The sequence below is a fragment of the Ignavibacteria bacterium genome (genome assembly GCA_016873845.1).
In the GTDB taxonomy this organism is placed as follows: Bacteria; Bacteroidota; Ignavibacteria; order Ch128b; family Ch128b; genus JAHJVF01.
In genome coordinates, this window is sequence record VGVX01000003.1 from 57,672 (window position 1) to 113,636 (window position 55,965).

A 55,965-nucleotide genomic window follows, 5' to 3' on the forward strand; every position below is an offset into this window, starting at 1 on the left:
GCAAGAGGCGGTGAAGGAATTGATGAGCTTCTCTCCAAGGTAGATTTAATGGTGAATGATAAGCTAATTACAAATCCACGAAAGGTTGAGTTCAATAACGAGCTGAAAGACAAATTGAGTGAGATCGTACCTTTGATACAATCGACTTTTCTCGGAGTTCAAAATGCAGAGTGGATCGCATTAAGATTAATCGAAGGCGATCAGAAGATCCGTGAAGCATTACTGAATGGTGAATTCGATTCATTAGTCGCAGAACCAGAAAACGGTAATTCTCTTTCTCCAGTTTTAGAAGGATTGTAAATGAGCACAAAAGAAAATCGCATTCAGAAAATTTTAGAATTAGCCGATAGCACAGGAGCACCGGTAAAAGAATCAATCAGCGATGATTTAGTCGAGTCGATTTATTCAGACGCGGCGAAAATTTCACGACGCGCTGTAGCGAGAACAGATTCATCAATTCAAAATTTTGATATTACGCTCGATAAAGTTCTCACGTCAAAGCTGTTTGGATTCCCTGCGATGCTGCTTTTGCTTGCCGGAGTTTTTTACTTGACGATAACCGGCGCAAATGTGCCTTCTGCAATGTTAGCAGATGGTTTATTTTGGATTGAAGATCAAATAAAAATTCTTTTCAACTTTTTGGGAAGTCCATTGTGGCTGACCGGATTTTTAGTCGATGGAATTTACCGCGGTTCGGCTTGGGTGATTTCCGTAATGCTTCCGCCGATGGCAATCTTTTTTCCGATTTTTACTTTTCTTGAAGATGCAGGCTATCTGCCGCGTGTCGCTTTTAATTTAGATAGACTTTTCAAATGGTCGGGTGCACATGGAAAGCAGGCACTGACAATGGGAATGGGATTCGGATGTAATGCGGCTGGTGTTGTGTCGACACGAATTATCGATTCGCCGCGTGAAAGATTAATTGCAATAATCACGAACAATTTTGTCCCTTGCAATGGCCGCTGGCCTACAATCATCATGCTTGCATCGGTTTTTGTTGCGGCTTCTTTTCAAGAAAAGATTTCTGCCGTTGTTGCGGCATCAACAGTTGTTGGCGTAACTTTATTTGGTGTACTTGTAACTCTTCTTGTTTCAAAATTTTTAAGTTCAACAGTATTGAAAGGAGAAGCGTCTACATTCAAGTTGGAACTTCCACCTTATCGCAAGCCGAAGATTTTAAGAATCCTTTATAGATCGTTGATCGATAGAACAATTTTTGTACTCGGCAGAGCTGTAGTGATGGCGGCACCGGCTGGAGGTTTGATTTGGCTCCTTGGAAATATTCAAATAGATGGAATCTCTCTGATGGCTTATGCAGTTGACATACTTCAGCCAATTGGAAAAGCGATCGGTTTGGATGGCGTTATTTTGCTTGCATACATAATTGCAATTCCCGCAAACGAAATTATAATCCCGACAATTATTATGGCATACTCTGCCGGCTCAAGAATGATGGAACTCGAAATCGATCAATTGAAAGAATTGTTCTTGCAAAATGAGTGGACGGTTCTTACAGCAATTTGCCTGATGTTCTTTTCGCTTCTCCACTATCCTTGCTCAACAACAACATGGACGATCTGGAAAGAAACTAAAAGCATCAAGTGGACAGTCATCTCAAATCTTCTTCCTCTTGCGATTGCGTTCATTGTTTGCTTTTTGATTTATAGAATTGGATTATTTTTTTTGTAGTTACTCGAAAGATGCCATCTTTCCACAATCAATTGCAGCGTAAAAAGATGGCATCTTTTAGAATGTAATTATACACCGCGGCGAGTTGGTTCCCAAATGTATTTATGAAGCTGAATCTGGAATCTAACATTAAGTTTATCTTCAAGAATCCACTTTACAAGTTCGATTGGTTTTAGTTTGTTAAATACACATCCCATCAGCACAGTGCATTTATCGTTCAAATTATGTTGGGATATTATTTCTTTTGCCCAGTCATAATCTTCACGATTACTAAGGACAAACTTGATCTCATCTGAAGGTTTAAGTAGGGTCACATTCTCATACAAATTTTTATTCATCATTCCGCTTGATGGTGTTTTTAAGTCCATTATGATTTTTACTCGCTTGTCGACATCTTGAATTGAAATGCTTCCGCTTGTTTCTAAAAGGACTTCATATTGTTCATTACACAATCGTTTCAATAAATCAAATGATTCGTTTTGGGTAAGCGGCTCACCGCCGGTAACTTCAAGCAATTTGCAGTCATACTTTTTTATTTCGGTCAATATCTCTTCGATCGTCATATCTTTACCTTCGTAAAAAGCATATTCAGTATCGCAGTAGGTGCATCGCAGGTTGCAAAAAGTTAGTCGTATAAATACGCATGGCAAACCAGCATAGCTCGACTCTCCCTGAATGGAATAAAATATTTCGTTTACTTTGAGCATGAAATTCTGGTTCAAAATAGAATAACAAATATTTTAATTCAACATCTGCTTTTTAGTACTTATAGAAATGAATTAGTAACTTATAACAACTTTGTAAATTGAGAGTAAAATATGACTGCGTTATTTGACAAAACAGAAAAACAAAATTCCGAATTCCCAAATGGTTATTCGATCAGTGGAAAACATGTAACCTGTTCTCACTGCGGTGGAGAGCAATTTCAAAAAAAAGATATTTTGCTCAATACGCCCGGATTAACTTTTCTCGGACTCGATTGGGCCAATAGAACTGCAATTACTCTTATCTGCAGCAGCTGCAGAAAGATTGAATGGTTTGCGAAAGAGCCTGAGAGAATAGAATAAGAAGCAAAATCACCGTAAATACCCAGTTACTAATGAAATGTTCTCTTTTTCCTCTCATTCAATTTGGAATTCGTGATTAACAAAAGTGAAGTTCTCGTTCTCATGATGAAAAGTTCTTTCTGTAAACTTTACGTAATTGGTTCTATCTATTGTGATTATTGTGGATGATCTCGTACCGTAGATTGGTGATTTGATAAAAATAGAAGAGAGCACTCTCTCATATTCTATTCCCACACCAGTATCGGGCAGAAGTGCATCATCGAATTGTTTATCATCCGACAATAAATTAAATATCTCCTCAATGGAAAAGCTGTTTTTTGAAATTATCTCTCCAAACCTAAGCTTGCCCCAATGAACTTTTGGCCACGCAGTGTTCAGCAGATGATTGCTTATCCCGTGTATCCCATTTTCAATTCGAGTGAGACTCTTTGAAATATTTGAATAATGAATAAGCTCGTCAAAATTCCCGAATATCATATTGAATGAATTGTACTCGTATCCATGTTGAGAAATGCAGGAAGAAAACTCCGTTAGAGATAATTTTTCTGATAGAAACTTTAATACCAGCTTTCCCCTCGATTTGAATTCTGATTTTTCTCTTTGTGAATAAAAATCTCTGTAATTGGTAATGGCGGCAATTTTTCCTTTTCGAATAACTCCGAGCCAAGTCCCGTTTGCTTTCAAGTCTTTTCCGGCAAGGAGATTCGGGTGGTCATTCCAGAACTTTGCACCTTCAGTTGGTCGTTCATAAAACTCATCACGATTGGCAGCAATTATCAGCTTAAAATCAGGATGAAAGTTTTTTGCTAGGAGAATTAGACACATTCGGTTTATATCTCACTATTTATCAAACGTATTATCGAAGTAACAATTTTTCTGGGTACGAATTTAACGCTCAGTACTCCGATGTGATTCATTAGTCCTGGAATTACAATTCTTTTTCCTTTCATCATCCCTTTATAACCAATGCGAGCGGCTTTCTCGGCAGTCATTGGAGCAATTATTTTATTTTTTACTAAGGTAATATTTTCCATTTCAGCCCGAGTAAAAAATTTCGTTTTCGTTGGACCTGGACAAAAAGCCGTAGATGTTACACCTGTTCCTTTTAATTCGCTGTCGAGTGATTCCGAAAACGAAAGGACAAAAGCTTTTGAAGCATAATAAATGCTCATAAATGGTCCCGATTGAAACGCTGCTGTTGATGCCACGTTCATGATTTTACCCCCTTTATTTTCAATCATTTTTGGGAGAAACAGTTTTGTTAATTGTACGAGAGAAGTGATGTTCAATTGAATCATCTCTAATTCAGTTTTCAAATCGTTTTCACAGAATTTCCCACGAAGACCGAAGCCGGCATTGTTGACTAAGAATTCAACTGGAAGATTCTTTTGATTAATCTGTTCAAACACTTCTTTCGCTGAATCAAGAATAGATAAATCTTTTTCTATCGTAATTATTTCGATTTTGTATTTTTCATTTAGCTCAATGGATAATTCGTTGAGCCTAGTTTTGTCTCTGGCAATTAAAATCAAATTGTGTCTATCGCTTGCAAAAAGTTTTACGAGTTCGTATCCGATACCGAAAGTTGCACCTGTGATTAGAGCGTATTTACTTGTCATATTTATCCTATCAATATTTGGAAATAAAAATACTCAATTAATAATAATGTTCACAGAGCGAAACTTTTTTGTGCATTGTAATTGTTGAGTTAATAAATTCAAATGAAAAAGGAGAACTTAAATTTATATGACGTTGAGCCATACCACAAAGAATGAATTACACGAATTGATCTCAAAAAGATTCAGCCCAAAGAATTTCTCACCAAAAGAAATTAACTATGACATTATGAAAACGATTTTAGAAGCTGGAAGATCAGCTCCATCAAGTTTTAATCAGCAGCCATGGAGATTCATTATTACCCAAAGAAATGACGAATCATTTGAGAAACTGCTTCGATGCCTGTCACCGAAAAATGCCGAATGGGCAAAAAATGCGGGTGCTTTAATTTTATCCGTGGCGAAGAAAAAATTTGATCATAATGGTTCAGAAAATCGCCATGCTGTTCACGATGTTGGACTCGCAGTTGCAGCAATGGTTTTTCAGGCATTGACATTTGATATTTTCTCGCATCAAATGGGCGGATTCTCAAGCGAAAAAGCAAAAACAACTTTTAATATTCCCGATGATCACGAACCAGTCGCTGTAATTGCTTTTGGCTATCTTGATAAAGATTATTTCACAGATGAAAAGTTGAAACAGAAATTCTCTGAAACAAGAAATCGAATCGCTTTGGAAAATTTGGCTTTTAAAGATTCATGGGGGAATAGTTTTTTACACTAATCTTATCTATGTCTCTGCTAGATTCATATAAAAAGCTCAATAAGATATTATAAACAAAACAAATATTTCCTTTTAGAATTTAAAGGAACTTTGATTTATAACTTAATTTTCTCTTCTCTATTTTTTCTCTCTTCGGAATAAAATATTATTCCTCAATCGCTCCAAACACTCAGGTCAAAATTTAATACCAGCAATTATGTTTTGCTCTTAATTTTTGACGTCAAATTCGCACCTTTGATAATTCTCTTCTCTGAAATTCTTAAATCTGAGAGTAAAAGGACAACAAAACTTTATTTATTCTTCTTTTTTAGCGTTTTTTCTCTGGCAAGAAAGTTGACATTTATAAATATCAACTTTTATAATGATGACACCAGAAACAAAATACTCAGATGAGCCAAAGTACAAAATCAGTGCAGCAGCAGAAAAACTCGGAATATCAGTCCATACTTTGAGGATGTACGAAAGGGAAGGTTTGGTTATTCCATTTAAAAAAGAAACTTACCAGCGACTTTATTCTGATAAAGATTTGGAGCGGATCGGTTGTATTCGCAATGCCATCAACGAGGATAAAATAAGCATCCAAGGAATAAAAAGGATTTTTTCACTCGTCCCTTGCTGGGCGATTGTTAAGTGTTCTGAAGAAGACAAAGCAACTTGTGAAGCCTTGAATGGACATGCAAAACCATGCTGGATGTTTAAACACGAAAATAATTTTTGCACCGGCAGAGAATGCCGCGAATGTACTGTATACAATGATTATGGAAACTGCGGAGTAATAAAAGAAAAACTTAAAGAGTTGTTATTGTGATTCGGTTTTGAATCGCAACAAGTAGAGTCCGCATCTAATTAGAAAAAAATTTTAAAGGTTTCAAAATTTATGAAAAAACTCGTGATTCTTGGTGCAGGAACCGCCGGCACCATGATGCTTAATAAACTAAATGGCACATTAGATAAGAATGAATGGCAGATTACGATAGTCGATCAATTCGAGACTCATTATTATCAACCTGGATTTCTTTTCATCCCATTTGGGATTTATAACCGAAAAGATGTGATAAAACCCAAGAGAGATTTTTTCCCTCCTGGTACAAACGTGATAATGTCTGAAATCGAAAAGATAGAACCGAAAGAAAATCGTGTTCTGCTAAAGAATAATCAGGTCCTAAGCTATGATTATTTGATTATCGCCACTGGTGCGAAGATTGCACCCGAAGAAACAGAAGGACTAAAAGACGGTCTGTGGCATAAAAACGTTTTTGACTTTTATACGATTGAAGGTGCGTGCGCACTCGCTGATTTTTTCAAACACTGGGAAGGTGGAAAACTTGTCATCAGCATTACGGAGATGCCGATTAAATGTCCCGTTGCTCCGCTCGAGTTCGCTTTTTTGGCAGATTGGTACTTCACGGAAAAAGGGATTCGCGATAAAGTTGAAATTCATTTCGTAACTCCATTAGACGGAGCTTTTACAAAACCAAAAGCTTCTGCGATCCTCGGCGATTTCCTTCAAAAGAAAAATATTAAGCTCACATCTGAATTCAATATTGCACGGGTGGATAACGAAGCAAAGAAGATTGTTTCATGGGATGAGATTGAAATTCCTTTTGATGTTCTTGTTACAATTCCAACTAATAAGGGGGATGAACTGATTGAACGCAGCGAAATTGGTGACGAGTTAAATTTCATTCCAACAGATAAGCATACTCTCTTAGCAGAAGGTTATGAAAATATTTTTGTTATAGGTGATGCGACAAATCTACCAAGTTCTAAAGCAGGTTCGGTTGCTCACTTTCAAGCTGATATTTTATTTGAAAATTTACTTAGTGTGATTGAAGGTCGCAAACCCCACGCAAAATTCGATGGACACGCTAACTGCTTTATTGAATCAGGATTTGGCAAGGGGATTTTAATTGATTTCAATTATGATACGGAACCGTTGCCGGGAAAATTTCCTCTGCCGGGAGTGGGACCTTTTTCACTACTCGAAGAAACAAAAATGAATCACTATGGAAAGATCATGTTCCGATGGATGTACTGGAATTTTCTGCTTAAAGGTGTCGAACTACCGATTGAAGCAAACATGTCGATGGCAGGCAAGAGGATGTAATGGGACAAGAAAAATTACAAATCCAGATGAACGAGTTAAATGCAAAGCTCGATATCATTCTCGAAGAGATCGAGCTTCAGAAACGGCATCGAAGAGAAATGGAAGATCTTAAAGATGATTTGATGAGGGTTGGAAAAGATGTTTATCAAACTGCTGTTGAAGAGTTAGATCAAATTCACGATTACGTCAATTCACGGGATATTCTTCATTTTGGCAAGTACATGCTGAGAAATGTAAACACGATCAGCAAAGTTATCCAGCAGTTAGAGAGTGCAAAAGATTTCTTGACAGATGCATCACCATTGATAAGGGAATCGATAATTGACTTCATGGCAAAACTAGATGAATTCGATAGAAAAGGATATTTCGAATTCATGAAAGAATTGGGTAAAGTTTCTGACAGAGTAGTGACTTCATTTAATGTAGAAGATATAAAGAGTCTTGGAGATAACGTCGTTACAATTCTGAATACTGTAAAAAATCTTACCCAACCCGATATGCTTCATACGATCAACAATGCAATCAACGTTTATAAAAAACTCGATATAGAAGTCACAGAAAAAGTAACTTTTTTATCATTATTAAAAGAACTTAACGATCCTGAGACTAAAAAAGGATTAACATTTGCGATTAGATTTTTAAAGAATCTTGCAAACGAACAAGCTGTATCGAATAACAAAGAGACAAAAATTGTAAAAACAAATTAAAGGAAAAACTTTTATGCCTACAAAAGAAATACACGGCAAATCGTTTGAGATTGATGCCGACGGCAATCTGAAGAACTTATCAGATTGGAACGAAAACATAGCGAAAGCACTCGCTAAGGAAGAAGAAGTCAATGATCTAACCGACCGCCATTGGGTTGTAATAAATTACATGCGCAAAGAGTTTCAAGAAAAAGGAGACGCGCCTTCAATTCGTAAATTAACGAAAGAAAGCGGCGTTGATACAAAAGAACTTTATGCATTATTTCCAAAAGGTCCGGCAAAAAAAGCTGCTAAAATTGCAGGTCTGCCGAAACCAAAAGGCTGCATATAATTTCTAATAAAAATTTTTTGAATAACATTTAATAGGAGAAAAAAATGTCAAACGGAACTTATGAACCAATCAAAAAAGTTTCGATAGTTGTTTCGCGAGGTTCACTCGAAGGCGTTTATCCAGGATTAATCATGGCAAACGGTGCAAGAATGGAAGGAATTGAAGCAACACTTTTCTTTACATTCTTTGGACTGCACGCAGTAATTGAAAAGAAAATGGATAAAATCAAAGTTGCCACGGTTGGGAATCCTGCAATGTGTGTACCATCTGCAATGGGTCCTGGCTTACCAACATGGATGGGCGCAATTCCCGGAATGTCCTGGTTTGCTACTGGAATGATGAAAAAAGAAATGGAAAAACTCGATATTCCACCAATTCGTGAATTCATCGAGATGATCCACGATGCAGGCTGTGAGATTTATGGATGCAAAGCAACTGTCGATATGTTTCATTTAACGAAGAAAGATTTCTGCCCGCAAGTTGATGGAATTATTTCCGTCGGTGAGTTTTATGAGAAATCAGCTGGTGCTCAAATAATATTTACTTAAGAGTTAATTAGAAACTTCTAGCATTTCGATTCATTCAGGTGGATCGATAATTTAACTAAATCAAAAACATAGTAGAGAGGAATTTATGCGTCTAAGGATGTTAACTATCTTATTTTTGATCTCGTACGTCATTCTGCCTGCCACAGATCACGGCATATATTTGCATGTTGTTTCCAATATTAAGGATGATTTCAATAAAGTCGGCGAGGAGGTAAAGTCGAAATTAAAATCTGCTGGATACGATATTTTATATTTCGACGATGTATCTACTCCAGATATTGTCAGAACAAAAAATGACGAGCATTGCGGATTTAGAGCGCAACTAATCGTTGTAAGTTCGGATGAGTATTCTAAAATGCTGACTTCAAAAGGGAACCAGTATTTAATTGGAGCTTTTTTGAGAGTCGGTATTTTTGAGACTCCCGACGGAGTGCAAATTTCTATTGCAGATCCCGAAACTATTAATAGGATAATTTTTAATAATCTTTGGGAAAATAATAAAAGAAATGAGTATGAGCAGATCATTTCTAAGACAAAGGAATTTAAATCAGGATTCATTAAAACAATCCATTCCATAAGCAGCGGCAATAAAATAGAAAAAGCGATGGAGCCAATTCGAAGTGCGAAAGATTTACGTGAATCATCCAGAGATATGTTTATGATGGTTGGCAAGATGACTTTCTTCAACGATGAAGATCAATTCCCGCTCGTTTATTCGCGAAAAAATAATGATGGAAAAGAAGGGATTGAAAAGCTGTTAAGTGAAATGCAAATCAATCTTAAAAACTTCAAACCGACTAAAGATGACGTAGAATATAGATATGTTGCTTCACCGGAAGTCTTAAAATGGAATATTATTAGTAAAGTTTATTCTCCTGATTCATTCGCTGTTGTTCTTGGTGTTACAAGACCTCAGACTGAAGGTTTATCTTTTCACATTTGTGGAACAAGCCGAGAGACAAAACAAAATAAATGTCCGGGGATAGATCACGTAACAGCATATCCGATAGAAGTTCTGATAATTCAAAATCGAGGTGAGCTTCAAGTTTATACTGCTCGCGAAATGTTTAGAATGGATATGTACTTTTGGGATGCCGGAAAAATGGCTTTCATGAATCATATGAGCATGCCATCGATTTTGGATGAATCGATTCGTATGGCGCTGCTTGGTAAATATTATAAACCAGATTAATTCAGTACAAGTCAATGAACTTTGGTTTAAATCAAAAACTAACTGTCCTTATAACAAACAAACAAAAACAATTAAGTAACAGGAGTAAATCTATGAAGTTAATCTTAAAGACTTCGTTTTTACTTGTTTTATTTACATCGTTGACTTTTGCCCAGACGGGAACGCGGCTGGTTGACTTTAATGCAAAGTCGATTGGGAGAGGTGGAACAAGTATCGGTACATTCGATAGCCCTGCTTTAATGATGAACAATCCTGCAGGTATTTCTTTTTTATCAAATTCTATGTTGGATGCAAATATTTCGCTTATGTTTCCAAAAATTCACTTCACAAATACTTTAAATGATGCGGATGGCGACAAAAATATGTTTCCATTACCTGCACTTGGTTATGTGAACAAATATCCCGAAAGTGATTTCACCTGGGGAGTTGGCTTCTTCACAGCTGGTGGTATGGGTGCAGATTTAAAACTAATGCATGCACTTTACCGCGATCAAACTGGAAACTCTGTATTGCAAGAGTACCATTCTCAACTTGCTTCAATGCAAGGAGGAATATCTGCTGCATATAAATTCACAGAGAATTTATCTTTGGGTGTAAGTTTGCATGGTGTATACAGTATGCTCGAATTCTGGATGCCATACTCACTTGATCCATCGATTATGAAAGGTATAGCAATGCCTGGAATGACCTTTGGACAATTATTCGCTGCACCTCCAACTGCAGGTGGTTTTGGATATGATGAAGTAACTGCATCTGCAAAAATGAGCGATCTTACAGCAATTGGTTTCAACGGAAAAGTTGGTTTAGCATATCAATGCAATGATCTATTTTCATTGGGATTGAGCTACACAATGCCCACACCATTGACTTATAAAAATGGCAAAGCAAAGATGGATATGACATATCAATTCAATGACGCCTTTGCAAAGGCAATTCAAGGATATAAAATGCTAAATCCAAGTGCAACTGATGCACAGGCACAAGCTGCGGTGATGGCGCAATTTGATGGAATGAGAATTGACCTCACAAAAGGTGTTGCCGCGGATTACGATTTGAATCTCGATTTGACTTTTCCACAATCAGTTGGATTTGGTATTTCTTATAAACCATCTGCAAGTCTTAATTTGGCACTAGACGTAGAATGGATTAATTGGAAATCTGCTTTCGATAATATGACAATTAAATTATCGAACGGCGCTAATCCAAATATAAATAAAATGCTTGGAAACACGGGTACATTTGATTTAGAATTTCCATTGAACTGGAAGAATTCATTTGTTGTTAAGGTCGGGGGTGAATATATGGTCAATCACGATCTAACATTCCGATTGGGATTTGCACATGGAACTAATCCGGTTCCGGAAGAAACAGTCTTTCCAGTATTTCCAGCCATTGTAGAAAACCATTTAATGGTCGGTGGTAGTTACAAAATAGCAAAACCACTTACTCTTCATTTTGCATACGAAATGGCATTAAATAATTCTTTAACTGCATCTAAACCAAGTTTGATTGCAAATGAATATGATGGAAGCACAAGTAAACTTGGAACAAGTATCGGTCATTTAGCGATTTCATATAATTTCTAGTTTAGAGATTGTATTCTCTCCTCACAGAACCAATCGTTCGATAATTAGAATGGTTGGTTCTTTTATTTTAAAGAAGTTTAAATCTCAATCGTAATATTTCATTCTCAAAACTTGTAGAGATGATCTTGAACTGACCGATTTCTGATGTATTGCTTACGTGCAGCCCGCTGCAGGGACATGCATCGTAATCGCCGATTTTTATGATTCGTAAAGTTTCTCCAGCATCGTCAGGAAGTTTCTCCAGATTAAAAAGTTCTTCTGCTTCGTTTCTCGAGATGAATTCTTCAAACACGTTGGAGTTTGAGCTGATTACATTATTCACCCGAGTTTCGATCTCTAAAGTTTCTTCTTGGGTAATTTCTCGGCTGAATCTGTAATCACATTTAGATTTTTTCTTTTCGATGTGTGCGCTGAATGCTCTGCCGCAATTGAACATTCTTACCATGGTTTGATTAAGAATATGCTCAGCTGAGTGCATTCTTGGGTCATAATCTTTTTTCATATTTGCATTTTCTCTGTTATACAGTTAGTACAACTTTCCCAATTGTTTCCCCGGATTTTAATCGTGCGACCGCATTTGGAAGCTGCTCAAATGGAAATCGTTCGTTAATAATTGGTTTGGGTAAATTTAATTCTAGAATTTCTGGAAGCATTCCTTTCAACATGTCGACTCTATCATAAATCCAAATCAAGTTGAATCCGCTGACAGTTCTATTTTGTTCGATGATATTCAAAGTGTCAATCTTTGGTCTTTTCATGTAATTATAAATGAGTTTTAGATAATTTGAACCAAATTTGCCCGTTGAGAAACTTGCACTTCCGTAGATAATCATCCTTCCGGTTGGGGCGAGTAAATTAAATTTGTCTGTCAAACCTTTTCCGCCTACAGCTTCCAAAACGAGATCAAGAGTACGATCTTTCAATGCAGTTCGGATATTATTTTTAAGATTCTTATCTCTCAATAATACTTCATCATATCCTTCTGATTTTGCGAATTTTACTTTCTCTTCTCTTCCTACAATTCCAATCGTAAAAGCAGAAAACTTTTTCGCAATTCGATTCGCATAAATTCCGACTCCACCGGCTGCACTTTCAATTAAAACAGTCCCACCAGAATGTAGATTTCCCAACTTAGTTAGTGCGTAAAAGGCAGTTAGAGCATTAACTATAAAACTTGCCCCTTCATCGAATGTCCATTCATCGGGCAGCTTAAGCGTATAACGTTGGTCAATATTTAAATGTGTTGCATAACTTCCAAATTTGATTACTCCCATCACACTATCACCGATTTGGAAATCATTAACAGCTGATCCTTTCTGTATAATCACTCCAGAAAATTCTAAACCAGGAATAAAGTTTCGTTTCGGTGCCGCTTTATAAAAACCAAGGATGGTAAAGATATCTGCAAAATTCAATCCGATTGCTTTAACTTCGACAGTAACTTCGTTTTTGAGTGGAGCGTCTAAAGGTTCTGAAACGAACTTCAATTTCCTAATTGAACCAGGTCGGTCAATTCTATAAACTTGTCTAATCATTGAAAATCTTATAACTCTTGCGACAAGCTAAAAAGTTTAGGAAATAATGGCAATGATAAATTAAATAATTTGCTGTCACCGACCGGTCGGTGACAGCAGCAAGCTAACCAATTCAAAACTAATTCAAGTTTGAATCAATAGGGGAAAATTTTAACTTGCTGAAAAATATATGCGAGAACTGAAAAAAGCGAGGAATAAAAATGAGAAGTTTTCTTTATTTAATCACCACAATTCTTTTTTTACAAAACCTATGTATAGCACAAAATAATATGATGAAAACCGCTAATCCCTTTTTTGAAGAATACAAAACTCCCTTCCAAGTTCCACCATTCGATAAGATTAAAGAAGTGCATTATATGCCTGCATTCAAAGCTGGGATGGAAGAACAACAAAAAGAAGTAGATGATATTATTAACAACAATGCAGCCCCAACTTTTTCAAACACAATTGAAGCACTTGAATACAGCGGAAATCTTCTTAATAAAGTCAGCTATGTTTTTTACAATTTGAATTCAGCTGACACAAATGAATCACTTCAGAAAATTGCGAAAGATGTTTCACCGCTTCTATCAAAGCATCGTGATGATATTAACTTAAGCGAAAAACTTTTTCAAAGAGTTAAGTCAGTTTACGAAAATCGAAGTAATTTTAATTTAACTCCAGAGCAAATCAGATTACTCGATGAATACTACAAAGATTTTGTTCGAGGCGGAGCTAATTTAGATGAAAAGCAAAAAGAAAGAATGCGAGAAATTAATAAAGAGCTTTCTCTTCTCACATTAAAATTTGGCGAGAACAACTTAAAGGAAACCAATTCATTTAAAATGATTTTGGAAAATGAAGAAGATCTTATCGGATTGCCTCAGTCAAATAAAGAAAGCTCGAGCAAAGCTGCGAAAGAAGCTGGTTTAGATGGTAAATGGTTATTCACATTAGACAAGCCAAGTCTCATTCCATTTCTTCAGTACTCAAATCGACGTGATTTGCGTGAAAAAATGTTCAAAGCTTACATTAACCGCGGAAATAATAACAACGAGTATGACAATAAAGAAATTTTATCGAAAATTGTTTCGCTTCGCATAGAAAAGGCTAAACTGCTTGGATACAACAACCATGCTGAATTTATACTTGAAGAAAATATGGCAAAGACTCCGGATAAAGTTTATGAATTCATGAAACAGTTATGGGAGCCAGCTTTGGGTGTAGCTAAAAATGAAGCAGCCGAGCTTCAGGAAATGATTAAAAAAGATGGAGGTGATTTTCAGTTAGCACCGTGGGATTGGTGGTACTATTCCGAAAGAATTAAAAAAGAGAAATATGAACTAGATGAAGAAGAAATGCGGCCGTATTTCAAGTTAGAAAACGTCAGAAACGGCGTATTTGATGTTGCCAACAAACTGTATGGAATTACTTTTTACGAAAGAAAAGATATTCCAATTTATCATCCCGACGTTCAAGTATTTGAAGTTAAAGAATCTGATGGTAAACATATCGGAATCCTATTCATGGATTTTCACCCACGGCAAGGTAAAAGAGTCGGTGCCTGGATGAATTCCTTCCGCAAGCAGTATCGTGAGAAAGGGAAAAACATCACTCCATTAATTGCAAACGTTTGCAATTTCTCCAAACCAACAGCAAACAAACCTGCACTTCTTAGCTTTGAAGAGGTAGAAACATTATTTCATGAATTTGGTCATGCTCTTCATGGGTTGCTTTCAAACAGTACATATCCAAGTTTAACAGGGACTTCGGTACCGCGTGATTTTGTTGAACTCTGTTCTCAAATCATGGAAAATTGGGCGAATGAACCTGAAGTTCTAAAAACTTATGCACGACATTATTTAACTAACGAACCGATTCCCGATGAACTTATCGAACGAATGAAAAAAGCAGAACACTTCAATCAAGGATTTGCAACTGTAGAATATCTTGCTGCTGCATTTCTCGATATGGACTTGCACACTTTGAATGAGCCAATTTCAATTGATCCAATGGAATTTGAAGAGAAGTCTCTCATAAATATTCAATTAATTCCAGAAATAGTTGTGCGCTATAGAAGTCCATATTTCAATCATATTTTTTCCGGCGGATACTCATCGGGGTACTACAGTTATGTTTGGGCAGAAGTCCTCGATGCTGATGCTTTTGAAGCATTTAAAGAAACAAGTTTGTTTGATAAAAAAACTGCACAGAGTTTTCGAGATAATATTCTCTCAAAAGGGGGAACCGAAGATCCAATGGAACTCTATCTAAAATTTAGAGGGAGAGAACCAAAAGTTGATCCTTTGTTGAAAAGAAAAGGCCTCAATTAGGATTAAGTAAGGCTAAGGTTTAGACTAAGGCTGAGGTATATTGATTGCGTAAATAAATGACGAGAAACTTGAAATCAGAAAAATCAAAATTCGATTATGATTATTTGGTTATTGGCAGCGGATTTGGTGGTTCGGTCGCTGCGCTTCGGTTATCCGAAAAAGGTTATAAAGTCCTTGTCGTTGAAAAAGGAAAGTGGTTTTCATCTAAAGATTTTCCTGAAACTAATTGGAATCTAAAACGCTGGCTCTGGCTTCCCATTTTTAGATTTTTTGGTTTCTTTAAAATAACATTCTATCAGCATGTTGGAATATTATCTGGAGTTGGGATCGGCGGCGGCTCTTTAGTTTATGCAAACACTTTACCGATTCCCAAAAAAGAATTCTTCCAAGCTAAATCGTGGGTACATCTTGCAGACTGGGAAACGGAATTAACTCCTCATTATGAAACAAGCAAACGAATGATGGGAGTTGTGCAAAATCCGAGATTAGAAAATGGAGATAAAGCACTTCAGCAGCTTGCGAAAGAAATTGGTAAAGATAAATTCTTTGAACCAACACAAGTGGCTGTTTTCTTTGGTGAGCCAACTAAAACAGTGAAAGATCCATATTTCAACGGGGAAGGTCCAGATCGATCTGGCTGTACTTTTTGTGGTGGGTGTATGATAGGCTGCCGTGAGAATGCAAAAAACTCACTTGACAAGAACTATCTCTTCCTTGCGCAAAAAAAAGGGGCAGAAATATTATCTGAATCGAAAGTTTATGACATAATCCCAATCGATAATAAAGATGGAAGCGATGGTTATATTATTAAATGGAAATCATCAACAAATTTTTTCAAAACAAAATCTGAAGCAAGAGTTCAAGGAATTGTTTTCGCTGGAGGCGTTCTTGGGACAATTCCGCTAATGCTGAAATTGAAAAAAACATCTTTACCTAATCTTTCTAATAAAATTGGTTACAACGTAAGAACGAATTGTGAAAGTCTGATGGGTGTTGTTGCTCCGAATAAAGCAACAGTATTCTCAGATGGAATTGCTATTAGTTCAATCCTTCACACCGATGAACACAGCCATCTCGAGCCAGTAAGGTATCCATCTGGTTCAGGATTTTGGCGGCTGCAGTTGGCTCCATTAACTTCTGGAAGAAATGTGATCGTTAGATTATTGAAAGCAATTGCAGAAATTCTAAAGCATCCAATTACTTATTCGAAAATATATTTTGTGAGAGATTGGGCAAAAAAAACACAGATACTTCTCTACATGCGGACAATTAGCGGAACGATTAGATTTACACGCGGCTGGTTTGGAATGAAATCTAAAATTGGAGAAGGAACATTACCAACCGCATTTATGCCTGAAGCAGCAAAATTAGCAAAGCAATTTGGCAGAATAGTAAATGGAACGCCTGGTGCCTTGCTCTCGGAAATTATTCTCGGAATTCCCACAACAGCTCATATTCTCGGCGGTGCTACGATGGGAATAAATTCTGAGGAAGGTGTAATTGATAAAGAGAACCGAGTCTTTGGTTATAAAAATATGTATATATGTGATGGTTCAATGATATCTGCAAATCCAGGAGTGAATCCATCACTTACAATTCTTGCATTAAGCGAAAGAGCGATGAGTAAGATTGAAATGAAAAAATCTGTGAAGAACTGATTTTATTAAAAAAGTAAATTCGATATGCGGAGAGGGAGGGATTCGAACCCCCGGTAGCCAGAGACTACAACGGTTTTCAAGACCGCCGCTTTCAACCACTCAGCCACCTCTCCATAAAAAACATTTTATCAGAGGTCAAATTGATTTTATCGGTTGCAAAATTAAGAATTATGAAATGATTAACCAAGTCATTTTAATTGCCAGAAAAACAAATTTCATTCAACCTTCAAAATACTTAATTTTGATTAAATGCCCCGGTAGCTCATCCGTCTCCGTCAGCTGACGGATGACGGAGGAAAGAGCAGTCTGCCTCCAGCGGATTGGTCGGAGGTATGCAAAGGGGAAAGAAAGATGAAAAAGAGATATTTCATAAAAGTAAATATCAATATTTAATTTTAAACAGTAGAAAATAAAACAAGCCCCGGTAGCTCAGTAGGATAGAGCAGCAGTTTCCTAAACTGTTGGTCGGAGGTTCGAATCCTCTCCGGGGTACAAAACCAATGCAAAATGTTGATTGTAAATTGTAAAATTATTGTTTAGGGAACAAACCCAATTTCAATTTCGTCTAAGTTCACAAAAAAGGAGAAAATCGTGAAACAACACACAAATATTTATAAGCTATTTTTTTCAGCTTTACTTTTCGTAATTGCTGTTTCATTCAATGTGAATGTTCTAGCTCAGGAAAAAGAGAAGGCACCGTTGAATAAAAAAATCAAAAATATTAAAGGTGACGTTACAAAGATTGTTGTTACTGCAGATGGAAAAGAGACAGTTTTCCAAGGTGAAGAAGCTCAAAAGCTGTTCAAGAAACTAAAACCAGAAGCAAAGAAAAGAGTTAAAGTAATTATGCTCGATGATGACGATGACATCTCTTGCATAGATGACGATAAGGTATTTTTCTTCAAAGGGGATGATAATAAAGATGTTAAGATCTTTATGAAAAAACTTGATGAAGACTTTGACTGGACCGATAAAGGTGATAAAAAAGTAAAAAAAGAAATTAATGTTGAAGTCAAGGATGGCAAGAAGAAAGTGACTATAACTACAACCGAGGACGGAGAAAAAAAAGTTGATGTCTTAGAAGGAGAAGCAGCGGAAAAATTTCTGAAAGAACATGAAGCTAAAGGTGAACATAAAATGATGTTTAAAAATAAAGAAGGAAAAGAGATTAAAATATTTAAAAAGAAGATAGAAAAAGAGTAAACATTTATTTAAGAATTAAAAGCTTCTTGGGTGCTAAAAAAATATTGTACTCGAGAAGCTTTTTTTATGTACTAAAAACCTCCCTAAAATTTATTATTTTTGTTTGAATTTGCCTCCGTAGCTCAGTTGGATAGAGCATCGGCCTCCGGAGCCGAGTGCACAGGTTCGAGTCCTGTCGGGGGTACAAAATTAATTTAAAATGTAAAATGGAAATTGCAGAATGAAAGTCGCTAAAGAGTATAAATGGGAAATGGGTCATCGATTACATTTCCACGATGGTAGATGCAAAAACCTACACGGTCATTCTTATAAAGCAATTTTTGAGTTCGAAGGAGGACTAAATGAAAATGGGATGGTGATCGACTTCTATGAAATCGACAAAATTGTGAATCCCATTGTTGATGAACTTGATCATGCTTTTTTATGTCATGAAGAAGACATAGAGCTGCTCGAAGTTTTAACAAAATTGAAAAGCAAAACTGTCATCGTCAAGTTCCCCACTACAGCAGAAAATATTTCTAAATATTTGTGCGATAGAGCTGCAAATTCTCGGCTTCCAAAGAATTTAAACTTCCTTTCAGTTAAAGTGTTTGAGACAACAGATTCATATTCGGAGTCAACAATAACATTAAACTGAGTAGTTAGAGTTTCTTTTTCATTTCATTTTTTATAATTTGTTAAAGAAAAATGAGTTTCGATTCAACTAAAAATCTTGCTGTAGTACTTACAAGTGGTGGGATGGATAGCTGCGTGACTGCAGCGATCGCATCTCAGGAATTTGAACTTGCAATGCTTCACCTCAATTATGGACAGCGGACCGAAAACCGCGAGTTGAAAGCTTTCAATGATTTATCAGAATATTTTAAAGCAAAAGTAAAATTAATCCTTGATACAGATTTATTCAGAAGAATTGGGAATTCATCTCTCACAGATTATTCGATTCACGTTTCAGAAGCGAATTTAAAATCAAAAGAAATTCCGACTTCATATGTTTCGTTCCGGAATGCGAATATTTTATCAATGGCAGTTAGTTGGGCTGAGACTCTTGGTGCAAAAAAAATTTTTATCGGAGCTGTTGAAGAAGACTCTTCTGGTTATCCCGATTGTCGGAAAGTTTTTTATAAACAGTTTAATGCACTGATTGAAGTTGGAACGAAACCAGAGACAAAAATTGAAATTATTACACCTCTTATTTCAATGAAAAAAAACGAAATAATAAAAAAAGGAATCGAGCTTAATGCACCCTTTCACTTGACGTGGTCATGTTATCAAAGTGAGGAAATTGCCTGTGGAGTTTGTGATAGCTGCGCACTTCGACTGCGTGGATTTCAACAAGCTGGTGTTGACGATCCAATCCCCTATAAATCAAAACCGAATTATTTATGAAAAATAAAGTTACTATACTTGAAACATTTGACAACCAGTATCCCCAAAGAGATTATGTAGTTACTCACTTCGCACCTGAATTTACCTCTGTTTGTCCAAAAACAGGACAGCCGGATTTTGCTGAGATAATCATCGAATATATTCCCGATAAAAAGTGTGTGGAACTCAAGTCTTTAAAGCTTTATTTAAATTCTTTTCGCAATGACGGAATTTTTTATGAGAGTGTTGTCAATTTTATTTGCGATGATTTGATTAAGTTGATGAAGCCCCGTTACATAAAAGTTATCGGAGAGTTTAAGACTCGCGGCGGGATTGAAAGCATTATAACTGTTGAACACAATTCAAAAAAGAAAAAGTAAAACAAAATGTTTCGAAACAGCGTTTATTATTTAGGCGGAATAGTAATTTTTGTTTTCGGAATGTTTATTTATGGAATCGTTTCTAACTGGCGAGAGGTTGAACTGAATGATGTTCTCAAGGAAAAAAAATTACCAACTGGTTTCCAGCCAAAGTTAGTTATTAATAAAATTGATTATAAGCTCCATCTTTATGCCGATACAATATTGGTTAAAACCTATGATGTAGTTTTTGGTGGAAATCCAAAATATGATAAACGTGACAGCGAAGATAGATATACGCCTAAAGGAAGTTATTTTATCTGCGATAAAAAAATTACAACTGGACTTGGAAAAACATTAGTTCTGAATTATCCAACAATTCATGATGCTGAGTACGGATTAAAGCAGAACATAATTTCAAATAAAGAGTATTTATTAATTGAAAGTGCATTTCAAAACCAATCCATTCCACCAATGAATTCTAAACTTGGTGGAAATATTAAAATTCATGGGAATGGAAAATTTGATCTCATCCTTCGAAATTTACCATTCATATTAAATTGGACAAACGGCAGTATCGCCGTCAATAACCGAGAAATTGAGGAACTCTATGATGCATGTCCGGTCGGGACTGAAGTTATTATTTATTAGCTTCGCAATCGTTTTTCTTTTCGGTTGCAAGTCTGAAAAAGAAGACCCTGCCAAAATGATTTCCGGAGGGAAATTAGAATCCAAGTTTGAAAAGCTTGAAGGTCAAGATCTTTTGGAAGAAGCGTCTTTACTTCTTGGCGAGGATGTATTCTTTGCCTCGTTGGATTTTTATATTGAATCTAAGGAAAAATCTCTTGCCGTAATTTCAACTGAAGTGAAAAACCGAACCACCTACGGAGTGAAATTTACACTTGTAGAATTTACTGACGATCTTGCAGAAGTAAAATTTTGCACCGATTTTATCGATGGCATAAAAGAAACTTCGGATTTTGGAATTAGAGAATTTCCCGACATAAACAGAACTTTTTTATTTTATAACAGTCGTTCTTCGTTCATTGGTTCAAGCGGCGGAGAGCTGTTCTTGTATTTGTTTGAGATTAAAACCGGTGAATTATTCACTTTCTATTTTTTTGAAGAGAATCAAAAGATAAAGCTAGAACTCTCAAAGAATTTAAAAGAGACTCAAAATTTCTTGTTAAGAGATTGGTTCTTATTAGAAGGGCAAAAAGTAATTCCAGAAATAAGTATGCATAAGGGGAGTGAATTATATGTCACAAAATAATGTGAATTCATTCTTCATTGGAGAAATGAGTTTTGATTTATTTGAAAAGATTTAACCTATCTGTCATTCCATTTATTGCACTTTTTATTTTCCCCCTGTTATCCTTTTCTCAGGAGAGTGAAAAAAAATTTGAACTTAAAGAAATTCAATTCGAAGGAAATGAGTTTGCTTCCTCAAGTTTATTAAAAAGTATTATCCTTTCGAAAGAAACACCAAACTGGGTATGGAAATTTTTAAACTCATTTACCAACTTAGGAAAAGAACCTGTCTATTTCGATTCGACTTTAATTCAAACCGATTTAAGAATATTAAAATCATTTTACACAGACAATGGTTTCTTTCGTACAGAAATTCAGTCGAGTTTCTCTATCGATTCCATTGATCAGATTGCATTTTTAAAATACTATATATATGAAAATATCCGAAACAGAATTTCGTTATACGAATACTATGGTTTAAAAAAAGAAGTCATCGGTGAGTGGCTGTTTAATAAAATAATCGAAGAAAGAACTATTGGCACTAATTTTTCATTCTCCAGAGAGATGATTGAAGCTGATGTTTTTAGAGTATTAAATGAGTTGAAAAGTTATGGTTTCATGCTTGCGGAGAGAGGAAGTACAGTTGTAACCATTGATACCGCAGCAAATACTGTCTCCATAGAAACCTATTTCAATCCTGGCAAACACTTCAAGATTTCAAATGTAACAGTTGAAAAGCAAGGCGTCGGAAAAGATTTTGTTGATGATGAACTTCTGATAGACTTAGTTGACATTAATCGCGGCGAGAGATACAACAATACTCAAATAGGCGAGGCACAATTACGTTTATATAGAACAGGACTTTTTTCGTCGGCATTAATTAATAGCGTTATTTCCGATACAGTTAATGGGACAGTCCCATTAAATATTAGTGTCGATATCGGGAAAATAAATGAATTAGGTCCTGAAGTTTTGTTAAATAATCAGTCAAGCACATTTAATGTTGGATTAGGATTAAACTATACAAGAAAAAATCTTTTTGGCGGTGCAAGAAAATTCACAATTCGAACCGAAGTTTTATCTCAAGATATTTTAAATGTGAATTTCAAAAATGTTTTCAGTGGGAATGGATTAAAAGATAGTTCCGTACTCGGAAATGCTTTAGTAGTTGCTGGTATTGAGCAGCCATATCTTCTTAGTAAATCGATTTCTGGAAAATTGGAATTCTTTGGAGCAGTAGAGCAGCAAAAGTTTTATAGATATTATACGCTCGGTTCTAAACTTGGACTGACATTTGAATCGCCGCAGTATGTGTTCTTTAATAATTACAAAACTTATTTGACTTATGAATCGATCGATGTTGATCTCAGAGCATCGCTGGTTAGAGAAGTTATAATTGGATTGCTAACCTATTTAAATTATCCAATACCTAATGATTATTTGATAGATGAATTAGTTGAAGAATTCCAATCTGCTCTGCATCAGTCTAATATCATTCTTGGAGTTGATTTATTTTCGAATCATGCAAACGATCTTTTTTCACCTACAAAAGGGTATAATCTTCAGCTTTCACTTGAATATGCCGGATTGCTTCCTTTCATGAAAAATTTATTCGGAAGTGTTAAAGACGAAAATGTTCAATATTATAAGATAAACTTTATTACTTCGTTTTATACAAATCCTTGGAAACCCAGTCTTGGGGGATTAGCTTACAAACTTCGACTTGGCTATATGCATAAATTCGATGGAGCAAAATCGATTTCACAAAATAAATTATTCCATTCAGGCGGAAGTAACAGCGTGCGCGGTTGGAGAGCAAGAGGACTTGGTCCATCAGTAACTTATGTAAATACATCAGGCAATGTAGCCACAATTGATGAACTCGGAGGACAATTTATTTTTGAAGGTTCGATTGAATCGCGGAATAGAATAATCGGTGACTTTGGCTCTGCCGCATTCGTTGATTTTGGTAATACTTGGGATAACATTAAGGTTCCACGATTAAATGAATTTGCTGTTACTGTTGGAGCCGGGATCCGGTATTACAGCTCATTTGCTCCGTTCCGGCTGGACTTTGGGATTCAATTGTATGATCCTTACAGCCGTAAATTCATTTTTGATAGAGCTTTCTTCAAAGGATTTCAAATACATTTTGGTATTGGAGAAGCGTTTTAATTCATTATTTCACCATTTATTTGATATTTTACCTGGAATTTTGGCATTGGTTAAAATCGTTGAAAATTAACCTTTGAATCAAAATAAATAACCTTGAATTCGGTGAGTAATTTCCGTATGATTGTACGTTGAATTTGCCCGTAAAGGGCAATTTTTTTTATGTATGTAAGTTTAGATAAGATTAAAGAGATTTCAACTCCTCTTTTAGAAGAGAATAATGCCTTTCTAATTGAACTAAAGCATCTCAAAGAAAAAGGATTTGATAAATATCTATTTTTTATTGATAAGGAAACCAATTTAACAATTGAAGATTGCTCAACAATCAGTCGATTGCTCGAAAAGTCACTTGTAGAAGAAAACGCAATTGCTGAAAATGATCAAATCGAGGTTTCTTCACCTGGAATTGATAAACCTTTGAAATTCTTGAAACAATTTTCAAAACATCTCAATAAGAAATTTTCTATAACATATATTGATGGTGAAGTCAAAAAGACGCAGGAGATGAAGCTGATTGGTGTGAATGATGACACACTGACTTTCGAGCTAAATCAGAACGTCAAAGAAATTAAATTTAATAATATTGTTTTTGCTAAGACTTTAATAAGTTTTAAATAGAAGGAAAATCACTTTATGAATTACGATATCGTTGAATCGTTTGCTCATATGGTTAGAGAAAAGAGCATGGATAAAGACGTGCTTGCCGGAATCATTGAGGAAATTTTTTCCACATTGATGAAAAAGAAGTATGGATTAGATGCTCAGTTTGAGATCGTTGTTAATCTTGATAAAGGTGAAATCGAAATATTTTTAGAAAGAGAAATCGTTGAAGAGGTTACTGATCCCAATCTTCAAGTTTCACTAGAGGAAGCTGTAAATAAAAGCGGTGAAGTTTTTGAAATCGGTGATATTTTCCCGGAAGAAATAAAATTAAGTGATTTTGGACGAAGATTAGTCAACCTTGCTAAACAAACTCTCAGTCAAAGATTAAGAGAAGTAGAAAAAGATATTGTTTACAATGAATATTCTCAGTTGGTTAATGAAATTGTGATCGGTGACATTTATCAAATTAGACGTGAAGATATTCTTGTAAATCATAATAAGAATGAACTTGTAATGCCAAGAGTTGATCAAATACCAAAGGAACGATATCGTAAAGGTGATACAGTCCGAGCAATTATAAAAGAGGTCAGCAAAGATCAACGCGGACCAAAAATAGTTATTTCACGGAGCGATGATAAATTTTTATCAAAACTATTTGAGTTGGAAATACCAGAAATATATGATGGAATCGTCGAGATAAAATCAATTGCAAGAGAACCAGGCGAACGAGCAAAAGTTGCTGTGATTTCAAATGATGATCGAATAGATGCCGTTGGCGCATGCGTTGGTATGAAAGGGGTGAGAATTCATTCGATCGTCCGTGAATTAAGCAATGAAAACATTGACGTTGTCCATTATTCCGATAATTTGGAAACATTCATCCGTCGGGCGCTATCACCAGCCAAAATTAAAAACGTTGAAATAAACGAAGCCGAAAAGAAAGCTACGATCTGGGCTGATGCAGACCAAGTTTCTCTGATTGTTGGCAGGAATGGACAAAATATAAGACTTGCAATGAAGTTAGTCGGTGTCCACATCGATGTTATCCGTGAAGAAAAACCGATAGAAGAATATGAAGTTGATATCGAATTAATCGACTTCAAACAGGAACTCGGTGAAGAAGTCTATGATAAACTTATAAATGCTGGGTATGATACTGCTATCGATGTACTTAAAGCTGGAATGGAAGCAGTAAAAGAGATCGAAGGTTTTGACGAGGATAAAGTAGCTGAAATATTCAGTATCTTAAAAGAAGGTTTTGAAGAGTAATTCAAATTAGGAATTATAATGTCCAAAGAAGGCAAAAAAACTAAATATGCAATTTATAAGATAGCTTCCGAGCTTAATATCTCGAAAGAACATCTTCTCGAATATCTTAACAGTAAGGGTATCGAAGTAAAAAGCCACGTTTCAAAAGTGGATGAAGGTGTTTATGAAGACATTATAAGTCATTTTAAAAAAGATAAAGATCTTGCCGATAAGCATCAGAGAAAATGGGATGCTTTTAAAAAGAAACATGAAGAAGTTGATGATAAAGGAAAGAAGGAGAAGAAAAAAGAGGAAGAGTCGAAGGAAGAAATAGTTGAACTGACATATACGGTTACCGAGAAAGCTGATCTAGCAGAATCTGAAATTCAAGAGGGTATAGAAATAACAGCGCCATCGGAAATTCCTCCAACTGAGGAAAAAGTCACCGAAGAAGATTCTTTGCCTGGGGAGATTGCTGAAGTGATTGCTGGAGAAATCTTTGCGCCAGTTAGTGAAGAGAAAATTGAAGTGACAGCCGAAGAGACGGCAATTGAAAAATTAGTTGAGACCGAGGTTAAGGAAGTTGTGAAAGAGGAAAAAGAAGCTGTTGAAACGAAAGCTAAACCTGAGATCGCCACGACCTCTATATCAGCACTAAAACGAAATAAAAAAAGTCTGAAAATTGTCGGAAAGATCTCACTTGACGGAAAAGACAAAAAAGAAGAAACCAGCGGAAAAGAAACTCCTGCAGAAAAAGAAGAGAAAAAAGTCAAACGTCATAAGAAAAAACGACTGCGTGAAGATCTGAAAAAGACGAAAATTGAGGAAGAGCCTGTTAAAGCGAAACGAGTAAAGAAAATCAAAGGCCGAGAAATAGATGAAAAAGCTGTCGATGATGCCATTCGAAGAACCAAAGAATCAATGGATGTATCTGCTTCTTCAGCAAGGGCTTCATTGAAGAAAAAAAAGAAAAAAGAAAAGTTAGAAGAGATAAAACAACAGCATGAAAAAGAATTATCGGAGAAGAGTATACTTCGTGTCTCGGAATTTGTTAGCGTCTCTGAACTAGCAAATTTGATGAATGTATCAGTCGCAGAAGTTATTACGAAATGTATGTCATTCGGTTTAATGGTTTCAATCAATCAAAGGCTGAATAAAGACACAATAATTCTTGTTGCTGATGATTTTGGTTTTGAAGTAGATTTTCAAGAGGAATATGTTACGGCTAAAATTGAGGATCAGGAAGATTCTGCAGAATCTTTAGAAACTAGACCCCCTGTTGTCACAATTATGGGTCACGTAGATCATGGTAAGACCTCGCTGCTTGATTATATAAGAAATTCACAAGTAGTTGCCGGTGAAGCAGGCGGAATCACTCAGCACATTGGTGCGTATAAAGTCGCTCTCGAAAGCGGAAAAGAAATAGCATTTTTAGATACTCCTGGTCACGAAGCATTTACCGCAATGCGTGCCCGCGGTGCAATGATCACTGACATAGTAATTCTTGTAGTTGCAGCTGATGACAGCGTTATGCCGCAGACAATCGAAGCAATAAATCACGCTCAAGCCGCAGGTGTGCCAATCATTATTGCAATCAACAAAATTGATAAACAATCCGCCAACACAGAACGTATTCGTCAACAACTGGCTGATAAAAATGTTCTCGTTGAGGAGTGGGGTGGAAAATATCAATCTGTTGAAATTTCTGCTAAGCAGGGAAAAAATATAGAGCTTCTTCTTGAAAAAGTCTTACTCGAGGCAGAAGTTCTTGATATGAAAGCAAATCCAAATCGGTATGCTCGCGGTCACATAATTGAGGTAGAATTAGATAGAGGTAAAGGCGTTGTGGCAACCGTATTAGTTCAAAAAGGAACTTTGAACATTGGCGATCCATTTGTTGCAGGAGCTTCGTCAGGAAGAGTTCGAGCGATGTTCGACGAAAGAGGGCATAAAATGGAATCAGCTCCGCCATCAACCCCGGTGCAAATTCTTGGTTTCGATGAAATGCCTCAAGCAGGTGATGAATTTGTCGCTGTTGAAACAGACCGAATCGCGCGCAGCATAAGCACCGAAAGAATGCTAATAAAACGCGAACAAGAACATAGACTTGTTAAACATTTAACTCTGGATGAAATCTCTAAACAAATAAAAATTGGCGGTGTCAAAGATTTACGAATAATTGTAAAAGGTGATGTCGATGGTTCCGTTGAAGCACTCGCTGATTCTCTACTGAAAATTTCAACCGAAGAAGTTAAAGTAAGCGTAATTCATAAAGGCGTCGGTGCAATTGTAGAATCCGATGTATTGCTTGCTGCGGCTTCTCAAGCTGTTATTGTTGGATTTCATGTCAGACCTAACTTAAATGCTCGTAAGCTTGCCGAAACCGAAAAAATTGAAATTAGACTCTACAATATTATTTACAATGCGATAAATGAAATTAAAAGCGCCGTTGAAGGAATGCTCTCACCCGAGGTTTCTGAAGAAATTACTTCGACTGTTGAAGTCCGAGATGTCTTCAAAATTTCACGAGTTGGAACTATTGCAGGATGTTATGTTCAAGACGGGAAAATTCAGAGGAACAATAAAATTCGTTTGGTTCGTGAGGGAATCGTAATTTACGATGGAAACATCGATACGCTCAAACGATTCAAAGATGATATTAGAGAAGTTGAAAATGGTAAAGAGTGTGGAATTAAAATTGAGAATTTTAACGATGTTAAAGTTGGTGATATAATTGAATCATACAAATTTGTTGAAAAGAAGAGAAAATTAGAAAATGTCAGTAAGAACTGATAAAGTCAGCGAGCTAATTAAAAAAGAGATCAGTATGATCCTTCTGAAGGAGGTTAGCGATCCTGGTTTAGGATTTGTTACAATTACTTCAGTCAAAATGTCCCCCGATCTTAGAAATGCAAAAATTTACATAAGTGTATTTAATAAAGAACTTCGAGAAAATGCTCTCAATCATTTAAATAGTGCAAAAGGACATGTGAGAACAAAACTTGCTTCGCGATTGCACCTCAAGCATACCCCCGAGTTACATTTTTTTATCGATGATACGCTCGACTATGTGGAAAACATTGAAAACCTGATTAAGGAAATTCATAAGAATGATAACCAATCAGACGAGTGATTTCAATAATATAGATTTTAACAAAGGAGAAGTTATTCTGGTTGATAAACCATTGGATTGGACTTCATTTAATGTGGTTGATAAAATTAGAAAAACCATAAAAGTAAAAAAGGTCGGTCATACCGGTACTCTCGATCCTAAGGCAACCGGACTTTTGATTATTTGCACTGGCGCAAAAACAAAAACTATCTCATCTTATCTTGATCTAACAAAGGAATATGCCGGAAAAATTTTTCTTGGGAAAACTACTCCGACAATGGATACTGAGTCTATCAATGAAGCTACTGAGCAGCAGGATACTTCTAGTATAGATAGGAAAATGATTGAAAAAGTTTCAGAGAGATTTATGGGTGTGATTGAACAAGTGCCACCAAGTTATTCAGCAATATGGGTTGATGGCAGGCGGGCATATAAACTCGCACGGAAAGGGAGAGAAATTAAGCTCGAACCAAGAAAAGTCATTATCGACAAATTTAAAATTACAGATTATGATGAGCCGCTTATCTCATTTGAAATAAGCTGTTCAAAGGGGACTTATGTTAGAAAAATTGCTTCGGATCTCGGTACTGAACTCGGATGCGGTGCGTTTTTATATGAATTAAGACGTACGAAAATCGGACAGTATGATCTTAACGATGCAATAAATATTGATAAGTTCCAGGACTTGTTCGCAAATAGAGTGAATTGATGAATATATTTTATGACATATCTGAAGTAAAAAAAGATGCAAAAACGGTTGTTACCGTTGGTACTTTTGACGGTTTTCATCTAGGTCATCAAAAAATTATTAATGAATTAATATTCAGATCAGTAGACGCAGCAAGCAGAAATTTCATCGTAACTTTTGAACCACATCCCAGACTTGTAATTGGAATCGTTCATGATGTTCAGATACTGACCACACTTGACGAAAAGTTTAAATATCTTCAGGCACACTCAGTTCAAAACGTTTTAGTGCTCAAGTTTACTAAAGAGTTCTCACAGTTAAATTTCAGAGATTTCATTGTGAAATATCTTGTTGATGGAATTGGCATGTCGGAAATCGTAATAGGATACGATCATCAATTCGGAAAAAACCGAGAAGGGAATGCAAAAGCTCTTAATGAAATTGGAAAAGAGTACAATTTCAAAGTAACGCAAGTGTCACCATTTTCCATTGAGGAGACATCGGTAAGCAGTACAAAGATTAGACGCGCACTTCAGGATGGGAATATCCAACTTGCAAATTCGTTTCTAGGAAAGCAGTATGAATTTAGCGGGAAAGTAGTACGAGGAATAAAACGAGGAACCGAAATCGGATTCCCAACTGCAAATATAGGTTTAATGAACAGATCAAAAATTACTCCGAAGAGAGGTGTTTATTTTGTTGAAGTTGTTACTTGCGGTAAAAAATATTTTGGAATGATGAATATTGGATATCGGCCGACTTTTAACAGTGCGAGCGAGATGACCTTGGAGGTTCACATTTTCTATTTTAATGAAGATATTTATGATGAAGAAATCAACATAAAATTTATTGATAGAATTAGAGAAGAAAAAAAATTCTCTTCTGTACGGGAGTTAGTTGAACAATTATCTGCTGACAGGCAGCTTTGTTTTGAAAGAGTTAATAATTATAAAGTTGAAAGTTTTTAATAATTAATTAACACCGGTTGATTCTGGTGTTACATTTACAAATCAAATAATGGAGTTAAAATGTTAACAAAAGAGTTAAAAAAGGAATTGATCCAGAAATACGGAGGCGGTGAAAAAAATTCTGGTAAAGCAGAAGTGCAAATTGCAATTCTCACAACCAGAATTAATGAATTGACCTCACATTTTGAGAAGCATAAAAAAGACAACCACTCTCGTGTCGGTTTGTTGAAAATGGTAGGAAAAAGAAGACGTCTCTTAGACTACCTTACAAATAAAGATATCACTCGATATCGAAAAATTATAGAAGAATTAAATATCAGAAAATAAATTTTTTAGGATTACGGAAATGATTTTGATTAAAGAATATGAATTGAACGGAAAAGTCCTTTCGTTAGAGGTTGGCAAATTCGCCAAGCAGGCAAATGGTGCAGTTATGGTGAGTTATGGCGATACAAAAGTTTTAGCAGTTGCAGTTGCGGCTGATGAGCCCGTTTCAGGGCAGGATTTTTTCCCACTCTCCGTCGAATATCGTGAAAAATATTCTGCAGTTGGTAAAATACCTGGCGGATTTTTTAAACGCGAAGGAAAACCAACTGAAAAAGAAGTTCTTTCTGCTCGTTTAATTGATAGGCCTATAAGACCACTCTTTCCTAAAGGATATATGAATGAAACCCAGGTAATCGTTCAAGTGTATTCTTCAGATCAAGAGCATGATCCAGATGTTTTCGGAGCCGTCGGAGCTTCTGCGGCGCTCGCAATTTCGAATATTCCTTTCGAAGGTCCAATTGGTGAAGTCCGTGTTTGTTTGGTTGGGGATGAATTCATAGTCAATCCATCATACAAAGAAGTTGAGAGCAGTCTGCTTGAAATCGTTGTTGCCGGAACCGAGGATTCCATTTTAATGGTTGAAGGCGATGCAAGAGAAGTTTCCGAAGAAACAATGCTTGAAGCTATAAAAGTTGGACACAGAGAGATAAAGAAAATTGTTGCACTCCAAAATGAATTAGTGAACGAGATTGGTGTTGAAAAGATTTCACTTGTCTTTGATGAATCAGAAAATGAAATCGTTAAAGCAGTTGATGAGCTTTGCCGCGAAAGGATCAAATCATTAATTCACACTGCTGCCCCTAAAGAAGAGCGCCGGAAAAATATTAAACTAGTCTATACACAAACTCAAGAAACATTGAAGGAAAAATTTCCAGAAAAAGAATCTCTTATTGCAGAAGCCATTCATGAGATTGAAAGTGAATTAATGCGAGCAATGATTCTTGAAGAAGAAGTAAGATTGGATGGACGTTCAACAAAAGATATTCGTCCGATCACTTGTGAAGCAGGTCTTCTCCCGCGCACCCATGGTTCAGCATTGTTTACACGGGGCGAAACACAAAGTTTAACCACTCTTACACTCGGAACTAAATTTGATGAACAAACCATCGAAGGTTTAGTCCCTGAATTCAGTAAAAAATTCATGCTTCATTATAACTTCCCGCCATTTAGTGTGGGTGAAGTTGGGCGTTATACGGGAGTTGGAAGAAGGGAAATTGGTCATGGTAATCTTGCAGAACGGTCGCTAAAAAATTTATTACCAAAGGATAATCAATTCCCATATACGATCAGATTAGTTTCTGATATTTTAGAATCGAACGGTTCTTCCTCAATGGCAACGGTTTGTGCAGGTTCATTATCACTGATGGACGGTGGTGTTCCATTGAAAAAACCTGTTGCAGGAATTGCGATGGGACTAATTAAAGAGGAAAATAAGTACAAAATTCTCAGTGATATTTTAGGTGATGAAGACCATCTTGGAGATATGGATTTTAAAGTCGCTGGCACCGAAGATGGAATTTCCGGATTTCAAATGGATATTAAGATCAAAGGTATATCCTATGAGATAATGCAGGAAGCTTTAGAGCAAGCAAAAGCTGGGAGATTGCACATTTTAAAGAAAATGAACGAAACTCTTTCTGCAACCAGATCTCAGATTTCAAAATATGCTCCACATCTGATTCAGATTAAAATTCCCATAGATATGATTGGATCAGTTATTGGACCAGGTGGAAAGAACATTCAGGCAATTCAACGTGATACACAGACTGAAATATCGATAGAAGAAGATGGAACTGTAGCAATTGCCGCTGTTTCTCAAGAAGGTGGAGAAGAAGCCAAAACAAGAATTAGATTAATTACAGAACCGCCCGAAGTTGGCAAAATTTACAAAGCCACAGTAAAGAGAATTTTAGATTTCGGTGCAGTTGTTGAGATTTCTCCGAATAATGACGGATTATTGCATATCTCTCAAATTGAAAACAGAAAAATCGGTAAAGTTGAAGATGTGCTGAAAGTTGGAGAAAAAGTAGAAGTTAAGCTAATGAAAATTGAAGACAATGGAAGATTGAGCTTTAGCAGAAAAGTACTTCTCCAATCACCGAAGCAAGAAAAAAAATCTGATGAAGTTTCACAAAAAGACGACAATTAATTGTCGATCGGAAAAATAACATGTTAAAGAATTATGCAGGTGAATGAATTCAGGTTTTTAATTCATACAATTCTTTTAAGGTTTTTGTTTACTCGAATAGAAGTAATAAAGTTTTACTCATGGGTCAACCGAATTAAACCCATGCAGCTTATAAACAGAGAGGATTTTTTAGTTCATTATGAACAAAGAAATTATAATAAATGTAAGTACAAATCTTACACGCATTGCAATTACAGAAGATGGACTTTTAACCGAATACTTTGGCGAACACGAAGAGTCAAAAAAGTCTGTTGGTGATATTTACCTAGGCAGAATTGCCAAGGTCATTCCTGGAATAAAAGCAGCATTTATTGATGTGGGACAGAAACAAGATGCTTTTCTTCACTTCTCTGATATTGGAGATCAATTTGATGAATACAATTCATTGATCGATGACGAAGATTCTGATGTAGAAACTTCCGAAGAAGATGAGGAAGATGAAAATGGAGAGTCGGCAGGTACTTCTCAAAATGGGTCGGCTCAATCAGAAGAGTTTCAATTTCCAAAATTAGAAAGAGGAAAAGACATACTTGTACAGGTAACGAAAGAACCTATTGGAAACAAAGGATTTCGAGTTACGACACGTGTTTCATTGCCAGGGAGATTTTTAGTTCTTCTTCCATTTGATAGAAAGGTTGGAGTCTCAAGAAAGATTTATGATCCGAGAAAAAGGCGTTGGTTAAGAAAAATAGTGAAATCTGTAATGCCCAAAGGATTCGGTGCAATTATCCGTACAGTTGCAGCCACTGCGGATGAAAAAGTAATAGTTCATGACTTGAAGAGTTTGCTTGAAACTTGGCAGGAAGTAGAACAGACAATAAAAACTGAAGACTCTCCATCTTTAGTTTATAAGGATTTAAGCACTACGTCGAGTGTGATTCGTGATGTATTTAATCGTGATGTTTCGAAGATCGTTGTCGATTCCAAGAAAATGTTCAAGCAGTTGAAGAATTATTTAAACGTCGTTCAGCCTGAAGTCGCATCAAGAATAGAATTATTTAAAGGCTCGCAGCCAATTTTTGATGTATTTAGAATCGAGAGTCAGCTAAAAATTGCTATGTCTCGGAAAGTTTCACTTCCAAGTGGTGGACATATTGTTATAGACACCACCGAAGCTATGACAGTAGTTGATGTAAACAGCGGAAAATATGCTGCTTCTATGAATCAAGAGATGAATTCATTAAAAACTGACCTTGAGGCATCTCGCGAAATTTGCAGACAGATACGACTCAGAGATATTGGCGGCATAATTGTAATTGATTTTATCGATCTCGAAGATGAAAAGAACAAGAAAAAAGTTTACGATGAACTTCGAAAAGAATTCCGAAAAGATAAGGCAAAAGCAACGATACTCCCCATGACGGAGTTTGGGCTAGTTCAAATTACTAGGCAGAGAATGAAAAGGAGTATGTTTCAAGCCACCCGAGAAAAATGCTTTGCTTGTGATGGAACCGGGTATTACATATCAAAGACAAATTTGGTCGAGTCAATCGATCGGTGGCTGAAAAGATTTCGTGCTGGAAAAATTTACTCAACAGTGACTTTGAAAGTTAGTGCCTTTCTTTATCGTGAACTTACTAAAGGAATTATCCCTAAACGGTGGAAGTACTTCTTCAAGTTTGGAGTGATGGTAGAAATTCTAGAAGATGTAAATCTAAAAGCGGATGAATTCAGATTCATTTCAACAAAAACAGAAAAAGACATAACTTTAGAGTTTTTATAATTTTCAAGTTTTCGTAGAAAGTCTAAAAGTGTCTAGTTTGGATACTATACTAGGCGCACAACTACTTAAGTTCTCGGCTTAAAACCGTCCAGCTCAATATTTCAAAAAAGTTAAAAAAATTTAATTTCCTACTTGCGTGTATTTAAGAAATTACTTAATATAATCCTGGTAACCTACTAAAATACAATAGGTTATTTTTGATATTTTTCTCTAACTCCTCAAATGCATGAGAGCTAAGGCGTGGTCAAGACGCTGAAGGAGAAAACACGTAAGTGATTTTCTCCTTCTTGCTCTAATAATGTAAGGAAACAAATTTGAAGTTCACAACTTTCAATTCTGTCCATAAAAAACTAAATGCCAAAATGGTTGAGTTTGCTGGCTTTCATATGCCTGTTTATTATTCTTCTATTGTTGAAGAACATCTCACCGTTCGGAATTCTATCGGTGTGTTTGATGTATCCCACATGGGAGAAATTTTTATAAAAGGAAAGAATTCGCTCGACTTTGTTCAAAAAATTACAACCAATGACGCGTCAAAGTTAGAATTTGGTAGGGTTCAGTATTCAGCAATGTGTTATGAGAATGGCGGTATAGTCGATGATCTTCTTGTGTATAAATTGGAAGACGGCTTTATGTTCGTTGTAAATGCTTCAAACTTGATTAAAGATTTCGAATGGATGAAATTGAATCAACTCTCTGATGTTGAAATTAATGATTTAAGCGATGACTATTCACTTTTAGCAGTTCAAGGACCAAAATCAGCAGAAGTTTTGTCGTCGCTTGTAGATTTCAATATAAACGAATTGAAGTATTACACTTTTCGTATCGGAAAAATAATTGGAATCGAAGTAATAATTTCGAGAACTGGATACACAGGCGAATTGGGATTTGAAATTTATTTTAAGGGGGATGACAAAACTGCGGAAAAGATCTGGAATGCAATTTTTGATTCAGGAAAAACATTTGATATAAAGCCTGCTGGACTTGGCTCTAGAGATAGTCTAAGATTGGAAATGGGATTTTGTTTATATGGCCACGACATTGACCAATTGACCAATCCTCTTGAAGCAGGTCTTGGATGGATAACTAAATTGAATAAAAAATCATTCATCGGAAAAGAAGAATTAACTAAAATAAAAGCTAAAGGATTAAATAGATCTCTATTTGGATTTGAACTTATTGAAAAAGGTATTCCGCGTCATGGTTCAGAGATATATTTAAAAAACGAAAGAATTGGACGTGTAACTAGTGGAGTTCATTCACCTTCCTTGAATAAACCAATTGGTCTAGGATATTTCGATATGAATAAAGTAAATAGTGACACGCTATTCGATATCGATATTCGTGGAAGAAAACTGAAAGCCAAATTAACCGAAGTGCCTTTTATAAAGAAATGAAGATTGATGTATTATTTTTCACTGCGGGTGTTCCGGAAAATTATTTCACAGAAAAAAACTGTGTAGTAATCGACCTTCTAAGAGCAACTTCAACAATAATTACTGCACTAAATAACGGCGCAAGAGAAATTATTCCAATCGCTTCAGTTGATGAAGCAATAAGAATCAGTAAAAACTTAGATAAGAACAGCTATTTGCTTTGTGGGGAAAGACAAGCCAAAAAAATTGATGGATTCGATTTAGGAAATTCACCTCTGGAATACACGGAAGATAAGGTAAAAGGAAAAATATTAATTTTATCTACAACCAACGGGACTAAAGTTTTCAATCACTTAAAAAATGCTAAGAAAGTAATTCTGGCGTCAGCATTTAACATTTCGGCAGTTGTGGATGAACTTATGAACTCAAAAGAAGATTGGACAGTCATTTGCTCAGGCAGTGAAAACATGTTCGATGCGTCTGATGCACTATGCGCCGGTTTATTGATTCATCGAATCAGATCATCTGTATCCAATAAAATTGAGTTGAATGATGCAGCGAGTTTGAGTTTACTCTATTTTGAAAAATCATCTAATGAAATAGAGAAAACTCTGAGTCAAACAGAACATGGTAGATATTTAATTGAAAATAATTTTGGTGATGATATTAAATTCATTTCGCAAATCGATTTATTCAACAACGTAGTTCACTATAAGAATAATTTAATCACAACGCACAATTAAAATGAAGCGCAGAAAAAAATCTGTAGATACCGCCGCTCACGATTCTTCTCTTCTAATTCCATATGAAAAGAAAAGGATGGCATTCGGAGTTTTATTAATTGTGTTTTCGTTTTTAGCCGCATTAAGCATTATATCATATAGCTCGTATGATTCGATTTATATTTCTGACCTTAAATTAAGCAGTCTACTTTCATTGACGGATCGAAACTCTGAACTGTCTCAAAGCATAGCCAAAACCAAAAACTGGCTCGGACTGACCGGTGCAGTGATTTCAAATTTTTTAATTAACGGTACGATTGGATATTTCTCGATAATAATACCACTATTGCTGTCATTCTGGGGATTGACCATTGTTCGTAGCGGAGATTATAGAAAAACAGCTTTCTTTACGAATTTATTTCTGATTGGGGGAGTATTGCTTGCAATGCTTTTCAGTATTCTTGCGAAATCAGTTCCTTTCTTTTTAGAAAAGAAAGAGTTTTATGGTACGATTGGATTATTTCTTGGTGAACTCAGTGTTAGAATTCTTGGAAGTGCCGGGAGTATCATTTTAATTTTTTCACTTCTCTTACTTACTTCATTTTTGCTGTTTGATTATAATTTAAAGTCCTTTATTGAAGTCCCAATCCATTTGTTCAAAGGATTACTTGAAAAAATTAAGACAAAAATTAGCAGTAGAGGAAAAATTGAAAAACCTATTACACCATCACGTGCAAAGAAAAACATTGTTGATGAAAATCTGAATGAAATATCACTTCAACCACCGATCACAAAGATAAATCGAGAACCGCTTCCGATTACCGAATCTCATCCAATCCTTAAAAAAATGGACAAGCTTGCTAATGAAGATATCGAAGATGAAGTACTGCCTTTAAAAAGTATTTCACTGAAAAACTTGAAAGAGAGTAAGGAAAAAGCTATTAGTAAAATTGGCGACAAAAAAAATGATGAATCCGTTGAAATAGAATGCTGGGACGAGGAAATAGAGTTCATACCGCCCACGTTGGATTTACTTGACCCTCCGAGACATCATGGCAGCGTGGACGATTCCGAACTAAATTCAAATGCAGAACTTCTCCGAGGGAAACTTGCACTCTTCGATATAACGATAGATGACATTACTGTTACGCCTGGTCCTGTAGTAACTTTGTACGAAATTGTCCCTTCACCAGGAGTTAAGATTAGCAAAATTGTAAGTCTGCAGGATGACATTGCACTTGCACTTGCGGCGAAAGGAATTCGTATCATTGCGCCAATCCCAGGTAAAAGTGCCATCGGTGTTGAAATACCGAATCACAATCCAGAACTGGTTTATTGCAGAAGCATTTTTGGATCGAATAAGTTTAGAGAAAGTTCTTCGGTACTCCCTATCGCATTCGGCAAAACAACTATTGGTGAAATTTTCATTGATGATCTTTCGAAAATGCCGCACATGTTAATTGCTGGAGCTACGGGTTCTGGTAAAAGTGTGGGAATAAATACAATAATCACTTCGTTGTTGTTTAAACTTCATCCATCTGATATAAAGTTTGTAGTTATTGATCCAAAAAAAATCGAATTATCTTTTTATCGGGATTTGAAATATCATTTTCTTGCAACTTGCCCTGATGTCGGCGAAGATATTATTACTAATTCTCAAAATTCAGTGACTGTCTTAAAAGCAGTTGAACTTGAGATGGAACAGCGTTACGACATGCTCGCCAAGGCAGGCGTTAGAAATATCCAGGATTACAATGAAAAATATAATTCCGGGAAAATTCTTGATTCTGAAGAAATGAAATTTCACAAACTGCCATACATTATTGTTGTAATTGACGAACTTGCTGATTTGATGATTACAGCAGCCCGCGAAATTGAGGAGCCGATCGCACGAATTGCGCAATTAGCTCGAGCAGTTGGAATTCATTTGATCCTTGCAACTCAGCGTCCTTCGGTTGATGTTATAACTGGGGTAATAAAAGCTAATTTTAATACACGCATCGCATATCAAGTTGCATCCAAGACAGATTCGAGAACAATTCTTGATGCTAATGGTGCAGAAAAACTTTTGGGTAACGGCGATATGCTTTACCTTCCGAGCAACAGTCCAAAGTCTCAGAGAATTCAAAATGCATTTGTTTCCACTTCAGAAGTAGAGCGAATAGTATCACATATTAGCAAGCAGAAGGGTTTTTCGAAACCATATCAGCTTCCATCAGTACAAGAAAAGAAACGAAATGATAATGCAGGACTTTTGGCAGATCGAGACGAGCTTTTTGAAGAAGCAGCTAGATTAGTGACAAGACACCAGCAAGGATCAGTTTCGCTGCTTCAGCGCAGGTTAAAAGTAGGTTATTCACGTGCTGCTCGAATTATGGATGAACTTGAGGAAGCTGGAATTGTAGGTCCATTCGATGGAAGCAAGGCACGGTTAGTTCTTATTGATACTGATGAGGAGCTAGAAAGAATCTTAGCGCTTCTTGATTGATCGAGAATTTGAAACATCGAAAAGATATTTTAAATTGCATTCGATGAAAATTTAAGTTTTGAGTTATTCGAGAACTGAATTTCTGGCTAAAATATAAAAAGATTACTACCAATTATATTTTGATGACTAAAAAAAATGATTTTTCAATTAATTTTAATTTTACTTTTTAATAATCCGTTTCAAACTAATCCACAGCAAATCATAAGCGAAGTTCAGAAAAAATATTCTGCAATAAATGATTTGAGAGCTGTTCTTACGCAGTCCGTCGAATCTTCAGTAACATCTGAACCGCAGAAAGTTAAAGCCGATCTTTACTTTAAGAAAGAAAACAACTACAGAATAGAATTTAAAAATCAATTAGTAATTTCTAATGGAATAACTTCTTGGAACTATTCAAAACCCGCCAAAAGAGTTGTTATTACTAATTATGAAGAAAATTTTTTTTCACCTCAAACGTTATTATTTAATCTCCCGGCTAAATCGAGCAGCAAATTTGAGGGAATTGAAAAATTAGACGGAGAAGAACATTCAATAATCAGCTTTTCACCAAAGGGATCTGATTTTAGTTTCAAGAATCTCAAAGTATGGATCTCGAAGAATTATTTAATCAAAAAAGTTGAAGCTGAAGATTGGGCACAGAACAAGTATTCGTTCATGTTTTTGGAGATAAAGATTAATACGAATTTAAGCGCCAATCTATTCGAGTTCACTTCACCTAGCGGGGTAAAAGTAATTGATATCAGATAAACAAAACGGAAAAAGATTTTCTTTCCGTGAAATATTTTTTTATTCCATTTCGGTCGTTGTCGGATTAACACTATTAATTTACACTTTTCGCGGTGTCGGATTAGATGAAGTGTTAATTCATTTTAATGATGTAAATATATTCTATTTAGTTTTATTTGTTTTCGTTGTGTTTCTTGGTGCATTCATTCGTGCTTGGCGTTGGAAATATATGATCGAATCATTTAAGTCAGATGTAAAAATTGTGAATTTATTTTCTGCAGTTATCATTGGTTATGGTGTAAATGTCATATTGCCTCGTTTCGGAGAAGTTGCTCGTGCAATGTCGATCGGTTCGCTCGAAGGGATATCGCGAGTTTCGTCTCTTGGAACAGTTGTCATTGAAAGAGTCCTTGATCTAATTTTTTTAATTCTTACCGTTTTAATCGGTTTATCAATGTTTCGAGAAGTTTTAGAATCTGAGTATCCGTGGATTTATAGTTCTATTTATATCGGTATTGCGGCATTTGTAGCATCGATTCTGGTTTTAGGATTGATAATTAAATATCAAAGAAAAGTCCTTGTATTGATAGATAAACTTTTTTTAAAAATGAATTTTAAAATCCTAAACAAGGCAACACTTTTCACATCAAAAATAATAGATGGATTTGACAGCATTAAATCCAGAAAAAATCTTTTATTAGTAATTTTTATGTCACCTATCATCTGGATTACATATGCAGTCGGTGCGTATTTAGGTTTATATATGATGAATATGCAGAAGATAGTTCCGGTCGATTTTTCTTTCGGATGGATAATCATGAGTATCACTACTTTTGGGATTCTCATTCCTACTCCTGGTTCAACAGGAAGTTATCATGCTTTTTGTAAATCGGTTCTAACAATGATCCTTGGATTTGCCGTTGACATCAGTCTTGCCTATGCGTTATTGACTCATTTCCTTTCAACTCTTCCGTTCTTATTAATTTCAATTATTCTCTTTTTTATGCATCAACGAAAAAAGAGAAATTTTTCTCAATCTTAAGTTCATCAACTACTTTTTTTTAGATTTTTTTCCGAAATGGGCTATTTTTATTCTATATAAGTAGTAAAAATATAGAAGCAGTAACTCAGAGGTTGGGCTTTGGCAATAGCTGAGGGGACTTTAATTGTCCCCTCTTTTTTTACTGACCAGTCTATTTTGTTTTGAATAAAAGTCTATTATTTAATAGCTTTACACCTAAAAAATTAAATTATGCTCAAAAATTTTTTGTATTGCGTAATAATTTTATCATGTTGTTTCTCGTCAAATATATTCGGACAAAAAAATTTGAATATTTCTGCTGGGATGGGTTTGAATTATTATTTAATGGAAAATCTAAATGACTACCTAAGCTACAATTGGGGTTTTAATAATCGAAAAGATGATTTCAATGGAGCAGTTGATTTTTTTGGCTCTATTGGGTTTGATCTCTCGCAAAATTATTCGATTGATCTTGATTTAAGTTATTCAATTAATTCATTTAATAAAGCAATTGGTGCAGGTACCTACGAATTTGCATATTCGTTATTAATGCCTGCTTTAGTCATCATACATCATCTTATGCAAAATGGCTATCGAATATCAATTGGAGCTGGAGGTGGCTATTATTTTGCGAATGTCAGTGAAAGGATCCCAAGTTCATTTTCATTAGGAGATTTTTCTTCTGGCGGTTTTGGATTAATTGCAAAAGTTGATGGGATATCTGCAATAAGTACAAGTTTATTCATTCTTATTAATTTAAATGCGCGTTACACAAGTTTATCAGATGTATCAAACGATGCACAATCCTTAGTTATCAATAAAACAAATAAAGAAAATCTAAACCTTAGCTTCACGAGTTTCGGTTTGCGGCTTGGAATGAGGTACGTTTTTTAATTATGGAATATATTAAAGCTGTAGTTCTTGGAATAGTACAGGGGCTTACAGAGTTTTTACCTATCAGCAGCACTGCTCACTTACGAATTATTCCCGCTTTGTTTGGATGGGAAGATCCAGGCGCCGGATTCTCGGCAGTTATTCAAATCGGTACGATGCTCGCTGTAATATTTTATTTTGCAAAAGATTTGTATGAGATATTTACTTCTGTAACGAAAAATTTACTGCAGGGAAAATTAATAACCGATGAGAATTCAAAACTTGGATGGTATATAATATCAGGAACGATTCCAATTTCCGTGTTTGGATTGCTGTTCAAAGACTTTATCGAAAATGAAGCACGATCACTATACATTGTAACATTTTCACTAGTTGGATTTGCTCTTCTATTGGCATTTGCTGAAAAAGTCTCAAAGTTAAACTATGAATTGAAATATCTTACATTTCTAAAATCCCAAGTAGTTGCATTTGCACAAGTTTGTGCATTGATCCCTGGGGCTTCTCGTTCCGGAACAACTATTACCGGCGGATTATTCATCGGACTGACTCGTGAAGCTGCAGCGAGATTCTCGTTTTTGTTAAGTGTTCCAGCTGTTTTGCTAAGCGGATTATATCAGTTATATAAAATCTTCCCCCATCTATCAGGGGAAAATTTTATTGCACTCTTTATAGCGACTTTTTTTTCGTATCTCAGTGGATATTGGGCTATAGGATTTTTACTCAAATATCTGAAATCCAAATCAACATTTATTTTCGTTTATTATCGAATTGCTCTGGGGATTTTAATTCTAATCTTATTATGGGCTGGAGTATTATTGCCTTGAATTTTTTTATTGTAAAGTAAATAACTAAATTAAAAGTAAACAAATTAGAGGATAATTATGATTAAAAGAAACTTATCATTTGCTTTGGCAATTCTGTTAATTTCAACGATAGCATTTGCACAAACAAAAGAATCAAAAGACAAAACAATAAAGAATGAGAGTAAAATAAAAACAATGACAATTGCAGTAATTGAAACGAATATGGGGAAAATTGAAATTGAATTATTTGAAGATAAGACACCAAAAACAGCTAACAATTTTATCGGGCTTGCAAAAAAAGGATATTACGATGGAATAATTTTTCACAGAGTCATCGACAATTTCATGATTCAAGGTGGAGACCCGACCGGGACTGGAATGGGAGGTGAAAGCATTTACGGTGCTAAGTTCGAAGATGAATTTCACAAAGATTTGAAACATGACAAACCGGGAATTCTATCCATGGCTAATGCCGGACCGAACACAAATGGAAGTCAATTCTTCATAACTTTGGTTCCAACACCTTGGCTTGACAATCGGCATTCTGTGTTTGGGCAAGTTATTAAAGGAATGGATGTAGTAAAAGCTGTTGGAAAAGTTGAAACATCTAAACCTGGCGACAGACCGAAAAAAGATGTCGTAATGAATTCTGTGAAAATTGAGATTAAAAAAGTCAAAGAGATTACAAAATAATAGAGAATGAATCCGTCTCTTTCTCCGTGAAATCTGTGGTGAAAGAAGTATTTCCCACAGAAAATCAACTGATTAATTCTTTATGTATTCTGGAATAAATTCTATTAGTTAGTAATGTCAATAAAAGAAACCTTCACGTCGCGGTGGACGCTCATAATTTCAGTTCTCGGCATCGCCGTCGGCACCGGAAACATTTGGCGTTTCTCTCGGATTGTTGCTCAAAATGGTGGAGGTTCTTTTTTAATTCCCTGGATAATTTTTCTTGTAGTTTGGTCTGTACCACTCATCATTGCCGAATTTGCGATTGGGAAATATACTCGCAAAGGACCCATCGGTGCAGTTATTAAAATGGCAGGTGAAAAATTTGCATGGATGGGTGGATTTATCGTTTTAGTTGCTACAGCAATTATGTTTTATTATTCTGTTGTCACAGGATGGTGCATAAAATATTTTACAGCAGTCTTTACCGATGATCTTCTTTCAGTTACAAATTACCCTCAATATTGGACGGATTTCAGCACAGGTTTTCAACCGATTTTCTTTCATGCGGCGGCGATTTTGTTCTCCGCATTCATTGTTTATCGTGGAATTGTTAATGGAATAGAAAAGGCAAGCAAGCTATTAGTTCCATCTCTATTAATTATACTAGTTCTTCTTGGTGTGCGCGCAGTTACTTTGCCAAATGCATTTCTCGGGATCGAATATTTCTTTAAACCCGATTTCCAATTGCTCCTAAATCATAAAATTTGGATTCAAGCTCTCACACAAAATGCTTGGGATACTGGTGCAGGCTGGGGATTAATTCTTACTTACGCAATCTACACGAAGCAAAAAGAGGATCTTTCGTTAAATGGAGCTTTAGTTGGTTTTGGAAATAATTCTATCTCCCTTCTTGCAGGAATAATTATTTTTTCAACAGTCTTTGCATTAACTACTGGCGATGCTTTTAAGGATATTTCCATTTCAGGACCGGCAAATACAGGTTTGACTTTCATCTATCTTCCGGAATTATTTAACCATCTGCCTGGAGGATATTTAATTCGACTCGCGATCACAGCACTCTTTTTTCTTGCACTTTCTTTTGCAGCACTTACATCTCTAATTTCATTAGTTGAGCTGACAACGCGTGCATTGATAGATTTTGGACTTCCGCGCGAACGATCAATTATCTTTGTTGCAGTTGCTGCATTTCTGCTCGGACTTCCTTCGAGCTTGAATTTAGATTTTCTAATTAATCAAGATTGGGTTTGGGGAGTAGGATTAATTTTAAGCGGAGGATTTATTTCATTCACAATAATTAAGTTTGGCGTTAATCGTTTTAGAGAGGAAATCATCAATGGAGAGGGGAGTGATTACAAAATTGGAAAGTGGTATAATTTCATTGTTGCGGTAATCATTCCGGTTTTAGCGGTTGTATTATTATTATGGTGGATTATCTCTTCATACAGCTGGGAAACTGAATGGTGGAATCCTTTTAGAATAGAATCTGCTGGAACTGCGATCTTGCAATGGATGATTGTATTGTTGCTTTTAATTATCTTCAATAAAAAAATTGTTGCCAGAATAGAAAAGTAATTTTATGTCGAATGACGCGATCATATTTGCCGTTATAACAATAGCAATCATTTGGGGTGGATTGGTTTTTTTTCTATTCAAAGCAATCTCAAAAGAAAGTAAAAAGCATACTTCTGAGTGAAAGCTAACCGAAATATCAAAGAATTTTCCACGCAGATAAACAAAGGAACCTTTCCCGAGCTTGCTTTTATTTTCGGAGAGGAAAATTATTATCTCGACAAAACTCTTGGTTTAATCAAAGAGAAATCAAAAGAACAAAATTGCTCAATTGAGAGTTTCTATCAACACGAAAAAACAATCCAAGAAATTATAGACCTTACTTCCGAAATTTCTCTTTTCGGTGGAAGAAAAATTATTGTAATCAAAGATTTCGGTTCGATGAAGCTGAAAGAAAAGCTAATTCCATATTTTGAGAATCCCTCTCCAGAGACTTCATTGATTTTAGTGGAAAACTCAAAAGTTAATTTGAATCAAAATCAAACCTATAAAAAACTTGCGGCACTAAATTGCGCCTATAATTCTCCCAAACTAAAAGAGGATGAAGTTCTTGAATGGATCGAACGGAGAATCAAGAAAGAAAAAATAAAATCCGATTTTGAGATTATTAATTTATTGTATTCGAGCATTGGAAATAATCTTGCTGAGTTGGATGCCGAATTGAGTAAAATATTTCTTGCACTTGGAGACAGTAAAGAGATTGACAAGGAATCAATAAAATCACTGTTAGTTTCAAGCAGGCAATTCACGATTTTTGATCTTTATAATTCATTGGGAGACAAAAAATTCGATTCTGCTCTGAAAATTGGATTTAACCTCCTAAATGGTGAAGCAACAATGGTTTATATCATTGTTATGCTCACGCGATACTTTACCAGCATTTTAACTTATTCAGAACTCAAGAGAAATTCATCCAATCAGAATGTACTTGCATCAAAAATTGGCTGTCATCCTTATTTTCTGAAGGATTATGAGTCAGCATCGAAACGATATACTTTCAATCAAATATCAAAAATATTCAGTATTCTGCTTCAGAAAGATATTGAACTTAAGTCCACAAGTCTTGATGAGAAAACACTTTTCACACAAATGATAGGGGAATTTGCGATTGCATCAAAAAGCTGAGGGGATTTTTTAGTAACTTTGGAACATAAATTTTCTGATATGGTTAAATGAGCGGTTCTGAGAATAAAAAATTAAAGGATCTTAATGACGAAGATTTGATACTTCATTTCCAAAAGACTGACGACATTGAAGCTTATAATATCCTTGTCGCTCGTTACAAAGATCCATTGATGAATTTCATATACAAATTCCTCGGAAGCCGTGACTTATCTGAAGATGTTTTACAAGAAACATTTTTCAGATTGTATAAAAATAAAAATTATTATACAACTATTGCTAAATTTTCAACTTGGATTTACACAATTGCAGCGAATCTGGCAAAAACAGAATTGCGGAAAAAGAACAGGCGAGTTTTTTTCTCAATTCAAGGAACGAATTTACATGGCGATGACGAAGTCACAGAATTCGAGCTGCCGGATGAATCTTATAGGCCCGATGATTATGCTGATGCTGTTTTCAAAAACAAAATAATATTGAATGCATTGAAAAAAGTTAAGCCCTTATATCGTGAACTTATAATTCTAAGAGATGTTCAGGAACTCTCTTACGAAGAAATTGCTGAGATTACAGGGTTAAACATCGGTACGGTCAAGTCCAGAATTAACCGTGGAAGAGCTCGTTTACAAAAATTATTAAAACATATTTATCATGCATAAAAAATGGAATCAAATATTATCGATAATATTTCTACTGATTTAAGAAATTTACCCAAAATAGCTGCTTCGGAAAATTTTGAACAAAATTTAGCCAATCGAATTGCAGAATATGAAATTTCAAAGCAACCTAACTTTAGGCAGACTTCACCTGTCTTTGGGTTTTTCAAAAATCCAATCTTTGCCCCTGCATTATCTTTGGCCATCGTTACAGTTTTAATTCTCTTTGCAGTTAACGCAAATTCAAATCTTAGGGATGAGGGCTTACTAATGCTTCCCAAAGCCGAATCGAAACTGAGCGAAGATAACTCATTGAAAGACATCCCGATACCAAACAAGATTGTACTTCCAAAGAAAAAAGAGATTGTTGTCGCTCGCAATCGAAATCGCGAACCGATTCAATTAGGCCCGGGCGTGAGTCTTGATCAACCTTTATCAACATCAACAACTCACTTAGAAACAATTGAAACAAATGCAGGTTTTTCTTTTCCAAGTGAACCTACCTTGATTAGAATTCCTCCGCCAGCTCAGTATGGACCTCAAAGAACCGTTGGATTTGAATCGACTACTAATCGGACTCGTGATACAGTTATTTCAAATCTAAGACGGAATAAATAGAAAACCTCCATTTTTTAAGAATTATTGATTATTTCGCTAAATCTCTGCAAAAATTTCGTTTTATGAGAGTTATGGATTGTTTTTAGAAGTATGTTTTGCTATTTTTGAACCCAATTTTGATTAGAAACGGAGATATTATGAAAAAAGGAATTCATCCAGGATATAAAAAATCTACGGTAACATGTGTTTGCGGTAATTCGTTTGTTACTAGATCGACTGTTGGTGATCTAAAATTAGAAATTTGTTCAAGTTGTCATCCATTTTTCACTGGAAAGCAAAAATTAGTTGACTCTGCAGGCCGTGTCGAGAAATTCATGAAGAAATATAAGACACAATCTGCTCAGGAAGCTTAGCATATATTAATTTTAGTAATGTTTTTTTTGAGCTTCTCTTGTCTATCAGTCTTTTATGATAGCAGAGAAGCTCATTCATTTTCTGTAACAATTGCACTCCAAATAATATAAGGACTCACGCAATGCACGTCTGCATATTTGAGGGAATATATTTTGAGCGGCTTCTTCCACTAACTTATTTTCGGCCGACATATGAACTTCGCTGCGGTATCACTTCATTAAAAGATAAAATTCTCAGACACTTTCCAAATTCAAAAGTGACACTTCATTGCAGAAGTTATCTCGCTGATTTTCTTGTGGAGAAAAATCCGGAATACGAAATAAATTTCATAAGCAGCAAAGAATGTTTGTTTGTTAACGGAAGAGTACTGGCAGAAGAGGGTTTTCTGCAAAAATTAGATTTGACTAATCCTAATGATGTGCTATTTGTAAATGGTGAGACTATTGTAGCGGCAAAGGTATCTGGAGAAAAGTTAGAGAACTTAAAAAGTAATTTGCATGATTTATTTACACTTTCAGACTTCGATGGATTGATCAAAAAGCAAATTGATGTGAAGATGATTAATTATTATTGGGATTTAGTTAATAATAATCCATCGCAAATTGCGGCTGACTATAATTTTTTCACTAAGGAAAAAAAGAAAAAGCTTTTAGGGAAAATTTATCAAGGGACTTATTTACTGAATGAAAATGAAATTTTCGTTGATGAAGGAGCATCTGTAAAACCTGGTGTTGTTTTGGATGCAGAATTAGGTCCAATTTTCATTGGAAAAGGTGCAAAACTGATGCCTAATGCTGTGATCGAAGGTCCTTGTTTTATCGGCGAAAATTCGGTTATTAAAATAGGTGCAAAGATTTATGAAGGGACTTCAATTGGCGAAGTATGTAAAGTAGGCGGGGAAGTCGAAAACTCGATCATTCATTCTCACTCAAATAAACAGCATGAAGGATTTCTTGGACATAGTTATCTTGCAATGTGGGTGAATTTGGGAGCTGATACCAACAACAGCGATTTGAAAAACAACTATGGAAGTGTAAAAGTCTTTATAAATGGAGAACTTGTAGATACAGGTTCGTTGTTTGTCGGTCTATCAATGGGAGATCACTCGAAATGTGCAATCAACACAATGTTTAATACTGGAACAAACGTTGGTGTCTCCTGCAATATTTATGGAGCTGGAGTTCCTCCGAAATATATGCCTTCATTTTCCTGGGGAGGCGGCGAAATGATGACAACTTATGCGCTTGATCGCAGTCTGGATGTTGCAAAAAGAGTCATGGGTAGGAGAAAGATAACTATGAGCCCTGCCGAAGAGAAATTGTTTAGAAAGGTTTTTGATTTAACTCGTGAAGAACGGCGTAAAAGAGGAATGCCGAATTAAATTCTGAGTTACCCTTTCTGACTGAAAAGTTGGTTTTAGGTCTATCGTAACTTCAACTGATTTTTATTATCTTGAGAGTGAGTGAAGCATTCTTCCTCACTTTTTTATTTAAGAACCTTATATATGAATTATAAATTGTATGGAAACTTTCAAAAATCTTTATGTCGGACCGCGTGGGATTGCCGTTAAAATTTTAAACCGTGTTGATAGAACTGATGCCTATCTAGATAAATTAGTTGATGTTGAACTTCGTTTCGGAGAGCTTTCATCGCAGGATAAAGCGTTATTGAATGAACTTGTACATGGAGTAGTGCGATGGGAACGTAAACTCGATTGGATTCTGCGCGGATTTTATCGAGGTGAGTTTTCCAAATGTATTCCAAATTTGAAGAATGCAATGCGCGTAGCTCTTTATCAAATTCTTTTTCTTGATAACATTCCCGATTATGCAGCTGTTAATGAAGCAGTGGAATTTGTAAAAAAACTTCAAGGGGAAAAATCCGCAGATTTAGTGAATGCAGTTTTAAGGAATATTATCCGGGCAAAGCAAGAAATTCGTTATCCTAATCAAGAGGAAGATACTATTAACTATTACGGAACAATTTATTCGCATCCCAACTGGCTTGTTAAGAGATGGATTTCAAGATACGGTGCTGACTTTGCTGAAAAATTGATGTCAGAAAATAATGAACGACCAAGATTAACATTGCGGTTTAACCAAAGCCGTACAAGCAGAGAAGATTTTCTGAAAAAATTAAATAAGGCAGAGTTAAAATTTCGAGAATCGATCTATTCAAATAATTTCATCACCTTACTTCATCTTACTAATATCACAGATTGGGATTATTTCAAGGAGGGATATTTTTCTATTCAAGATGAATCTGCCGGGCTCCCTTGTCTTCTATTAGATCCTCAGCAGGAAGATGCCGTACTTGACCTTTGTGCAGCACCTGGAGGGAAAAGCAGCTTCATCTCCGAACTAATGATGAATAAAGGAAAAATATTCGCTGTTGATAAATATGCAAGCCGAATTGCTCTGATGAAGAAAAATATCGAACGGTTAAAGCTCACTAATATTAATTTTCTCGAAGCGGATAGCGAGAAGCTAGAAATGGAATCAGTTGATAAAGTACTTGTTGATGTTCCATGTTCCGGTTTGGGTGTTCTTATGAAGAAACCAGAAATAAAATGGAAACGTGACGCTGATGATATAAAAAGATTATCTCAAATTCAGAAACGGTTGTTAGAGAGTGCTTCAAGATTAGTTAAAGTAGGCGGTGTAATTGTATACAGCACTTGCACTATAGAGCCTGAAGAGAATTTTGAAATCATAAAAGACTTCTTGATACATAACTCGCATTTTGAATTGGTTACAAATCATCCGAACCTTCATCCGAGTCTAATTGATGAGAATGGATGCATCTCTACCTTCCCAAATATTCACGGGATGGATGGAAGTTTTGCGGCTAAAATTTTAAGGAAATCTTAATGCAATTACTTACTTTAAGTTCGCATGACGTGATGAATGTTTATCTCGAAGACTCAAATGTTGCTTCTGAAAAATCTCTTGAGTAACTTTTTATTGAATTAAGAAATATTCAAATTAAATGACTGAACTAGGGAAGGAAATAAAAGAAAGAAGATTACTTCGCGGAATTTCGTTGAAGGAAATTTCCGAAAGTACACGTATCGATCTAAAGTATCTCGAAAAAATTGAAAACAACGAATTTGATTTTCTTCCACCTCTTTACGTTAAGTCATTTTTAAAAAGCTATCTTTCAATCTTGGACGTGGACTCCAATGATTATCTCAAAAAGCTGGATGAGCTACTTAAGGGAAGAATAATTGAAGAAGAACCCGTTCCAAGCGAACCTGATGCAATCGAATTTGCTCCAGAAAAGATTTTAGATATTAAATCATTTCTGAAATCGAAGACAACAATACTGGTACTTGTTTCCATGATCCTTTTAATTTTTGTAATCATATTAATAATTCCTGGGAAAGAAGTGAACCATGAATTTGTTGATGGAACAGTTGATGACACTATGCCGCGTTTTAATGAAAAAAAACCAGCCCAAGTTATCGATGGAAAAAAAGAGAGCAAGATTCTTTTTTCGAAAGATAGTTTGACATTAATTGGAATCGCTTCTGATTCCGTATGGATGCAAATCAAGGGAGACGGTGCTGTAATCGATGAGATTTTTATGAGAAAGGGAGAACAAAAATTTTGGAGAGCAAAGAAAAATTTTGAAATATTGATTGGGAATGCTGGGGCAATATCGTTTGCATTAAATAAAGAAAATCTTCCATTTGTCGGTATGCCCGGTGCTGTTAAGAGAGTTTATATTGATCCAGAAGGTTTGAAAATATTACGACAGGCAAATGAATCAAAAAGTCAATAATTCTGAAAATGTAAGTTCAGAAATAATTATTCAGCTTGAGAAGCTTCGCGAGCTGATTCATAAATTCGATTATGAATATTATGTGTTGAATGAATCATCAATTCCCGATCGAGAATATGATAAATTGATGGAAGAACTTATATCCTTGGAGAAAAAGTATCCATTTCTGATATCTCCAGACTCACCGACACAGAGAGTCGGAGGTGAACCGACAAAAGAATTTCCAGTAGTTTTTCATGACATTCCAATGCTCAGCTTAGCAAACACTTATTCCGAAGAAGACTTGCACGATTTTCATAAACGCATTAGGGAATTAGTGTCAGCAACTAAACAGATTAATTTCATAGCCGAGTTGAAAATCGATGGAGTTGCAATCAGTTTGCAATACCGCGGAGGACTTTTCGTTCAAGGAGTTACTAGAGGTGACGGGTTAAAAGGTGATGAGATCTCAAATAATCTCAGGACTATCAAATCGATCCCACTGCGCTTGAATTTCAAAGAAGTTGAAGAAAAAATATTTGAAAACATTGAAGTTCGTGGCGAAATTTATATGAATCGTAAAGATTTTGATGCAATGAATTCAGAACGTGAAAAATTGGATGAAAAACTTTTTGCGAATCCACGCAATGCAACTGCGGGTACATTAAAACTCCAAGATCCGCGGCTTGTTGCGGAAAGACCGTTGAACTTCTTTGCTTACAGTCTGAGGTCGTATTCAAAAGAATTGGACCACCAATCGGAAAATCTTATAACTTTAAAAAATCTAGGATTCAAAGTAAATGAGCATCATAGATTCTGTGAATCTATATATGATGTAATCCAATTCTGCCGCGAATGGGAAGAAAAGCGCGAAACTCTTCCATACGAAATTGATGGTGTAGTAATCAAAGTTAATGACTTGAGACAACAATCTTTATTGGGAAACGTTGCAAAAAGCCCGCGGTGGGCAACAGCTTTTAAGTTCGAAGCGAAAAAAGCAAAAACAAAATTGAAAAAGATTACACTTCAAGTTGGGCGCCAAGGAACTATCACACCAGTAGCCGAACTTGAACCAGTATTATTAGCCGGTACAACAGTGAGTCGTGCAACTCTGCATAATTTTGAAGAGATTCAACGCAAAGATATTCGTCAAAATGATTCCGTTATGATCGAAAAAGGGGGAGATGTAATTCCCAAAGTGATTGAAGTCGTTCTTGATGAACGCTCCTCTAGCTCACAACCATTTGAAGTTCCATCAAAATGTCCTGAGTGTGGTGGAAAGCTGTTCAATTCAGAAGGAGAAGTTGCAGTCTATTGTGTTAATTACGAATGTCCCGCGCAAGTTAAAGGTAGAATTGTTCATTTTGCTTCACGCGGAGCAATGGATATCGAAGGGCTTGGTGATGCAATTGTTAATAAATTTGTTGAACTTGGTTTCTTAATAAATTCAGTTGATATCTATCGATTGAAAAATCGTCGCAACGATTTGATTCAACTTGAGGGTTATGGTGAAAAAAGTATCGACAATCTTTTAGAGGCAATTGAGGAAAGCAAATCACAGAATTTCGAAAGAGTAATTTTTGCTCTAGGTATCAAGCACGTTGGTGCTGGCGTTGCTAAAGTTCTCGCTCGTTCGTTTAAGAATATGAATGAAATAATGAAAGCAACGAAAGAAGAACTTCAAAAAATTCATGAGGTTGGAGAAACTATAAGCGATAGTATCATCAACTTTTTTGCGGATAAAAATAATGTAAATCTTGTAAAAGATTTGAAGAATTTCGGATTACAGTTTGAATCAAAACAAAAATCAACCGCCTCAAAATTAAGTAGAAAAAATTTCGTGATTACCGGAACATTGAGTTCAATGACGCGTGATGAAGCTAAAAAGCAAATTGAAGCACTCGGTGGAAGAGTAACCGAGAGGGTAAGCTCTAAAACCAGTTTTTTGATTGCGGGCGAAAATCCAGGTTCGAAATTAGAAAAAGCCGCTAAATTAAAAATAGAAATTCTCAAAGAAGAAGATTTTCTCACCCTTCTAAAAAGTTAATGAAGAAATTTACCCAATCACTGTTTTACTTCTATCTTAGAGCTTTCAACCGAAAAAAACTGAGAAATGTTTCTGTGCCAATCATTAATCCAGATGTAAAATGTGCATTAGTCTTACTGCCTGATGATCCAGTCCTAATTAATCATTTAAAGAAGTTTACTCCTCAATTTAAAAAGCACATCGAGTCAATTACGTTTGTAATTAACGAATCTTACACTCCTCTTTTCAAAGATAAAATTCCCATAACTGCTGTAGTTTACAATTCAGGTCATCGGAGTAAATTTGATACCCCTTCACAGCAGCTTATCAATCAGCTCAGAATGAAGTCATACGATTTAGTGATTGATCTAAATATTTCCGATTCTTATTTCCATTATTATCTTATGCACAAAATTAAATGTGATAGAAAGCTCGGCTTTTTGAAGAAAAATTCTGATTTATTTAATAACTTACAATTGAGGACTTCTGAAAACGCAAACTTTGAGGGGGTCTATGAAAGTTTTTTCAAATTTTTATTCCTGTAGGGAGAGAACATGAATTTTGAAGTCAAACACAATGATGATATAGTCGTATTTAAGTTAAATGAAAAAAAATTAGATACAACAATATCCGGCATCTTAAAAGGCGAGTTCACAATCTTATGTCAAGCAGAAGGCGTTAGAAAGATGATTGTTGATTTGAGTGAAGTCGAATTTTGTGACAGCTCGGGTTTAAGTGCATTACTGCTTTGTCAACGTCAAATTAGAGAACGCGGTGGTGCTATCAGATTGACACATTGTAATGAAAAAGTTGAAACGCTTGTTAGAATTTCTCAACTCGAACGAGTACTTCCACTCATAAGTACTAACGAAGAAGCAATTAGTGAACTCCAGAATTTAGAGTAATATTTTGGTAAATCATCCTCACCTGATTGATTACATAATAATTATAGTCTATTTGGTATTTATAGCTGCTCTTGGCATAATTTCAGGCGGTAAACAGCGAAGTATCAGAGATTATTTTTTGGGATCGGATGTAGTCCCTTGGTGGGCGGTTTGCTTTTCAATTGTTGCCGCAGAAACGAGCACCTTAACTTTTATTTCAATTCCTGGACTCGCATATTTAACTAATTTGAATTTCCTCCAATTAACAATTGGATATTTAATAGGAAGAATATTAGTTGCATATGTTTTTCTGCCTGCATATTTCAAAGGGGAACTTTCGACTGCCTATGCCTTTCTTGAAACACGATTCGGTACTAAAACCAGATCATTCGCATCAATTGTTTTTCTATTCACACGAACAGCAGCCGATGGAGTTAGATTATTTGCCACTGCCATTCCACTGAAGCTAATGCTCGATATAAGTTATCCGGTCGCGATTACAATAATTGCTGCTGTAACATTAGTTTATACATATACTGGAGGCGTGAAAGGAATCATTTGGGTCGATGTTGTACAAATGTTGATTTATCTCGGTGGAGCTTTCATCGCTGGAATATTTATATTAAATATACTTCCGGATGGATGGAATTCAGTACTGAATGCCGCAAGCTCTGAATCAAAACTAAACATTATTAATTTAGGATTCGGTGATGGATTTTCCGGATTCTTTGCTAAACCATACACATTGATTGGGGGTGTGCTTGGTGGTGCATTTTTATCGATGGCATCTCATGGGACAGATCAATTAATTGTTCAAAGATTACTTGCAACAAAAAGTTTGAAGAGCAGTCAGCGAGCGATAATTGGCAGTGGAGTTATAGTTATTATTCAATTTGCAATTTTCTTAATTGTCGGCGTAATGCTTTATGCATATTATGGTCAAATCAATGTTAAATCAGATGAAATATTTCCAATGTTTATCATTAATGTTTTGCCGCCTGGTTTAACTGGATTAATAATTGCAGGATTGTTTGCCGCGGCTATGTCCACACTCGCGGGTTCAATGAGTTCGCTTTCATCTTCGACGATGCTTGACCTTTATATTCCATATTTCGGGAAATTTGAAAATGATAAAAAACAGCTTTCAATTTCACGGTTGTTTACAATTCTATGGGCTGTCTTGTTAGTAGGGGCGGCAATATTTTTCATGGAATCTCCGCAGGCGGTTGTAGAACTTGCATTAAGTATCGCATCTTTTACCTATGGAGGTTTGTTAGGAACTTTTCTATTGGGTTTATTAAATAAACGCTCTTCGCAAGAAGATGCGCTCGCTGGATTTACTGCAGGAATATTTATTATGATCACAGTAATCTCACTTAAACTTGTTGCTTGGACATGGTTCACATTCATTGGTGTAATTGCAACACTATTAATTGGCTCGTTCTTAACTTCGCTCTCTTCAAAAAAGATTGAATAATTTCATCTCGATCTTTATTGTGAAAGTGAAAAAAAACAAACTCAATTAATATTAGCTCAGTTAAGTGATAAACTAATTTGCATTTGTTTATTTTGGCATAAATGCTTTTCCAAATACAGTTAGAAACATGACAAACAATAACTCCAAATCTCTTGAATCGTGGATATGGGACGCTGCGTGCGCAATTAGAGGAGCGCAGGATGCCCCGAAGTACAAAGATTTTATTTTGCCGTTAATCTTTGTCAAGCGCTTATGTGATGTTTTCGATGATGAAGTTAGCAGAATAGCCGACAACGTTGGTACGAAAGAAAAAGCACTCAAGCTAATATCAAAAGATCGAAAGCTTACGAGGTTTTACATCCCACTTCGACCCGAGAATCTAGATGATTCTACTTGGTCAGTTATACGAAAACTATCTACAAAAATAGGCGAGCAGCTTACCGAGTTAATCCGTTCTATAGCTCGTGAAAATCCAAGATTGCAAGGAATAAT

General features: G+C 35.7%; 54 protein-coding genes, 3 tRNA genes and 1 pseudogene (1 of these 58 cut by a window edge). 52 read left to right on the plus strand and 6 right to left on the minus strand.

Going from position 1 to position 55,965, the window contains the following annotated elements; translation table 11 throughout:
- Positions 1 to 1,689, plus strand: a pseudogene (feoB, locus tag FJ213_01630) (ferrous iron transport protein B); it begins 513 nt to the left of the window's first position.
- A 68-nt stretch (positions 1,690 to 1,757) separates the two neighbouring features.
- Here feoB and queE read toward each other — a convergent pair.
- A complete protein-coding gene (gene queE / locus FJ213_01635) occupies positions 1,758 to 2,396 on the minus strand; it encodes a 7-carboxy-7-deazaguanine synthase QueE (protein MBM4174861.1) in 639 nt (212 codons plus the stop codon).
- A 111-nt stretch (positions 2,397 to 2,507) separates the two neighbouring features.
- Between queE and FJ213_01640 the strand changes: the two genes are divergently transcribed.
- A complete protein-coding gene (locus FJ213_01640) occupies positions 2,508 to 2,756 on the plus strand; it encodes a DNA-binding protein (GenBank protein MBM4174862.1) in 249 nt (82 codons plus the stop codon).
- A gap of 54 nt (positions 2,757 to 2,810) precedes the next feature.
- Here the strand turns inward: FJ213_01640 and FJ213_01645 are convergent, their stop codons facing one another.
- A complete protein-coding gene (locus FJ213_01645) occupies positions 2,811 to 3,581 on the minus strand; it encodes an NRDE family protein (GenBank protein MBM4174863.1) in 771 nt (256 codons plus the stop codon).
- Positions 3,582 to 3,586: 5 nt separating this feature from the next.
- Positions 3,587 to 4,375, minus strand: coding sequence for an SDR family oxidoreductase (locus tag FJ213_01650; GenBank protein MBM4174864.1), 789 nt, complete (start codon positions 4,373 to 4,375; stop codon positions 3,587 to 3,589).
- Positions 4,376 to 4,502: 127 nt separating this feature from the next.
- On the opposite strand from FJ213_01650, the gene FJ213_01655 reads away from it, so the two are divergent.
- The 8 genes from FJ213_01655 to FJ213_01690 all read left to right on the plus strand — a co-directional run bounded on the left by FJ213_01655 (position 4,503) and on the right by FJ213_01690 (position 11,567).
- Complete coding sequence (locus FJ213_01655; protein ID MBM4174865.1) at positions 4,503 to 5,096, plus strand: nitroreductase; 594 nt, start codon at positions 4,503 to 4,505, stop codon at positions 5,094 to 5,096.
- 364 nt (positions 5,097 to 5,460) lie between these two features.
- Entirely contained in the window at positions 5,461 to 5,904 is a 444-nt protein-coding gene (locus tag FJ213_01660) for a MerR family transcriptional regulator (GenBank protein ID MBM4174866.1), read from the plus strand.
- Between the two features lie 69 nt (positions 5,905 to 5,973).
- Positions 5,974 to 7,203, plus strand: a complete 1,230-nt coding sequence (locus FJ213_01665) for an NAD(P)/FAD-dependent oxidoreductase (GenBank protein ID MBM4174867.1) — start codon at positions 5,974 to 5,976, stop codon at positions 7,201 to 7,203.
- The gene (locus tag FJ213_01670; protein MBM4174868.1) at positions 7,203 to 7,910 is read left to right on the plus strand and encodes a DUF1641 domain-containing protein; all 708 of its coding nucleotides are present in this window, start codon (positions 7,203 to 7,205) and stop codon (positions 7,908 to 7,910) included. Before FJ213_01665 ends, FJ213_01670 begins: the two co-directional genes overlap by 1 nt.
- Positions 7,911 to 7,923: 13 nt before the next feature.
- Positions 7,924 to 8,241, plus strand: coding sequence for a TusE/DsrC/DsvC family sulfur relay protein (tusE, locus tag FJ213_01675; protein ID MBM4174869.1), 318 nt, complete (start codon positions 7,924 to 7,926; stop codon positions 8,239 to 8,241).
- 44 nt (positions 8,242 to 8,285) lie between these two features.
- On the plus strand, positions 8,286 to 8,789 hold the full coding sequence (locus tag FJ213_01680) for a hypothetical protein (protein ID MBM4174870.1): 504 nt from the start codon (positions 8,286 to 8,288) through the stop codon (positions 8,787 to 8,789).
- An 85-nt stretch (positions 8,790 to 8,874) separates the two neighbouring features.
- Positions 8,875 to 9,981: a hypothetical protein gene (locus FJ213_01685; GenBank protein MBM4174871.1), complete on the plus strand. Its 1,107-nt coding sequence runs from the start codon at positions 8,875 to 8,877 to the stop codon at positions 9,979 to 9,981.
- A 14-nt stretch (positions 9,982 to 9,995) separates the two neighbouring features.
- Positions 9,996 to 11,567 carry a hypothetical protein gene (locus FJ213_01690; protein MBM4174872.1) on the plus strand — a complete coding sequence of 524 codons (1,572 nt, stop codon included), beginning with the start codon at positions 9,996 to 9,998 and terminating at the stop codon, positions 11,565 to 11,567.
- 67 nt (positions 11,568 to 11,634) lie between these two features.
- On the opposite strand, the gene FJ213_01695 is transcribed toward FJ213_01690, so the two are convergent.
- Both FJ213_01695 and FJ213_01700 read right to left on the minus strand, forming a co-directional pair.
- Entirely contained in the window at positions 11,635 to 12,069 is a 435-nt protein-coding gene (locus tag FJ213_01695) for a hypothetical protein (protein ID MBM4174873.1), read from the minus strand.
- Between the two features lie 16 nt (positions 12,070 to 12,085).
- Positions 12,086 to 13,102 (minus strand): zinc-binding dehydrogenase, encoded by a 1,017-nt coding sequence (locus tag FJ213_01700; protein MBM4174874.1) that lies wholly within the window; start codon positions 13,100 to 13,102, stop codon positions 12,086 to 12,088.
- Positions 13,103 to 13,302: 200 nt separating this feature from the next.
- On the opposite strand from FJ213_01700, the gene FJ213_01705 reads away from it, so the two are divergent.
- Positions 13,303 to 15,414 carry a M3 family metallopeptidase gene (locus tag FJ213_01705; GenBank protein MBM4174875.1) on the plus strand — a complete coding sequence of 704 codons (2,112 nt, stop codon included), beginning with the start codon at positions 13,303 to 13,305 and terminating at the stop codon, positions 15,412 to 15,414.
- A 56-nt stretch (positions 15,415 to 15,470) separates the two neighbouring features.
- Positions 15,471 to 17,072 (plus strand): GMC family oxidoreductase, encoded by a 1,602-nt coding sequence (locus tag FJ213_01710; GenBank protein MBM4174876.1) that lies wholly within the window; start codon positions 15,471 to 15,473, stop codon positions 17,070 to 17,072.
- Positions 17,073 to 17,099: 27 nt separating this feature from the next.
- Here the strand turns inward: FJ213_01710 and FJ213_01715 are convergent.
- Positions 17,100 to 17,185 (minus strand) — tRNA-Ser (locus FJ213_01715).
- A 305-nt stretch (positions 17,186 to 17,490) separates the two neighbouring features.
- Between FJ213_01715 and FJ213_01720 the strand changes: the two genes are divergently transcribed.
- From FJ213_01720 to FJ213_01915, 40 genes are all read left to right on the plus strand, one after another.
- Positions 17,491 to 17,567: transfer RNA gene (locus tag FJ213_01720), tRNA-Arg, on the plus strand.
- Positions 17,568 to 17,663: 96 nt separating this feature from the next.
- Positions 17,664 to 18,275 (plus strand): hypothetical protein, encoded by a 612-nt coding sequence (locus FJ213_01725; GenBank protein MBM4174877.1) that lies wholly within the window; start codon positions 17,664 to 17,666, stop codon positions 18,273 to 18,275.
- Positions 18,276 to 18,386: 111 nt separating this feature from the next.
- A tRNA-Arg gene (locus tag FJ213_01730) sits at positions 18,387 to 18,462 on the plus strand.
- Positions 18,463 to 18,495: 33 nt separating this feature from the next.
- Positions 18,496 to 18,912, plus strand: a complete 417-nt coding sequence (locus tag FJ213_01735; protein ID MBM4174878.1) for a 6-carboxytetrahydropterin synthase — start codon at positions 18,496 to 18,498, stop codon at positions 18,910 to 18,912.
- A 50-nt stretch (positions 18,913 to 18,962) separates the two neighbouring features.
- Positions 18,963 to 19,661, plus strand: a complete 699-nt coding sequence (gene queC, locus FJ213_01740; protein ID MBM4174879.1) for a 7-cyano-7-deazaguanine synthase QueC — start codon at positions 18,963 to 18,965, stop codon at positions 19,659 to 19,661.
- Complete coding sequence (gene queF, locus FJ213_01745; GenBank protein MBM4174880.1) at positions 19,658 to 20,020, plus strand: NADPH-dependent 7-cyano-7-deazaguanine reductase QueF; 363 nt, start codon at positions 19,658 to 19,660, stop codon at positions 20,018 to 20,020. Before queC ends, queF begins: the two co-directional genes overlap by 4 nt.
- Positions 20,021 to 20,026: 6 nt before the next feature.
- Positions 20,027 to 20,650: a L,D-transpeptidase gene (locus FJ213_01750; GenBank protein ID MBM4174881.1), complete on the plus strand. Its 624-nt coding sequence runs from the start codon at positions 20,027 to 20,029 to the stop codon at positions 20,648 to 20,650.
- Positions 20,610 to 21,272: a hypothetical protein gene (locus tag FJ213_01755; GenBank protein ID MBM4174882.1), complete on the plus strand. Its 663-nt coding sequence runs from the start codon at positions 20,610 to 20,612 to the stop codon at positions 21,270 to 21,272. Before FJ213_01750 ends, FJ213_01755 begins: the two co-directional genes overlap by 41 nt.
- 32 nt (positions 21,273 to 21,304) lie before the next feature.
- Entirely contained in the window at positions 21,305 to 23,425 is a 2,121-nt protein-coding gene (locus FJ213_01760; GenBank protein MBM4174883.1) for a hypothetical protein, read from the plus strand.
- Between the two features lie 159 nt (positions 23,426 to 23,584).
- Entirely contained in the window at positions 23,585 to 24,040 is a 456-nt protein-coding gene (locus tag FJ213_01765) for a hypothetical protein (protein ID MBM4174884.1), read from the plus strand.
- A 15-nt stretch (positions 24,041 to 24,055) separates the two neighbouring features.
- Positions 24,056 to 25,294 (plus strand): transcription termination factor NusA, encoded by a 1,239-nt coding sequence (nusA, locus tag FJ213_01770; protein ID MBM4174885.1) that lies wholly within the window; start codon positions 24,056 to 24,058, stop codon positions 25,292 to 25,294.
- Positions 25,295 to 25,312: 18 nt separating this feature from the next.
- Positions 25,313 to 28,066 carry a translation initiation factor IF-2 gene (gene infB / locus FJ213_01775; protein MBM4174886.1) on the plus strand — a complete coding sequence of 918 codons (2,754 nt, stop codon included), beginning with the start codon at positions 25,313 to 25,315 and terminating at the stop codon, positions 28,064 to 28,066.
- Positions 28,050 to 28,406 (plus strand): 30S ribosome-binding factor RbfA, encoded by a 357-nt coding sequence (gene rbfA, locus FJ213_01780; GenBank protein ID MBM4174887.1) that lies wholly within the window; start codon positions 28,050 to 28,052, stop codon positions 28,404 to 28,406. Before infB ends, rbfA begins: the two co-directional genes overlap by 17 nt.
- Entirely contained in the window at positions 28,384 to 29,094 is a 711-nt protein-coding gene (gene truB, locus FJ213_01785) for a tRNA pseudouridine(55) synthase TruB (protein ID MBM4174888.1), read from the plus strand. Before rbfA ends, truB begins: the two co-directional genes overlap by 23 nt.
- Complete coding sequence (locus FJ213_01790; GenBank protein ID MBM4174889.1) at positions 29,094 to 30,041, plus strand: bifunctional riboflavin kinase/FAD synthetase; 948 nt, start codon at positions 29,094 to 29,096, stop codon at positions 30,039 to 30,041. Before truB ends, FJ213_01790 begins: the two co-directional genes overlap by 1 nt.
- 60 nt (positions 30,042 to 30,101) lie before the next feature.
- Positions 30,102 to 30,368, plus strand: coding sequence for a 30S ribosomal protein S15 (gene rpsO / locus FJ213_01795; protein MBM4174890.1), 267 nt, complete (start codon positions 30,102 to 30,104; stop codon positions 30,366 to 30,368).
- A gap of 19 nt (positions 30,369 to 30,387) precedes the next feature.
- Complete coding sequence (pnp, locus tag FJ213_01800) at positions 30,388 to 32,517, plus strand: polyribonucleotide nucleotidyltransferase (protein MBM4174891.1); 2,130 nt, start codon at positions 30,388 to 30,390, stop codon at positions 32,515 to 32,517.
- A gap of 178 nt (positions 32,518 to 32,695) precedes the next feature.
- Positions 32,696 to 34,279: an Rne/Rng family ribonuclease gene (locus FJ213_01805; protein MBM4174892.1), complete on the plus strand. Its 1,584-nt coding sequence runs from the start codon at positions 32,696 to 32,698 to the stop codon at positions 34,277 to 34,279.
- 314 nt (positions 34,280 to 34,593) lie between these two features.
- Positions 34,594 to 35,676, plus strand: coding sequence for a glycine cleavage system aminomethyltransferase GcvT (gene gcvT / locus FJ213_01810; GenBank protein ID MBM4174893.1), 1,083 nt, complete (start codon positions 34,594 to 34,596; stop codon positions 35,674 to 35,676).
- Positions 35,673 to 36,398 carry a 2-phosphosulfolactate phosphatase gene (locus tag FJ213_01815; protein MBM4174894.1) on the plus strand — a complete coding sequence of 242 codons (726 nt, stop codon included), beginning with the start codon at positions 35,673 to 35,675 and terminating at the stop codon, positions 36,396 to 36,398. The genes gcvT and FJ213_01815 overlap by 4 nt, the downstream gene beginning before the upstream one ends.
- Before the next feature lie 76 nt (positions 36,399 to 36,474).
- Positions 36,475 to 38,865, plus strand: coding sequence for a DNA translocase FtsK (locus FJ213_01820; protein MBM4174895.1), 2,391 nt, complete (start codon positions 36,475 to 36,477; stop codon positions 38,863 to 38,865).
- A 135-nt stretch (positions 38,866 to 39,000) separates the two neighbouring features.
- On the plus strand, positions 39,001 to 39,612 hold the full coding sequence (locus FJ213_01825; protein ID MBM4174896.1) for an outer membrane lipoprotein carrier protein LolA: 612 nt from the start codon (positions 39,001 to 39,003) through the stop codon (positions 39,610 to 39,612).
- The gene (locus tag FJ213_01830; GenBank protein MBM4174897.1) at positions 39,599 to 40,633 is read left to right on the plus strand and encodes a flippase-like domain-containing protein; all 1,035 of its coding nucleotides are present in this window, start codon (positions 39,599 to 39,601) and stop codon (positions 40,631 to 40,633) included. The genes FJ213_01825 and FJ213_01830 overlap by 14 nt, the downstream gene beginning before the upstream one ends.
- A gap of 285 nt (positions 40,634 to 40,918) precedes the next feature.
- Positions 40,919 to 41,506: a hypothetical protein gene (locus tag FJ213_01835; protein MBM4174898.1), complete on the plus strand. Its 588-nt coding sequence runs from the start codon at positions 40,919 to 40,921 to the stop codon at positions 41,504 to 41,506.
- A 2-nt stretch (positions 41,507 to 41,508) separates the two neighbouring features.
- Entirely contained in the window at positions 41,509 to 42,330 is an 822-nt protein-coding gene (gene uppP, locus FJ213_01840) for an undecaprenyl-diphosphatase UppP (protein ID MBM4174899.1), read from the plus strand.
- Positions 42,331 to 42,387: 57 nt separating this feature from the next.
- On the plus strand, positions 42,388 to 43,002 hold the full coding sequence (locus FJ213_01845; GenBank protein MBM4174900.1) for a peptidylprolyl isomerase: 615 nt from the start codon (positions 42,388 to 42,390) through the stop codon (positions 43,000 to 43,002).
- Positions 43,003 to 43,116: 114 nt separating this feature from the next.
- Positions 43,117 to 44,577 carry a sodium-dependent transporter gene (locus FJ213_01850; protein MBM4174901.1) on the plus strand — a complete coding sequence of 487 codons (1,461 nt, stop codon included), beginning with the start codon at positions 43,117 to 43,119 and terminating at the stop codon, positions 44,575 to 44,577.
- 4 nt (positions 44,578 to 44,581) lie between these two features.
- A complete protein-coding gene (locus FJ213_01855; GenBank protein ID MBM4174902.1) occupies positions 44,582 to 44,698 on the plus strand; it encodes a MetS family NSS transporter small subunit in 117 nt (38 codons plus the stop codon).
- Positions 44,695 to 45,699 carry a DNA polymerase III subunit delta gene (gene holA, locus FJ213_01860; GenBank protein ID MBM4174903.1) on the plus strand — a complete coding sequence of 335 codons (1,005 nt, stop codon included), beginning with the start codon at positions 44,695 to 44,697 and terminating at the stop codon, positions 45,697 to 45,699. Before FJ213_01855 ends, holA begins: the two co-directional genes overlap by 4 nt.
- A gap of 47 nt (positions 45,700 to 45,746) precedes the next feature.
- A complete protein-coding gene (locus tag FJ213_01865) occupies positions 45,747 to 46,355 on the plus strand; it encodes a sigma-70 family RNA polymerase sigma factor (GenBank protein ID MBM4174904.1) in 609 nt (202 codons plus the stop codon).
- 3 nt (positions 46,356 to 46,358) lie between these two features.
- A complete protein-coding gene (locus tag FJ213_01870) occupies positions 46,359 to 46,970 on the plus strand; it encodes a hypothetical protein (GenBank protein MBM4174905.1) in 612 nt (203 codons plus the stop codon).
- Positions 46,971 to 47,107: 137 nt separating this feature from the next.
- Complete coding sequence (rpmE, locus tag FJ213_01875) at positions 47,108 to 47,323, plus strand: 50S ribosomal protein L31 (GenBank protein MBM4174906.1); 216 nt, start codon at positions 47,108 to 47,110, stop codon at positions 47,321 to 47,323.
- A gap of 122 nt (positions 47,324 to 47,445) precedes the next feature.
- Entirely contained in the window at positions 47,446 to 48,705 is a 1,260-nt protein-coding gene (locus FJ213_01880) for a glucose-1-phosphate thymidylyltransferase (GenBank protein ID MBM4174907.1), read from the plus strand.
- 139 nt (positions 48,706 to 48,844) lie between these two features.
- Positions 48,845 to 50,194 carry a 16S rRNA (cytosine(967)-C(5))-methyltransferase RsmB gene (gene rsmB, locus FJ213_01885; GenBank protein ID MBM4174908.1) on the plus strand — a complete coding sequence of 450 codons (1,350 nt, stop codon included), beginning with the start codon at positions 48,845 to 48,847 and terminating at the stop codon, positions 50,192 to 50,194.
- A 118-nt stretch (positions 50,195 to 50,312) separates the two neighbouring features.
- On the plus strand, positions 50,313 to 51,107 hold the full coding sequence (locus FJ213_01890; GenBank protein ID MBM4174909.1) for a DUF4115 domain-containing protein: 795 nt from the start codon (positions 50,313 to 50,315) through the stop codon (positions 51,105 to 51,107).
- Positions 51,088 to 53,133 carry an NAD-dependent DNA ligase LigA gene (ligA, locus tag FJ213_01895; GenBank protein ID MBM4174910.1) on the plus strand — a complete coding sequence of 682 codons (2,046 nt, stop codon included), beginning with the start codon at positions 51,088 to 51,090 and terminating at the stop codon, positions 53,131 to 53,133. The genes FJ213_01890 and ligA overlap by 20 nt, the downstream gene beginning before the upstream one ends.
- Positions 53,133 to 53,657, plus strand: coding sequence for a glycosyltransferase family 9 protein (locus FJ213_01900; protein ID MBM4174911.1), 525 nt, complete (start codon positions 53,133 to 53,135; stop codon positions 53,655 to 53,657). Before ligA ends, FJ213_01900 begins: the two co-directional genes overlap by 1 nt.
- Positions 53,658 to 53,666: 9 nt before the next feature.
- Positions 53,667 to 54,017 carry an STAS domain-containing protein gene (locus tag FJ213_01905; protein MBM4174912.1) on the plus strand — a complete coding sequence of 117 codons (351 nt, stop codon included), beginning with the start codon at positions 53,667 to 53,669 and terminating at the stop codon, positions 54,015 to 54,017.
- A 22-nt stretch (positions 54,018 to 54,039) separates the two neighbouring features.
- Positions 54,040 to 55,473 carry a sodium/solute symporter gene (locus FJ213_01910; protein ID MBM4174913.1) on the plus strand — a complete coding sequence of 478 codons (1,434 nt, stop codon included), beginning with the start codon at positions 54,040 to 54,042 and terminating at the stop codon, positions 55,471 to 55,473.
- 127 nt (positions 55,474 to 55,600) lie between these two features.
- The coding region (locus FJ213_01915; GenBank protein ID MBM4174914.1) for an SAM-dependent DNA methyltransferase at positions 55,601 to 55,965 on the plus strand (365 nt) is incomplete at its 3' end.

Bases quoted from the DNA above. Each gene is read 5' to 3' on its own strand.
- rbfA (MBM4174887.1), top strand. From the start codon at position 28,050: ATGTCAGTAAGAACTGATAAAGTCAGCGAGCTAATTAAAAAAGAGATC.
- FJ213_01670 (MBM4174868.1), top strand. From the start codon at position 7,203: ATGGGACAAGAAAAATTACAAATCCAGATGAACGAGTTAAATGCAAAG.
- truB (MBM4174888.1), top strand. From the start codon at position 28,384: ATGATAACCAATCAGACGAGTGATTTCAATAATATAGATTTTAACAAA.
- FJ213_01665 (MBM4174867.1), top strand. From the start codon at position 5,974: ATGAAAAAACTCGTGATTCTTGGTGCAGGAACCGCCGGCACCATGATG.
- FJ213_01660 (MBM4174866.1), top strand. From the start codon at position 5,461: ATGACACCAGAAACAAAATACTCAGATGAGCCAAAGTACAAAATCAGT.
- FJ213_01850 (MBM4174901.1), top strand. From the start codon at position 43,117: ATGTCAATAAAAGAAACCTTCACGTCGCGGTGGACGCTCATAATTTCA.
- FJ213_01655 (MBM4174865.1), top strand. From the start codon at position 4,503: ATGACGTTGAGCCATACCACAAAGAATGAATTACACGAATTGATCTCA.
- nusA (MBM4174885.1), top strand. From the start codon at position 24,056: ATGAATTACGATATCGTTGAATCGTTTGCTCATATGGTTAGAGAAAAG.
- FJ213_01805 (MBM4174892.1), top strand. From the start codon at position 32,696: ATGAACAAAGAAATTATAATAAATGTAAGTACAAATCTTACACGCATT.
- FJ213_01790 (MBM4174889.1), top strand. From the start codon at position 29,094: ATGAATATATTTTATGACATATCTGAAGTAAAAAAAGATGCAAAAACG.
- FJ213_01820 (MBM4174895.1), top strand. From the start codon at position 36,475: ATGGCATTCGGAGTTTTATTAATTGTGTTTTCGTTTTTAGCCGCATTA.
- FJ213_01825 (MBM4174896.1), top strand. From the start codon at position 39,001: ATGATTTTTCAATTAATTTTAATTTTACTTTTTAATAATCCGTTTCAA.
- queC (MBM4174879.1), top strand. From the start codon at position 18,963: ATGAGTTTCGATTCAACTAAAAATCTTGCTGTAGTACTTACAAGTGGT.
- ligA (MBM4174910.1), top strand. From the start codon at position 51,088: ATGAATCAAAAAGTCAATAATTCTGAAAATGTAAGTTCAGAAATAATT.
- tusE (MBM4174869.1), top strand. From the start codon at position 7,924: ATGCCTACAAAAGAAATACACGGCAAATCGTTTGAGATTGATGCCGAC.
- FJ213_01900 (MBM4174911.1), top strand. From the start codon at position 53,133: ATGAAGAAATTTACCCAATCACTGTTTTACTTCTATCTTAGAGCTTTC.
- rpmE (MBM4174906.1), top strand. From the start codon at position 47,108: ATGAAAAAAGGAATTCATCCAGGATATAAAAAATCTACGGTAACATGT.
- FJ213_01710 (MBM4174876.1), top strand. From the start codon at position 15,471: ATGACGAGAAACTTGAAATCAGAAAAATCAAAATTCGATTATGATTAT.
- uppP (MBM4174899.1), top strand. From the start codon at position 41,509: ATGGAATATATTAAAGCTGTAGTTCTTGGAATAGTACAGGGGCTTACA.
- FJ213_01735 (MBM4174878.1), top strand. From the start codon at position 18,496: ATGAAAGTCGCTAAAGAGTATAAATGGGAAATGGGTCATCGATTACAT.
- FJ213_01865 (MBM4174904.1), top strand. From the start codon at position 45,747: ATGAGCGGTTCTGAGAATAAAAAATTAAAGGATCTTAATGACGAAGAT.
- FJ213_01755 (MBM4174882.1), top strand. From the start codon at position 20,610: ATGATGCATGTCCGGTCGGGACTGAAGTTATTATTTATTAGCTTCGCA.
- FJ213_01705 (MBM4174875.1), top strand. From the start codon at position 13,303: ATGAGAAGTTTTCTTTATTTAATCACCACAATTCTTTTTTTACAAAAC.
- FJ213_01750 (MBM4174881.1), top strand. From the start codon at position 20,027: ATGTTTCGAAACAGCGTTTATTATTTAGGCGGAATAGTAATTTTTGTT.
- FJ213_01845 (MBM4174900.1), top strand. From the start codon at position 42,388: ATGATTAAAAGAAACTTATCATTTGCTTTGGCAATTCTGTTAATTTCA.
- rpsO (MBM4174890.1), top strand. From the start codon at position 30,102: ATGTTAACAAAAGAGTTAAAAAAGGAATTGATCCAGAAATACGGAGGC.
- pnp (MBM4174891.1), top strand. From the start codon at position 30,388: ATGATTTTGATTAAAGAATATGAATTGAACGGAAAAGTCCTTTCGTTA.
- FJ213_01700 (MBM4174874.1), bottom strand. From the start codon at position 13,102: ATGATTAGACAAGTTTATAGAATTGACCGACCTGGTTCAATTAGGAAA.
- FJ213_01690 (MBM4174872.1), top strand. From the start codon at position 9,996: ATGAACTTTGGTTTAAATCAAAAACTAACTGTCCTTATAACAAACAAA.
- FJ213_01870 (MBM4174905.1), top strand. From the start codon at position 46,359: ATGGAATCAAATATTATCGATAATATTTCTACTGATTTAAGAAATTTA.
- FJ213_01645 (MBM4174863.1), bottom strand. From the start codon at position 3,581: ATGTGTCTAATTCTCCTAGCAAAAAACTTTCATCCTGATTTTAAGCTG.
- queF (MBM4174880.1), top strand. From the start codon at position 19,658: ATGAAAAATAAAGTTACTATACTTGAAACATTTGACAACCAGTATCCC.
- FJ213_01765 (MBM4174884.1), top strand. From the start codon at position 23,585: ATGTATGTAAGTTTAGATAAGATTAAAGAGATTTCAACTCCTCTTTTA.
- FJ213_01905 (MBM4174912.1), top strand. From the start codon at position 53,667: ATGAATTTTGAAGTCAAACACAATGATGATATAGTCGTATTTAAGTTA.
- infB (MBM4174886.1), top strand. From the start codon at position 25,313: ATGTCCAAAGAAGGCAAAAAAACTAAATATGCAATTTATAAGATAGCT.
- FJ213_01890 (MBM4174909.1), top strand. From the start codon at position 50,313: ATGACTGAACTAGGGAAGGAAATAAAAGAAAGAAGATTACTTCGCGGA.
- FJ213_01680 (MBM4174870.1), top strand. From the start codon at position 8,286: ATGTCAAACGGAACTTATGAACCAATCAAAAAAGTTTCGATAGTTGTT.
- FJ213_01640 (MBM4174862.1), top strand. From the start codon at position 2,508: ATGACTGCGTTATTTGACAAAACAGAAAAACAAAATTCCGAATTCCCA.
- FJ213_01880 (MBM4174907.1), top strand. From the start codon at position 47,446: ATGCACGTCTGCATATTTGAGGGAATATATTTTGAGCGGCTTCTTCCA.
- rsmB (MBM4174908.1), top strand. From the start codon at position 48,845: ATGGAAACTTTCAAAAATCTTTATGTCGGACCGCGTGGGATTGCCGTT.
- FJ213_01695 (MBM4174873.1), bottom strand. From the start codon at position 12,069: ATGAAAAAAGATTATGACCCAAGAATGCACTCAGCTGAGCATATTCTT.
- FJ213_01650 (MBM4174864.1), bottom strand. From the start codon at position 4,375: ATGACAAGTAAATACGCTCTAATCACAGGTGCAACTTTCGGTATCGGA.
- queE (MBM4174861.1), bottom strand. From the start codon at position 2,396: ATGCTCAAAGTAAACGAAATATTTTATTCCATTCAGGGAGAGTCGAGC.
- FJ213_01815 (MBM4174894.1), top strand. From the start codon at position 35,673: ATGAAGATTGATGTATTATTTTTCACTGCGGGTGTTCCGGAAAATTAT.
- FJ213_01855 (MBM4174902.1), top strand. From the start codon at position 44,582: ATGTCGAATGACGCGATCATATTTGCCGTTATAACAATAGCAATCATT.
- FJ213_01685 (MBM4174871.1), top strand. From the start codon at position 8,875: ATGCGTCTAAGGATGTTAACTATCTTATTTTTGATCTCGTACGTCATT.